49 protein-coding genes (2 of these 49 only partly in view) are annotated in these 57,671 nt (G+C 38.7%); 28 read left to right on the top strand and 21 right to left on the bottom strand.

What is annotated here, in order from left to right; translation table 11 throughout:
* The 3 genes in view from pbpC to E4T88_RS11265 are tightly spaced (each overlapping or abutting the next) and all read right to left on the bottom strand, a layout consistent with a single transcriptional unit that may run on beyond the window.
* Positions 1-691, bottom strand: the 5' end (the start) of a protein-coding gene (gene pbpC / locus E4T88_RS11255) for a penicillin-binding protein 1C (RefSeq protein WP_135105524.1). The gene continues 1,703 nt to the left of window position 1, outside the view; only the first 691 of its 2,394 coding nucleotides appear in the window; its start codon is at positions 689-691; its stop codon lies beyond the left edge, outside the window.
* Positions 684-1,202 carry a GNAT family N-acetyltransferase gene (locus E4T88_RS11260; RefSeq protein ID WP_135105525.1) on the bottom strand — a complete coding sequence of 173 codons (519 nt, stop codon included), beginning with the start codon at positions 1,200-1,202 and terminating at the stop codon, positions 684-686. The genes pbpC and E4T88_RS11260 overlap by 8 nt, the downstream gene beginning before the upstream one ends.
* Entirely contained in the window at positions 1,199-1,627 is a 429-nt protein-coding gene (locus tag E4T88_RS11265) for a C-GCAxxG-C-C family protein (protein ID WP_228093887.1), read from the bottom strand. The genes E4T88_RS11260 and E4T88_RS11265 overlap by 4 nt, the downstream gene beginning before the upstream one ends.
* A 99-nt stretch (positions 1,628-1,726) precedes the next feature.
* On the opposite strand from E4T88_RS11265, the gene E4T88_RS11270 reads away from it, so the two are divergent.
* From E4T88_RS11270 to E4T88_RS11295, 6 genes are all read left to right on the top strand, one after another.
* Positions 1,727-2,770, top strand: coding sequence for a lysylphosphatidylglycerol synthase transmembrane domain-containing protein (locus tag E4T88_RS11270; RefSeq protein WP_135105527.1), 1,044 nt, complete (start codon positions 1,727-1,729; stop codon positions 2,768-2,770).
* 112 nt (positions 2,771-2,882) lie between these two features.
* Positions 2,883-3,311 carry a DUF2147 domain-containing protein gene (locus tag E4T88_RS11275; protein ID WP_135105528.1) on the top strand — a complete coding sequence of 143 codons (429 nt, stop codon included), beginning with the start codon at positions 2,883-2,885 and terminating at the stop codon, positions 3,309-3,311.
* Between the two features lie 20 nt (positions 3,312-3,331).
* Complete coding sequence (locus E4T88_RS11280) at positions 3,332-4,468, top strand: glycerate kinase (protein ID WP_135105529.1); 1,137 nt, start codon at positions 3,332-3,334, stop codon at positions 4,466-4,468.
* 17 nt (positions 4,469-4,485) lie between these two features.
* Complete coding sequence (locus E4T88_RS11285; protein WP_135105530.1) at positions 4,486-5,304, top strand: alpha/beta hydrolase; 819 nt, start codon at positions 4,486-4,488, stop codon at positions 5,302-5,304.
* 33 nt (positions 5,305-5,337) lie between these two features.
* Positions 5,338-5,994, top strand: a complete 657-nt coding sequence (locus E4T88_RS11290) for a helix-turn-helix transcriptional regulator (protein ID WP_135105531.1) — start codon at positions 5,338-5,340, stop codon at positions 5,992-5,994.
* Positions 5,995-6,296: 302 nt separating this feature from the next.
* The gene (locus tag E4T88_RS11295; RefSeq protein WP_135105532.1) at positions 6,297-6,794 is read left to right on the top strand and encodes a low molecular weight protein-tyrosine-phosphatase; all 498 of its coding nucleotides are present in this window, start codon (positions 6,297-6,299) and stop codon (positions 6,792-6,794) included.
* Here E4T88_RS11295 and E4T88_RS11300 read toward each other — a convergent pair whose 3' ends face one another.
* From E4T88_RS11300 to tatA, 4 genes are all read right to left on the bottom strand, one after another.
* Positions 6,795-7,745 (bottom strand): NAD(P)-dependent oxidoreductase, encoded by a 951-nt coding sequence (locus E4T88_RS11300; RefSeq protein ID WP_135105533.1) that lies wholly within the window; start codon positions 7,743-7,745, stop codon positions 6,795-6,797.
* 10 nt (positions 7,746-7,755) lie between these two features.
* Positions 7,756-9,045, bottom strand: coding sequence for a hypothetical protein (locus E4T88_RS11305; protein ID WP_135105534.1), 1,290 nt, complete (start codon positions 9,043-9,045; stop codon positions 7,756-7,758).
* A gap of 140 nt (positions 9,046-9,185) precedes the next feature.
* On the bottom strand, positions 9,186-9,608 hold the full coding sequence (locus E4T88_RS11310) for a hypothetical protein (protein WP_135105535.1): 423 nt from the start codon (positions 9,606-9,608) through the stop codon (positions 9,186-9,188).
* Between the two features lie 101 nt (positions 9,609-9,709).
* The gene (gene tatA, locus E4T88_RS11315; RefSeq protein ID WP_006841825.1) at positions 9,710-9,901 is read right to left on the bottom strand and encodes a twin-arginine translocase TatA/TatE family subunit; all 192 of its coding nucleotides are present in this window, start codon (positions 9,899-9,901) and stop codon (positions 9,710-9,712) included.
* A gap of 252 nt (positions 9,902-10,153) precedes the next feature.
* On the opposite strand from tatA, the gene E4T88_RS11320 reads away from it, so the two are divergent.
* Positions 10,154-10,762, top strand: coding sequence for a porin family protein (locus E4T88_RS11320; protein ID WP_135105536.1), 609 nt, complete (start codon positions 10,154-10,156; stop codon positions 10,760-10,762).
* A gap of 234 nt (positions 10,763-10,996) precedes the next feature.
* Here the strand turns inward: E4T88_RS11320 and E4T88_RS11325 are convergent, their stop codons facing one another.
* A complete protein-coding gene (locus tag E4T88_RS11325) occupies positions 10,997-11,716 on the bottom strand; it encodes a DUF5131 family protein (protein WP_135105537.1) in 720 nt (239 codons plus the stop codon).
* 115 nt (positions 11,717-11,831) lie between these two features.
* On the opposite strand from E4T88_RS11325, the gene ffh reads away from it, so the two are divergent.
* A complete protein-coding gene (gene ffh, locus E4T88_RS11330) occupies positions 11,832-13,151 on the top strand; it encodes a signal recognition particle protein (protein WP_135105538.1) in 1,320 nt (439 codons plus the stop codon).
* A gap of 75 nt (positions 13,152-13,226) precedes the next feature.
* Here ffh and trxB read toward each other — a convergent pair whose 3' ends face one another.
* The 3 genes from trxB to E4T88_RS11345 form a co-directional block, all read right to left on the bottom strand.
* Positions 13,227-14,168: a thioredoxin-disulfide reductase gene (trxB, locus tag E4T88_RS11335; protein WP_135105539.1), complete on the bottom strand. Its 942-nt coding sequence runs from the start codon at positions 14,166-14,168 to the stop codon at positions 13,227-13,229.
* 113 nt (positions 14,169-14,281) lie between these two features.
* Positions 14,282-14,920 carry an outer membrane lipoprotein periplasmic chaperone LolA1 gene (gene lolA1 / locus E4T88_RS11340; protein WP_135105540.1) on the bottom strand — a complete coding sequence of 213 codons (639 nt, stop codon included), beginning with the start codon at positions 14,918-14,920 and terminating at the stop codon, positions 14,282-14,284.
* Positions 14,921-15,029: 109 nt separating this feature from the next.
* Entirely contained in the window at positions 15,030-17,522 is a 2,493-nt protein-coding gene (locus tag E4T88_RS11345; RefSeq protein ID WP_135105541.1) for an FtsK/SpoIIIE family DNA translocase, read from the bottom strand.
* 214 nt (positions 17,523-17,736) lie between these two features.
* Here E4T88_RS11345 and E4T88_RS11350 point away from each other — a divergent pair, with 214 nt between their 5' ends.
* The 9 genes from E4T88_RS11350 to E4T88_RS11390 all read left to right on the top strand — a co-directional run bounded on the left by E4T88_RS11350 (position 17,737) and on the right by E4T88_RS11390 (position 30,619).
* Positions 17,737-20,583: a TonB-dependent receptor gene (locus E4T88_RS11350; RefSeq protein WP_135105542.1), complete on the top strand. Its 2,847-nt coding sequence runs from the start codon at positions 17,737-17,739 to the stop codon at positions 20,581-20,583.
* Between the two features lie 205 nt (positions 20,584-20,788).
* The gene (locus tag E4T88_RS11355; RefSeq protein WP_135105543.1) at positions 20,789-23,185 is read left to right on the top strand and encodes a TonB-dependent receptor; all 2,397 of its coding nucleotides are present in this window, start codon (positions 20,789-20,791) and stop codon (positions 23,183-23,185) included.
* A gap of 244 nt (positions 23,186-23,429) precedes the next feature.
* The gene (locus tag E4T88_RS11360) at positions 23,430-24,842 is read left to right on the top strand and encodes a S8 family peptidase (protein WP_135105544.1); all 1,413 of its coding nucleotides are present in this window, start codon (positions 23,430-23,432) and stop codon (positions 24,840-24,842) included.
* Positions 24,839-26,206, top strand: coding sequence for an exodeoxyribonuclease VII large subunit (xseA, locus tag E4T88_RS11365; protein ID WP_135105545.1), 1,368 nt, complete (start codon positions 24,839-24,841; stop codon positions 26,204-26,206). The genes E4T88_RS11360 and xseA overlap by 4 nt, the downstream gene beginning before the upstream one ends.
* A 22-nt stretch (positions 26,207-26,228) precedes the next feature.
* Complete coding sequence (locus tag E4T88_RS11370; RefSeq protein ID WP_135105546.1) at positions 26,229-27,353, top strand: TlpA disulfide reductase family protein; 1,125 nt, start codon at positions 26,229-26,231, stop codon at positions 27,351-27,353.
* Between the two features lie 35 nt (positions 27,354-27,388).
* Positions 27,389-28,444, top strand: a complete 1,056-nt coding sequence (locus tag E4T88_RS11375; protein ID WP_135105547.1) for a WG repeat-containing protein — start codon at positions 27,389-27,391, stop codon at positions 28,442-28,444.
* An 89-nt stretch (positions 28,445-28,533) separates the two neighbouring features.
* Positions 28,534-28,731: an exodeoxyribonuclease VII small subunit gene (gene xseB / locus E4T88_RS11380; protein WP_135105548.1), complete on the top strand. Its 198-nt coding sequence runs from the start codon at positions 28,534-28,536 to the stop codon at positions 28,729-28,731.
* Entirely contained in the window at positions 28,728-29,399 is a 672-nt protein-coding gene (locus E4T88_RS11385; RefSeq protein ID WP_135105549.1) for a 2-C-methyl-D-erythritol 4-phosphate cytidylyltransferase, read from the top strand. Before xseB ends, E4T88_RS11385 begins: the two co-directional genes overlap by 4 nt.
* Before the next feature lie 152 nt (positions 29,400-29,551).
* Positions 29,552-30,619: a M20 family metallo-hydrolase gene (locus tag E4T88_RS11390; protein WP_135105550.1), complete on the top strand. Its 1,068-nt coding sequence runs from the start codon at positions 29,552-29,554 to the stop codon at positions 30,617-30,619.
* Here the strand turns inward: E4T88_RS11390 and E4T88_RS11395 are convergent, their stop codons facing one another.
* The 3 genes from E4T88_RS11395 to E4T88_RS11405 all read right to left on the bottom strand — a co-directional run bounded on the left by E4T88_RS11395 (position 30,620) and on the right by E4T88_RS11405 (position 36,212).
* Entirely contained in the window at positions 30,620-32,587 is a 1,968-nt protein-coding gene (locus tag E4T88_RS11395) for a KUP/HAK/KT family potassium transporter (protein WP_135105551.1), read from the bottom strand.
* 123 nt (positions 32,588-32,710) lie between these two features.
* A complete protein-coding gene (locus tag E4T88_RS11400; RefSeq protein WP_135105552.1) occupies positions 32,711-34,483 on the bottom strand; it encodes an ABC transporter ATP-binding protein in 1,773 nt (590 codons plus the stop codon).
* Between the two features lie 4 nt (positions 34,484-34,487).
* Positions 34,488-36,212 (bottom strand): ABC transporter ATP-binding protein, encoded by a 1,725-nt coding sequence (locus E4T88_RS11405; protein WP_135105553.1) that lies wholly within the window; start codon positions 36,210-36,212, stop codon positions 34,488-34,490.
* Between the two features lie 329 nt (positions 36,213-36,541).
* Between E4T88_RS11405 and E4T88_RS11410 the strand changes: the two genes are divergently transcribed.
* Positions 36,542-37,120, top strand: coding sequence for a helix-turn-helix domain-containing protein (locus E4T88_RS11410; protein ID WP_135105554.1), 579 nt, complete (start codon positions 36,542-36,544; stop codon positions 37,118-37,120).
* 22 nt (positions 37,121-37,142) lie between these two features.
* Positions 37,143-38,795 (top strand): AMP-binding protein, encoded by a 1,653-nt coding sequence (locus E4T88_RS11415; RefSeq protein ID WP_135105555.1) that lies wholly within the window; start codon positions 37,143-37,145, stop codon positions 38,793-38,795.
* Between the two features lie 49 nt (positions 38,796-38,844).
* Here E4T88_RS11415 and E4T88_RS11420 read toward each other — a convergent pair whose 3' ends face one another.
* Together E4T88_RS11420 and prfB are read right to left on the bottom strand one after the other, a co-directional pair.
* Positions 38,845-41,613 carry an alpha/beta hydrolase family protein gene (locus tag E4T88_RS11420; RefSeq protein WP_135105556.1) on the bottom strand — a complete coding sequence of 923 codons (2,769 nt, stop codon included), beginning with the start codon at positions 41,611-41,613 and terminating at the stop codon, positions 38,845-38,847.
* A gap of 26 nt (positions 41,614-41,639) precedes the next feature.
* Positions 41,640-42,753 (bottom strand): peptide chain release factor 2 gene (prfB, locus tag E4T88_RS11425; RefSeq protein ID WP_135105557.1). Its coding sequence is split into 2 segments (ribosomal slippage): positions 41,640-42,689 and positions 42,691-42,753, totalling 1,113 coding nucleotides; the frame shifts between segments, so codons are not numbered across the junction.
* Positions 42,754-43,039: 286 nt separating this feature from the next.
* Between prfB and coaA the strand changes: the two genes are divergently transcribed.
* A complete protein-coding gene (gene coaA, locus E4T88_RS11430; protein ID WP_135105559.1) occupies positions 43,040-43,981 on the top strand; it encodes a type I pantothenate kinase in 942 nt (313 codons plus the stop codon).
* A gap of 9 nt (positions 43,982-43,990) precedes the next feature.
* On the opposite strand, the gene E4T88_RS11435 is transcribed toward coaA, so the two are convergent.
* Together E4T88_RS11435 and E4T88_RS11440 are read right to left on the bottom strand one after the other, a co-directional pair.
* Positions 43,991-44,377, bottom strand: coding sequence for a VOC family protein (locus E4T88_RS11435; RefSeq protein WP_135105560.1), 387 nt, complete (start codon positions 44,375-44,377; stop codon positions 43,991-43,993).
* A gap of 133 nt (positions 44,378-44,510) precedes the next feature.
* Positions 44,511-45,587 carry an aldose epimerase family protein gene (locus E4T88_RS11440; protein WP_135105561.1) on the bottom strand — a complete coding sequence of 359 codons (1,077 nt, stop codon included), beginning with the start codon at positions 45,585-45,587 and terminating at the stop codon, positions 44,511-44,513.
* 427 nt (positions 45,588-46,014) lie between these two features.
* Here E4T88_RS11440 and E4T88_RS11445 point away from each other — a divergent pair, with 427 nt between their 5' ends.
* The 6 genes from E4T88_RS11445 to folK are packed head-to-tail and all read left to right on the top strand — an operon-like array spanning position 46,015 to position 50,333.
* The gene (locus E4T88_RS11445; protein ID WP_135105563.1) at positions 46,015-46,908 is read left to right on the top strand and encodes a cell division protein FtsX; all 894 of its coding nucleotides are present in this window, start codon (positions 46,015-46,017) and stop codon (positions 46,906-46,908) included.
* Between the two features lie 5 nt (positions 46,909-46,913).
* Positions 46,914-47,171, top strand: coding sequence for a DUF3098 domain-containing protein (locus tag E4T88_RS11450; protein ID WP_135105564.1), 258 nt, complete (start codon positions 46,914-46,916; stop codon positions 47,169-47,171).
* A 25-nt stretch (positions 47,172-47,196) separates the two neighbouring features.
* Positions 47,197-48,066 carry an undecaprenyl-diphosphate phosphatase gene (locus E4T88_RS11455; protein ID WP_135105566.1) on the top strand — a complete coding sequence of 290 codons (870 nt, stop codon included), beginning with the start codon at positions 47,197-47,199 and terminating at the stop codon, positions 48,064-48,066.
* Positions 48,066-48,761 (top strand): tRNA pseudouridine(55) synthase TruB, encoded by a 696-nt coding sequence (gene truB / locus E4T88_RS11460; protein WP_135105567.1) that lies wholly within the window; start codon positions 48,066-48,068, stop codon positions 48,759-48,761. The genes E4T88_RS11455 and truB overlap by 1 nt, the downstream gene beginning before the upstream one ends.
* 19 nt (positions 48,762-48,780) lie before the next feature.
* A complete protein-coding gene (gene queA / locus E4T88_RS11465; protein WP_135105569.1) occupies positions 48,781-49,830 on the top strand; it encodes a tRNA preQ1(34) S-adenosylmethionine ribosyltransferase-isomerase QueA in 1,050 nt (349 codons plus the stop codon).
* Positions 49,830-50,333, top strand: a complete 504-nt coding sequence (gene folK / locus E4T88_RS11470; protein ID WP_135105570.1) for a 2-amino-4-hydroxy-6-hydroxymethyldihydropteridine diphosphokinase — start codon at positions 49,830-49,832, stop codon at positions 50,331-50,333. The genes queA and folK overlap by 1 nt, the downstream gene beginning before the upstream one ends.
* A 123-nt stretch (positions 50,334-50,456) precedes the next feature.
* On the opposite strand, the gene E4T88_RS11475 is transcribed toward folK, so the two are convergent.
* The 3 genes from E4T88_RS11475 to E4T88_RS11485 all read right to left on the bottom strand — a co-directional run bounded on the left by E4T88_RS11475 (position 50,457) and on the right by E4T88_RS11485 (position 54,571).
* The gene (locus E4T88_RS11475) at positions 50,457-51,911 is read right to left on the bottom strand and encodes a glycoside hydrolase family 10-like protein (protein WP_135105572.1); all 1,455 of its coding nucleotides are present in this window, start codon (positions 51,909-51,911) and stop codon (positions 50,457-50,459) included.
* A 2-nt stretch (positions 51,912-51,913) separates the two neighbouring features.
* Positions 51,914-53,233, bottom strand: a complete 1,320-nt coding sequence (locus E4T88_RS11480; RefSeq protein WP_135105573.1) for a TldD/PmbA family protein — start codon at positions 53,231-53,233, stop codon at positions 51,914-51,916.
* A gap of 801 nt (positions 53,234-54,034) precedes the next feature.
* Entirely contained in the window at positions 54,035-54,571 is a 537-nt protein-coding gene (locus E4T88_RS11485) for an RNA polymerase sigma-70 factor (protein ID WP_135105575.1), read from the bottom strand.
* Positions 54,572-54,740: 169 nt separating this feature from the next.
* Here E4T88_RS11485 and E4T88_RS11490 point away from each other — a divergent pair, with 169 nt between their 5' ends.
* Both E4T88_RS11490 and E4T88_RS11495 read left to right on the top strand, forming a co-directional pair.
* Positions 54,741-55,772 carry a FecR family protein gene (locus E4T88_RS11490; protein ID WP_135105576.1) on the top strand — a complete coding sequence of 344 codons (1,032 nt, stop codon included), beginning with the start codon at positions 54,741-54,743 and terminating at the stop codon, positions 55,770-55,772.
* A gap of 258 nt (positions 55,773-56,030) precedes the next feature.
* On the top strand, positions 56,031-57,671 hold the start of the coding sequence (locus tag E4T88_RS11495) for a SusC/RagA family TonB-linked outer membrane protein (RefSeq protein ID WP_135105790.1). Its footprint extends 1,734 nt past the window's final position; 1,641 of the gene's 3,375 nt are visible here — the first part of the coding sequence; its start codon is at positions 56,031-56,033; its stop codon lies beyond the right edge, outside the window.

Raw genomic sequence — 57,671 nt, forward strand, 5'->3', positions numbered from 1 at the left:
TTTTGTTCAGAAGCTTATCTCTGTTTTTACCGAAGTGCATCAGGCTCGGAGAATTGGGGAGCACGGCGAGGGTTGCTGCTTCTGCCCATGATAGTGTTGCCGCCTGATGTCCGAAGTATCGCCACGATGCAGCGTCAATTCCTACCACATTTCCTCCCATCGGAGCATGAGATGCATACAGATTGAGTATCTCGTCTTTGGAGTATGAAAATTCGAGGCGTGTAGCCAATATCATCTCTATAAACTTCTCTCCGAATGTACGATTCTCTTTCCGAGACAGACGGATGGTTTGCATGGTGATGGTACTTGCTCCGCTCCTGATTTTTCCGCTGCTGATATTCTGTTTTATAGCACGTGCTATTGCTAAAGGGTTTACTCCCCAATGTGCAAGAAAGTGTTGATCTTCGAACTCTATCAAACAGATCTTATATTTTTCAGGGATAGAATCGCTTGTGGGAAAACGCCATTGTTGATCGTCTGCAATACGTGCTCCAAGTAGTTCTTCGTGCCTGTCGGATACAACTGTACTATATGGTACATGGAATAGCGGAGAAGGCAAACAAAATATATACCACACTAGAAGAATGAGACAAATGGGAATCCCTATTTGGTATTTCTTTTTTGCTCCTTTATACTTCTCCCATAAGCGGAAAATAAAAGCTTTGCTCTTTTGTATATATTGTTCAATCATGTATTCTTATAGCATATTTGTGTTCGATGCAATTTTCGCCTTTGCAAACTAACCGGGTTTCGAAGTCCGGAACTTTAACCATGCCCAACGATTGCATCAACCTGACAGAAGCGATATTTCTTGAATCAGTGATCCCTATTATTTCTTTTACATCTTTATTTTTAAGGAAATAACGAATAAGAATGCTCAATGATTCTCTTGCGAGCCCCATACCCTGATACTCGGGCGAAATATTGCAACCGACTTCTGCTATATTTTCGCTAATCTTGAAAGCGCAATCACCTATCACTTTTCCCTGATACACGATAGCCAAGCCTATCCATTGATCTTCTTCGTCCAAATCAGGATTACAGCATCGGCTGACAAAATCGTGTGCTTGTTCCATGGTAAAAGGTTCCCAATATTGATATTTGGCAACTTCGGGTAACGAGCGATAATTGTATATGGCCTCAGTATCGGTTTTTAAGATTGCTCTTAGTTTTATCCTTTCCGAGTGTAGAGCAAAATTCATTTCTTTCTGATTAAATGTTCTTCGATAAGTTCGGCGGATAACTTAATGAATTTAGAACATCGTTTTTTACCATCGGCAGGTTCGGGTTCTTTCTCCAATTCGAGTAAGAGATTCTGACAGATGACTGATTTGTTTTCTTTCTTAAATTCATTCATTAGGTATTGTGCCTTATCAAATGAATATTGTTTCCCTTCCTGATCGTTGGCTTTTGCCGTTCCTGTCTCCAGCCCGGCTATCATTGTCATGGCGGATACAGCTCCGCACATTTCGCGAGTACCGGCCATTCCGCCTCCGAATGTACAGGATAGTTTCAGAGCTGTTTCAGGATCGATACCATATATATCCGCATAAGCTGTAAAAACAGCTTGAGCGCAATTATAACCGCTGTTGAATAAAGCGATTGCTTTTTCTACTCTGTTTTGCATATCGTTCATTTGTTATTAAGAGTTCGGCTATGTAAATGTACGAAAGAAAAGAAAAAGACGAAATGTTTTCTTATTTTTGTACGTTTTCAGATTTTAAATATGGAAAAAGAATCTCAAGGATTTAGTATATGGAAGATATTGCTCCCTACCTTCATCGGTATAGGAGTTATCATATACATGCTTAGCCGCGAGTTTGATATGTCTGATCTCAAACAGATATCCATTACAGAACATACTGTATTCTGGATATGTATTGCCTTTTGTTTTATGTTGGGGCGTGATATCGGCTTTACAATCCGTTATCGCTATCTTACCGAAAAACAATTGTCGTGGATGCAATGTATCAAAGTCACTCTATTGGCTGAATTCGGTTCGGCAATAACACCTTCGGTAGTAGGAGGTTCTACAATGGCTGTTGTTTTCTTGACAAAAGAGAAAATTCCTGTCGGGCGAAGTACGGCAATGGTTTTTGTTACGTTGTTGCTCGACGAAATGTACTTTGTTGTTACATTTCCTATTCTACTTCTTTTTATCCCTTTCGATACTTTATTTTCCGATCATTCGGCCCTTGGTAACGGCGTATTGGTCTTGTTTGCAGTAGCCTATATCATAAAAATGGTTCTGTGTACACTGCTGATAATTGGGCTGTTTTTTAGACCTCAGGCAATACGTTGGCTTATTATTAAGTTCTTTCGATTGCCTTTTTTGAGGCGATGGCACAAAAGTGCAGTGAAGGCGGGCGATGATCTCGTTATTAGTTCCAGAGAAATACGAGGAAAAGGCATCTCTTTTTGGTGGCCTCTGATACTCGCTACCATCTTGTCTTGGGGTTCACGATACCTGGTAGTCAATGCTATCTTTATGGCATTCTTTACTGTGCATGACAACCTGCTTATCTTTGCCCGCCAGTTTGTGATGTGGATTATGATGGTAGTAAGTCCGACACCCGGAGGAAGCGGTTTCAGTGAGTTTATCTTTAAAGAATACCTGAGCGAATTTATACCATTAGTAGGGGTTGTGCCGTTGATGATCCTCTTGTGGCGATTGCTTACCTATTATAATTACCTGTTGGTGGGGGCATTGATTGTTCCTCGGTGGGTGAAGAAATCTTTTGGAAAACAACAAGAAAAGGAGGAGAACTAAATCTCTTTACAATATTTATTATTTCAGACTTCACTTTTAGAAAGTTTCAAAATAAACTATTCTTTATTTTTGACTATTTTCGCAAACGAATAACCAATTAAAAAATTATTGTATGAAATTAAAACTAATATTGCTGTCGGCGTTCTTTATTTCTATACTTACTGCAAATGCACAATCTGTGGTTGGTAAATGGAAAACATTTGATGATGAAACCAAAGAAGCTAAATCGATTGTAGAAATTACCGAACGTGGTGGTAAAATCTATGGAAAAGTGATCGAGATACTCAATCCTGCCAAGAAAGATATAAAATGTAAAGACTGTTCGGGGGCTGATAAAGACAAGCCGGTTCTTGGTCTTGAGATTCTAAAAGGCTTATCTAAAGATGGTAAAGAATATAATGACGGAAAGATACTAGACCCTTCGAATGGCAAACTGTACAAATGTACCGTATCGCTTGACGGAAACGATAAACTGAAAGTAAGAGGCTATGTAGGCATTTCAGCTTTTGGAAGAACACAGGTCTGGACAAGAGTGAAGTAAATCTACGAAGTTGCTAATCTGTGAAAAACCCAATTTTTGTATTAGCTCCCGATTCGTTTAAAGGTTCCATGACAGCCAAGCAAGTGTGTGATGCGATGGAAAGAGGTATAAAAAGAATCTACCCTGAAGCAATATGCATCAAAATACCAATGGCAGATGGAGGAGAGGGAACTGTGCAATCTTTGGTAGATGCTACCGACGGTAAGATATATGAAGAGCCTGTAACGGGTCCGTTGGGATCGGCAGTCTCTGCTAAATATGGAATTCTGGGTGATGGATCTACTGCCGTTATTGAGATGGCTTCGGCAAGTGGGCTTTACTTGATAGATAACGGTAGCCGCAATCCACTTGTGACCACTACATACGGTACAGGTGAGTTGGTTAAGGCTTGTCTCAACAGAGGTGTAACAAAAATAATATTGGGAATAGGAGGTAGCGCTACCAATGATGGTGGCGCAGGCTTCGCCCAAGCGTTAGGGGTCAGATTTCTTGATAAGGAAAATAAAGATCTGCCGTTTGGCGGATTAGCTCTCCGAGAATTGGCGAAGATAGACGTCTCATCTATAGATAAGCGATTGCAAGATATAGATATTGAGGTAGCCTGTGATGTATCCAATCCTTTGTGTGGAGAAAACGGAGCCTCTTTTGTTTTCGCACCGCAGAAAGGAGCTACTGCGGAAATGGTAAGTGCGCTGGACGATGCCTTGCTACACTATGCAGAAGTGATTAAAAATCAACTGGGCAGAGAAGTGAAAGATGTACCGGGAGCCGGTGCTGCCGGAGGTCTCGGAGCCGGATTGCTAACGTTTACAAATGCACGTTTGCAGAAAGGCATCGATATTGTAATAGACTATACTAATCTTAAAGCTGCAATAAAAAAGGCTGATGTGGTATTTACCGGTGAAGGTAAAATAGATTCTCAAACCCAATATGGGAAAACACCTTATGGTGTCGCTCAACTAACACGAGCGGAAGGGAAAAAAGTAATAGCTATTGCAGGAGATCTGGAAAAAGGAGCGCAGGAGTTGTATGCTTCTGTCTTTGATTTTATAATTCCGATTAAACCTGAAAGTGTTTCCCTGGAGGAATCGATGAAAAGAGGAGAGGAGTATGTAGAGCAGGCTATTGCAAACCTCTTGACGAAGCATGAACTATAATTATTGACTAAAATATTATGAAAAAACAAGCTGTTTTATTTTTACTTGCAATCTTTGCTTTGTGTTCTGTACAGGCTCAGACTGTGGATACAATTGAGGTATTCAGTCCTAAAATGAACCGAAGTATAAAAAATGTAATAATTCTTCCTGATGGATATAAGAAGGATGGTACGGTTAAATATCCTGTGCTGTATCTTCTGCATGGCTACTCGGGACGTTATGATTCGTGGGTGTCGCTCAAACCAACACTACCACAAGATGCTACCCGATTGGGGATGATCGTTGTTTGCCCCGATGGACAGAATAGTTGGTATTGGGATAGCCCTATCGATCCTAAATTTCAGTTTGAGACCTATGTGAGCAAAGAATTGGTGCAGTATATCGACCAAAATTATAAAACAATTACCTCACCCAAAGGTCGTGCGATAACAGGGCTTAGTATGGGTGGTCATGGAGGTTTGTGGCTAGGTATAAACCATCCCGATGTTTTTGGTGCATGCGGGTCGATGAGCGGAGGTGTAGATATACGTCCTTTTCCAAACAACTGGGATATGAAATTACGTATAGGTTCGTATAAAGAGAACTCCGAGTTGTGGAATAGCCATACGGTAATCAATCAACTGGATAAGATAGAACCGGGTTCGTTATCTATTATTTTCGATTGCGGAACAGACGACTTCTTCTATCAGGTAAACGAGCAATTGCATAAAGAAATGGTATATCGAAATATTAATCATGATTATATCGTTCGTCCGGGAGGACATACCGGCGAATACTGGAATAACGCGATTGATTATCAAATGCTATTTTTTTATAAGTTTTTTAAGCAGAAATAACTAACTTTACTGTTCTTTGCATCAAATGAATAAATGGAACAGAAAGATGTTATAATCGTAGACCGGCAAGGTATAACCCGTATCGGGATGGAGACGCTGGTAGGTGAGACAAAAAAAGCCTCTTCGGTACTTTTCACGGAAAGCAAATCCGAATTGGTAAGATTGTTGAGCTCTCACCCCGAAGCCGTTGTGATACTGGATTATACCCTGTCTGATTTTATAAGCGTAGATGATTTGCTGAATGTAGGTTATCGTTTTTCGCATGTAAATTGGTTGTTATTCTCCGAAGAACTGAGCTATGAGTTTCTGCGCAGATTGACATCTACAAGTGAAGCCTACAGTATTGTGCTCAAGTCGTCGGGGCTCGACGAGATAAATATTGCACTGGCTCATGTATTAAGGGGCGAACGTTTTATTTGTGCAAGGGTTGCCAACCAATTACTGCAAGCACAGAAAGCTCCTACCGATACTGTGGATCATATATTGACCTCTACAGAAAAAGAAATACTGAAAGAAATAGCCATAGGGCGTACCACAAAAGAAATTGCGGCGAATCGCAATCTTAGCTTTCATACTATCATTACCCACCGTAAGAATATCTTCCGCAAGCTGGAAGTAAACAATGTGCACGAAGCAACGAAATATGCGATGCGTGCAGGACTGATTGATATGGCAGAGTATTATATCTGATTCTCAGATAATATTTATTCATACACTCCTTTTGTTTAGTTACTCTTTTGTCATCCCGACGGAGGAAGGATCTTTGTCGCTAAATATAGATACTTCTTTACCTCAGCATGACAAAAAGAATGTGCAGATACTAACCTTTTTTCTGATTACTTAATATTAATAGAGTCTACACTTCCATTCCCAAACGAAATTTATTTGTCATATGTTCTAAAAAAGTGCTTTAATTAGCGTACTAAGCAAATAATTATATCTTTGTATAAATCGTTATTAATCGATTAATATAAACCAAAACGAAAGAATAGATGCAAAATATTGACAATCAAAAGGAATATAAAGTACTCTTCGTCTGTTTGGGAAATATCTGCCGTTCTCCTGCTGCGGAAGGAATTTTCAAGACGATGGTAAAAGAGCAGGGGTTAAGTGATAAAATTACAGCTGATTCGGCGGGAACGTCAGGATATCATATCGATGAATTGCCCGACTTGCGAATGAGAAAGCATGCAACAAGGAGAGGGTATACGCTGGATTCTTTGTCTCGTAAGTTTACGGTGAACGACTTCGATAATTTTGATCTTATTTTGGTGATGGACGACAACAATCATCGTGATGTAATGCGACTGGCACCCGACTTGGAATCGGAAAAGAAAGTATACCGTATGATGGATTTTTCGCAAGACTTTGTACACGATCACGTACCCGACCCTTACTACTCTGGCGCTGACGGCTTCGAGCTGGTTCTCGATCTGCTGGAAGACTCTTGCGATGGGTTGTTGAATAAAATAAAGAAAGGTGAATTGTAACTAATTCACCTTATCTATTTGCCCTCCTTCAAAGAAGTTGATTATATTTTTTACCACTTCGTGAGCCATATCCCGCCGTGCGCTATAAGTGCCTGTCCCGGCATGAGGGGACAGAATGGCATTATCCAATTCCAATAGTTCCGGGAAAATCTTAGGCTCTTTTTCGAACACATCAAGGCCAGCCGCATATATTTTTCCTGTTTTCAAGGCTGTAGCAAGGGCTTTCTCGTCTACCAGTTGCCCACGGGCAGTATTGATAAGTATAGCACTGTTTTTCATTTTCTTGAATTCGGCTTCTCCCATCAGGTGATAAGTCTCGGGTGTAGCAGGTGCATTAAGCGATACCACGTCCGACTCTTTGAGGAGTGTGTCGAAATCTACATAGGTGGCGTTATACTTCTCTTCAATGTCTTTTGGCAGCCTGTTCCTATTATGATAAATGATGTTCATGCCCGATGCTAAGGCTCTGCGTGCAACCGCCTGCCCGATACGCCCCATGCCATATATACCAAGCGTTTGCCCATAAAGCGAAACACCCAAATCTCCATATATACTCCAATCGAGCCTGACGCCTGAGTGCAGCTTGTGATTGTAATAAGCTACTTTACGAGCTGTTGCCATCATCAGGGCAAAGCACAACTCGGCTGTGGGCTCTAGTACCGATTGGGGAGTATTGGTTACGGCAATGCCTTTCGAGGCTGCGTATTCCACATCTATATTGTTATACCCTACACCATAGTTGGCTATCAGTTTTAGGTTTTTTGCCTTATCTATAATCTCTGCATCTGTCTGAAACGAAAAATTAGGGACGAATACGTCTATGTCGGATATCCGTTCCAAAATTTCATCTTTTGTGAACAGCTTGTTTTCGGGGTATATAATGATAAACTTTCCTTCAAGTCCGGCAAAATCTTCCCGTTTGAAATTATGCCCCATCAATATCTTTTTCATCTTAATGTTTTTAATCTTTTTTCAAACCAAAGTTTCCGTTTGTGATAACTACTGAGTACCCTTTGTTTAACTCTAACGTCCAACCATTCCCCGATAATTTATATCCATCCATATTGGTCGGGTTTGTTATTGTGATTGTTTTCCAATCCGAACTTACTAATGCTCCATCGGTAACTGTTAATGTGCCCCATTCATCTATAACTCTAACGTTAGGGTATACAGTCCCTTTATTTTCAAGAGGCATAATGTTACGTGGGTCAAAGTTTATCCTCATCTTTTTCAATCTTATTTCGAAATGAGGCTGTTCGATAAATTTGGATTTGTATTCTACTATAAGTTTCTGGTTTTTTTCTTCGCGGATTATCTCTTCATTTGTTATCTCCGTGCCATTATATGAGTCCGCAATTTGATTCACGACATCCTTCAAATTTGAAGGAATTTTCACTTGAAAAGCATCAATAAGAAAATTACTGAGATTGGTATTATCATTTATACTTCTGTTCCACCCTTGCTTCCTCTTATCCAATAAATAACCATAGGCAGGGATCGTCTGATAGGCGAAAGAGCGTACAAAAGTGGGATTTTTCATAGATCTATCAATGTTCTTCACAAAGTGTTCTCCCTTTTGTTTTTCGGGTCTTCCACAACTTGCTTCGCCTGTATATTCGGCAAGACCTTCATTGATCTCTAATTTATTTTCCTCAATATCCGCCCCGGGGAAAAGAGATTGCCTGTATTTTCTGAATATAAATACATTCGTCATATGCTCATTAATCTGGGATGTTGTCGATGCCGAAACTGCTTTTTTAAGAGCCTCTAATTCTAATCGTAAGTATATACGGCCATCTTTACTGTCAAGATGAGCACAGTTACCATTACTTTGGCTAAACCCCAGTTTCGGTTGCACAACATGGAACCGTTCATGAAGCAATAAACTTATTCGATCATATTTATTTTCGGGCAAAGGCAGCATCACTGTAGCCCAATCTGTTCCGTTCCATCGGATAGAAGTATTAGCGATATTTTCCTTTTTGGAGAAAATTCCGGTATAGATATGATTGTCTTGTTTTAGTTCGCCTAACGAGTCTTGTACATTCGCATAGATTTCTTTCGTTGCCGGATTAATCAACATGATAGGACCAAAGATATTTTTACCCCAAAGGTTCTTACTTTTCTTTGCCGCAACTTCTGCTTCCTTAAAGTATACATTCGCCTCATCAGTGCGTAAAGCCATTTTCTCTTGACCGAAAGAGCCTAGAGAAACAAACATTAAGATGGTAAATAATATTCTTCTGCCCATTTTATACAGGAATTAAGTAGTTGGTAAAAAATAATGACGTATTTCTTGTATTGAAAGATCTCTGTGTGACACTTTTTACTCTGTAGTGAAAAAAAGAAAATGAGAATGCGAGAGCAATTCTTTTTTATAACTTGCTTTATTTATAAAACACCCGAATCCACCAGTATTTCCCTTATTCGAACCCAATCTATATAGGGTCTATCAGATGTGGGATCATCTAAAACAAGTGGGCAACCCAGAGCCGCATCATCTATGTAAAGATGTCCATAGGCCTTGGGCGATGATGTCCAAAACCGCTGGGTCGGATTTTTCTGGATGCCATACAAAGGTATGCCATTATCTTCAAACCATTTTACGGCTTCTGTCAGTACGTTTTCTTCAACGATGACCTCCTCGCCATTTATTTTTTTCTTCTTTTTGCGGTCGCTGCGCATCGTAAAGAGTATCAGCCGATGCCCCTTATCCGTTAGTTCTTTCAAAACAGGGATTGCGCCAATATCTTTTCCTATATTCGGGAACTCATGTGTTACACATGTCCCGTCAAAATCTATACATATATCCATATTACTTAAAACAGAAATAAAACGCTTTTGTTTACAAATCGAAAAACCCGGATTATAACTAATCCGGGCCTATATCAAAAGAATAATTTTCTGAGAAATTATTACTTGTTTTCAGAAGTTCCGTTTATATCGTCTTCAAGGCCATTTACACCATCTTTGAAGCTTTTTACTCCTTTACCCAATCCTTTCATGAGTTCAGGAATTTTCTTTCCTCCAAACAATAGTAAAACAACAATGGCAATGATGATGATTTCTCCGGTTCCTAAGTTTCCTAAAAATAAAAGAGTGTTCATCTGGCTATTAATTTATATCGTTATACATTTAGATTGCTAAAGTAGTCAGAATAAAATTATTCTTGATAACTTTTTACATCTTTTAAATAAAGGTTTTATTATACTGGGGTGACGAAGTCCGTCGGCTTTTTTACGGTATATACTATAAAAAACATGGTGCTGATGAAGCTTTCTTTATATCCGATTTTTTGTCAAATAGAATTATTTGTCTAATTTAGGGTGCTTAAGAACCAGAACTAATTTATTAATATTATGAGAATTATTAAAATTTCTTTTGCTTTGCTCGTTGCTTTGGTAACAAGCGTTAGTATGTTTGCACAATTGCCTGTATCTCTAGGAGTAAAGGCCGGAATGAATTTGTCCGAGTTGCAAAATGTAGATGATGATAATAAGGTTGGTTTCAATATTGGGCTAACTGCCGAGCTTGCATTACCAAGTAGTTTTTATTTGATGTCGGGACTTGAGTTTACGACGAAAGGAACCAAGGGTAAAAATGTACCAGTTAATGTTTCCGGCACGAAGGATAAAGTTACCTATAATTCGATGTATATTCAATTGCCTATACATGCCGGATATAAACTGGATTTAACACCCGGGACTAAACTCGTATTCCGTGCAGGGCCGTATTTGGCTTATGGAGTAGGGGGAAAAATAAAATCAGATGCAAAACTATTTGAAGATCAGGATTTCTTTGGGGATGATACCAATCGTTTCGATTTTGGAATTGGCGGAGCTGTAGGTGTTGAATTTTTAAATAAAATAAATGTTAGCCTTGGTGCCGATCATGGATTAACTAAAGTGTTTAAAGATACTAAAATCAAAAATCGGGCTGCATATATCAGTGTAGGATATAAATTCTGATCCGTTCTATTGTAAGCTTATTAAGAACTATCTGTCTTGATTTACTTTTTGCATTTTCAGCTATAAAGTTTATCTAATAAGAGAGAGTTCTTTGATATAACAGGGTGACAAAAGGTGGCACTTTAAAACATGCTTAAAAGTGTCACTTTTGTCACTTTTTGATTGTAAGTAGCTGATATTTAGTGAATATGTCTTTGGCTGAATTGTCACTTTTTAGACTTTTATCGACACTTTTTATGGTTTATAGTTGATTCCGGCTTTGCGTGCCTGAGCATGTTGCAGTCTTCTGGGAACATTATAGAGCCTGCCATCTTTTATCAGTCGCGAACCGGTTTGCTTAAACCAGAATGATATGTTATTCGCTATACATAGCTTGTGCAGTTCCATAATCCAGTCGAAATTGCAAGGGCGTGCATCTTGACCCGATTCGCCTCCGGCTGTAATATGCTCTACCCATGACCCGATGTAAGGGTTCAGGTCTATCCTTTCCAAGAGAGGTTCGCATATAATCATTTTGTGTTTGATGGGAGCAGCTTTGTAAATAGGTAGCCTGTAATCGGCTCTGTCTTGATTTTCTACGGTGCAGCAAATGGTGACATTGTCGTAGCCATCGCCCCAATCGTCGGGAAGCCCTACTGTCAGCCGATCGATGCGTTTGGTTATCATCAGAAAGGTTAGGTCGCTTCGTTCCCGTATCATTCGCCAAGCTTCGGGACGCCATTGATCTGCGTCTTTGTTGAAGAAGTCGGATGTGAAACAGGTATATACTTCTGTGCCGGATGGTATTTTGTATTCTCCGTTTCTCTTTTTCCGGATGGGTACATCGAAGCTTTTTGTTTGGGTTACAATCGTGCTGTCTATGCCTCGTCTTGCATCACCACGATACACATAGCAGTGTTTGCAACCTTCGCTTATCTTGTGACAGCCGTGCCACGGATTCCATAGTGCTGACATAATCATTCTTTGTGACTTCAAATATAAGAAAAGCATAGTGAGTTTTTCACTTTATACCAAAAGTTTATATCTTTGTGCACCCATGTAAATTGATTATAAATAACAACCATATAATATGTTCGAAAGTTTAAGTAATAGATTAGAGCGCTCGTTTAAGATACTGAAGGGTGAAGGTAAAATCACCGAAATAAATGTTGCGGAAACCCTAAAGGATGTTCGCCGTGCTTTATTAGATGCCGACGTAAACTATAAGACAGCAAAACAGTTTACCGAGACTGTGAAGGAAAAGGCAATGGGGCAGAATGTGCTTACTGCCGTTAAGCCTGAGCAATTGATGGTGAAGATAGTTCATGACGAACTTGCTTCCTTGATGGGTGGAACCGCTACAGATGTTCATCTGAAAGGCAATCCGGCTGTAATCCTTATGTCGGGTCTTCAGGGTTCGGGTAAGACTACTTTCTCAGGTAAGCTTGCCAAGATGCTGAAGTCTAAGAAAGGTAAGAATCCGTTACTTGTAGCCGGAGACGTTTACCGTCCTGCTGCGATCGAACAGTTGAAGATATTAGGAGAGCAAATCGAAGTTCCTGTATATTGGGAAGAGGGAAGCAAGAACCCGGTACAGATCGCTCAAAATGCAATTAAGCATGCAAAGCAAAATGGGCATGACCTTGTCATCGTCGATACCGCCGGACGTTTGGCTATTGATGAGGAGATGATGAAAGAGATCACAGCGATTAAAGATGCTGTGAAACCTGATGAGATTCTCTTTGTAGTAGACTCCATGACGGGACAGGATGCGGTGAATACTGCGAAGGAATTTAATGACAGGCTCAACTTCGACGGGGTAGTACTTACCAAGCTCGATGGTGATACGCGTGGTGGTGCTGCGCTTTCTATCCGCTCGGTTGTAGACAAGCCAATCAAGTTTGTGGGTACAGGCGAAAAGATGGACGCATTGGATGTATTCCACCCTGAGCGTATGGCAGACCGTATCTTGGGTATGGGTGACATCGTTTCACTCGTAGAAAGAGCACAGGAGCAATACGATGAAGAAGAAGCTCGTCGCCTGCAAAAGAAAATAGCAAAGAATCAGTTTGACTTCAACGACTTTATCGGACAAATACAGCAAATCAAAAAGATGGGTAACCTGAAGGATTTGGCGTCTATGATTCCGGGAGTTGGTAAGGCTATTAAAGATATGGATATTGACGATGATGCTTTCAAGAGTATCGAAGCTATTATTTATTCGATGACACCCAAAGAGCGTTCAACTCCTGAGATCTTGAACGGAAGCCGCCGTGAGCGTATCGCTAAAGGTAGCGGAACATCTATCCAAGAGGTGAATAAGCTTATCAAGCAGTTTGACCAGACTCGTAAGATGATGAAGATGATGACTCAGATGAAGGGTGGCAAAATGCCGAATATGAGAAGGTAATTCTTTATAGAATGATATATAAAAAGAAAATCCGGATCATACGATCCGGATTTTCTTTTTTAGTATATAGATGCCTTACAGGCCTTTTTCGCTTAAGTATCTTTCTGCTTCTATCGCAGCTTGACAACCACTTCCGGCAGCTGTAATAGCTTGACGATATATGGGGTCGGCTACGTCTCCTGCGGCAAAAACGCCTTCTACTCCTGTTTTCGGAGTACCTGGTGTTGTAATGATATATCCTACAGGGTCGAGGTTAAGCTGCGCCTTGAATATGTCAGTATTTGGCTTGTGTCCTATAGCAAGGAAGAATCCGTCGATTTTGATATCGAACTTTTCTTCGTTTGGTTCTCCTAGGTGTCTTACTACATGTACACCTTCTACGCCATTTTCGCCAAATAGTCCTGTAGCGTTACATTCGAATAAGATCTCTATTTTAGGATTTTGCATAGCTCTGTCTTGCATTACCTTCGATGCACGCAGATGTGCTTTACGTACAATAAGATACACTTTCTCGGCTAGTCCAGCCAGATAGATAGCTTCTTCACAAGCAGTGTCTCCACCACCAACAACGGCTACAACCTTCTTGCGATAGAAGAATCCGTCGCATGTAGCACAAGCAGAAACGCCCATGCCAGCATATTTAGTTTCGTCTGATAGACCTAAGTATTTGGCACTCGCACCTGTTGCTATAATAACAGTATCTGCTTCAATCACCTTTTCGCCGTCGATAGTTACTTTGTGTGGATGAGAAGAGAAGTCTGCCGCTGTAGCTATGCCAAAGCGTATATCAGCGCCAAAGCGTGTAGCCTGTTTTTTTAGGTCTTCCATCAGTTCGGGGCCGGTAATACCTTCAGGATATCCCGGGAAGTTTTCAACCTCGGTAGTTGTTGTTAATTGTCCTCCGGGTTGTATTCCTTCATATAGTACCGGAGAAAGATTTGCTCTCGACGCATAAATAGCTGCAGTGTATCCCGCAGGTCCTGAGCCAATAATGAGGCAACGTACTTTTTCGTTCATGTTTTATATTTTTATATGTTTTGTTTATATTTTATACAAAGATATAGAATTTGCTTATATCCTCAAAGGTTATTCGGTTCGTATTTTCTATGTAACGATAAACACAATCTATGTTATCTAAGGTCTACTATTTCTGCACTAGGATAATCTTTCTTATTGAAAGAAAAAGTAGCATCGGAAATATTAGTTCCTGTTTGATAGCTTTTTATAGATAAGATATTTTGTATGCCGGCTTTATCTGTCAGTGTGATCTTTGAGAATACATTGCTGGCTTTATCTATTTGTACCAATATTTTGGTGATGTCTGCATTCTTCTTTTGGGGAATCAGTTCTATTTCCAAAACGGTTTTTCCTCCTGTTCTTTTTTCTCCTTTGTAGGATAGATTATAGCCTTTCTTATAAATACTGAAAAGCATAGAAGGGCTTATTCCTTGTAGCTCTGCACCTGTAGGATTGCTGATGTTTACCTCTTCAGTATCTTTTACATACACCCATTGTGTTTTACCGTCGAACCAAGTAATAGCATCGGGTATTTCTATCTTGAATTTGTCTCCCTTCATATAAGCCTTACCATCGTAGCTATATACCAATTTAGCCTTTGTGTCTTTAGAGTCTAAAGTAAAGCTTGCTACAACCCCTCCGGCTTTGTTGTATGTTTCGGCAGCTTTGTCTAAGATCGATCGTGCATCTTGTGCAGAAATACTCAATGTGAATGCTAACAGTGATATAAGAGAAAGTAACTTTGTTTTCATCTTTTGTTATATTGTTTAGCCTTTTTGACTTTGTTATTCATTAAAGGTTTAAATATTAAACTAGCCTATTCTTTTTTTTCGGCAGAATGATATTGACCATTAAGGAGGCTTAGCCAAATGAATTTAACTTCTGTTCTAAACTGTATTCGTCAGCAATAAGAACATCACGAGCTTTGCTTCCTTGCGTTGGTCCTACTATCCCTGCTGCTTCCAGTTGATCCATCAGGCGACCTGCACGGTTGTATCCGATAGAGAATTTACGCTGTATTAGCGATGTAGATCCTTGCTGGTGAACTACGAGAAGACGTGCAGCTTCTTCAAATAATGGGTCTCGATCGTTGAGGTCGATATTTCCAACTTTGTCTTCACCCATTTCTCCTATATATTCGGGTAGTTCGAATGCGCTCGAATAACCCTGTTGGTTTCCTATATATTGAGCTATGCCCTCTACTTCAGGAGTGTCGACGAAGGCGCACTGGATACGTACAAGGTCACTGCCCTGTGAGAAGAGCATATCTCCACGTCCGATCAATTGATTGGCACCCGACATGTCAAGTATCGTGCGGGAGTCGATCTGTGAAGTGACACGGAAAGCCATACGGGCAGGGAAGTTCGCTTTTATAGTTCCTGTAATGATATTTGTTGTCGGACGTTGTGTTGCTATCACCATGTGCATACCCACAGCACGAGCCTTTTGGGCAATACGGGCGATAGGCATTTCTATCTCTTTTCCGGCAGTCATTATCAGGTCTCCAAACTCGTCGATGATAATAACCAGATAGGGGAGAAAGCGGTGTCCTTTCAATGGGTTTAGTCGGCGTTTGCGGAACTTCTCATTGTATTCTTTTATATTACGCACTCCGGCATTCATAAGCAGCTCATAACGATCATCCATCTCTTTAGTCAGAGAGTTTAGCGTCTGAGTTACTTTGGTAACATCGGTGATAATTGCTTTTTCTGCGTCAGGGAGTTTTGCCAGATAGTGTTTCTCTATTCTTGAATAAATATTGAACTCCACCATCTTTGGGTCAACTAACACCATCTTCATTTCGGCCGGATGCTTTTTGTATAGTAACGAAGTTATTATGGCATTCAAACCTACCGATTTTCCTTGTCCTGTTGCCCCTGCTACCAGTAAGTGAGGCATCTTGCATAGGTCGAACATGAAAATCTCATTCGTGATTGTCTTCCCTAAAGCAACGGGGAGATCGAAAGCACATTCCTGAAATTTGCGAGAGGCAATTACAGATTGCATGGATACTATTTGAGGATCTTTGTTCGGGACCTCAATTCCTATCGTTCCTTTACCCGGCATAGGGGCAATAATACGTATACCCAGAGCCGAGAGGCTAAGAGCTATGTCATCTTCAAGGTTGCGGATCTTTGAGATACGTACACCTGCTTTTGGTACTATTTCGTATAGGGTGATTGTAGGTCCTACAGTTGCTTTGATGGATGTGATCTCGATGCCATAATTTTGTAAGGTCGTGATGATCTTACTCTTGTTGGCATTCTGTTCCTCCATATCCACTCCTTTGCCTGTCATGTCATATATTTTCAGCAATTCTGTAGATGGAAAATGGAAGTTGGATAGATCTTTGGTCGGATCGTATTCTTCCATCTCTTCGCCTTCGGGCAAGAAATCCGGAACATTTTCCGTATTTGTAAGCGGCTGAGGATTTACCGGAGGAGTAAATGTGTTTTGTGTAGGAGTAAATTCTTCATCCTCAGGGATAACAATCTCGAAGTCGTTGTCTATCTTCATCGAGGTTGCCGGCTTGTCCTTTGTTTTCTTATCCTTTGTTGTAGTTGTAGGCAATATGAAGTCCTCCCCGAAGTCCTCCGTTTCGGGCGATTGATCATCCTCTTTTTTCTTTCTCCTTAGAAAGCTAAACCAGCTTTTCTTTTCTTCAGCCGGAAGCTCTTCTTCATATACCTCTTCTTCCTCTTCAATTATATTTTCTTCCTCCTGATTAGAGTTTTTTAGTGGGTTCTTAAATAGACCACGGAAGAATTCCATAGAAGCTTTCTTTGTAATGATAAGGAATATAATGAGTAGAAGAATGATAATCATAATAACGCCTGGTATACCCAATGCGGCTTCCAGTATTCTTTCTACCCACATTCCGTGACGACCACCCCAAAGGATGTTGCTTCCGTCGTTTATCAGTCTGGAAATAAAAGCACATGTAATAGAACCCCACACAAGGGCATAAGCCATAAGCAGGAATGAACGGATAGCTGAAATGTTGACGACACGCATCAGTTTCAAGCCCATCAGGATGAGATATACAGGTATAAGCAAAGAGAATACTCCAAACCAATTGTTTATAAGCTTTTCTGCTACGAATGCACCTACAACGCCTGTCCAGTTGCTTATTTCCTGTTTGTGAGAAATAAGATCAAGAAAGAATTTATTTGTTACCTTGCTTTGGTCGGCAGCACCTGTAAAGAAAAATGATATTTCTCCCAGTAGTATGTATGCCCCAAAAAATGAGAGACAGACTCCCAATAAGAATTTTGTACGCTCTTTTTTTATGAATTCGATGAAAGAGGTTCTTTTATCTTGAGTTTTCTTTTTCCTGACTGTTTTTTTTGCCATATAGTGAAGCGGTAAAGCTTTTTATTTTTCTTTTAAGTAGGTTATCTTCGATACAAAGATAACTCTTTTTCAGAAAGATTATCCTTGCTGTTTCTTCTTTTATAAAGATATAAAAAGATAGTAAAATAAAAAGATTTATAAAAAATAGAAATATAATTAAACCTTTTAATGTTTTGCCAGTCACAGAAATCAGTCAAAAATAATTAAAAGGAAAATGAAAAGGAATATCCCCATACTTTTATTTCTATGTGCATTTTTAGGATTGAGTGCACAATCGCAGACCACAGCGATAACAGGAACAGTATTCGACAATGAAATGAAAGAGCCGATAGAGATGGCCAGTATAAGAATCCTAAATGCTAGAGATAGTGCGTATGTAACTGGTACAGTGACGGACGAGAATGGAAAATTCAGCGTAGGAGTCAGACAAGGACGCTATATTGCTCAAATATCATTTATCGGATATACTGATCAGTACTTCAAAGCAAATGCCCAAAAGTCTGTGTCCCTAGGAGATATATACATGAAGGAAGATGCTATTATGCTTGGGGAGGCTGTAGTGGAAGCTAAGGCTATAGAGGTACAAGTGAAAGGCGATACCATAGAATACAATGCCGACTCGTATAAAGCCCAGCAAAGCGATGTGGTAGAAGATATGATAAAACGAATGCCCGGAGCTGAAATAGATGAGAATGGAAAAATAACGATCAACGGAAGGGAAGTAAAGAAATTCCTTGTAGACGGAAAAGAATTTTTCAGCGATGATCCCAAAGTTGCATCTAAAAGTTTGCCCGCTAATATTATAGATAAGCTTCAGGTGCTTGATCGTAAATCTGACATGTCTCAGATGACCGGCTTTGATGATGGTGATGACGAAACCGTGATCAATCTAACGATAAAGAAAGGTATGAAGCAGGGTTTTATGGGCGATACTTATGTCGGCTATGGAAGTAAAAAGCGTTATGAGGCAAATGGGGTATTTAATTACATGCGCGATAATACTCAGTTTACACTGTTAGGAGGATTAAATAATACAAATAATGCCAGTTTCTCAGATTTTGCCTCGAGTGCATTTAGTGGACGAGGCGGAGGACGACTGAGATTCGGAGCGAACAATGGAGTTGCAAAAACACTGAATGGAGGGTTTAACTTTGCTACTGAGTATTCGGACAAGCTAAAATATGGAGGAAATGTTCGGTATGGCTCTGTTGATAATGATGTGTCTAGTATTACAAGCAGAAGATTTACAGGAACGAGCCAAACACAAAACGGAAATTCTCTTGGGAATAATAAAAGTGATAATTTCGGTGCAAATTTTCGCTTCGAATGGACTCCCGATTCATTGACAAAGATCGTTTTCAGACCCAATATTCAATACAATAAGAACATAAATGATCAGACAGCAGAGAGTGAAACTTCATTTGCCGATAATCCTGAGAGAGACTACAAGGAATCGTCTTGGAATACGGTTGATGGGAAAGGTCTTTCCTTAAGTGGTAACCTTGATGTCAGTCGTAAGTTGAATAGTCGGGGACGAGTATTGAGTTTCAGTTTTTCGGGAGGTCTGAATAATTCGGATAGCGAAGGCTATGATTACTCTCATTCTATCTATGCAGACCCTCTTAAGAATGATTCGATCAGGGATCAAAAGTCATTGCAAGATGACAAAGGTTATAACTGGCGTGCATTTGTTTCGTATGTAGAGCCTTTGGGTAGAAACAATTTTTTGCAATTAACTTATAATGTACGTAACAATCATTCTGAAACTGACCGCAAGGCATACAATAAAGATGCTGAAGGAAATTATAATGTGATAGCGGAAGAATATACACGCAATGTGAAGAATGATTTCCTTAATCAAAATGTCTCTCTGAATTTTAAATCGATTAGAGAGAAATTTGACTATACATTGGGCGTTGGATTAGAACCATCTAGATCTAAGACTAGTATTTTTCAGCCCGGGCAACCGGAAAAAGATATAAAGCCACGTAATTCGCTAAGTTTTGCTCCTAATGCTCAGTTTAATTATAAATGGGATAGAAGAAACACACTTCGAGTAGATTATAGCGGAAGAACATCGCAGCCTACCACAACCCAGCTATATGATGGTATTATCTCTCAAAGCGGATTTGATGTTACTTATGGTAATCCCGATTTGAAACCAAGTTTTCAACATAGTTTGAGAGGACGATATCAGAATTTCAACACAAACAGAAACTCTAACTTATCAGTCTTTACAAATTTCAATTATACGATGGATGCTATCGTAAACGTTTCTACATACAAGGATCAGGGACGTGAAATGACTTATAAGAATGTGGATGGTAATATGGATGGATTTATGGGAGTGACATATAATACTCCTCTGCGAAATAAGAAGTTTTCGATTAATACATTCACAATGGGTAGATATGCTCGCAGCACTACATTTATAAATGCAAAAGAAAATAAGGCGGATACATATAACTTTAGAGAAAATATGACATTGCAGTTTCGCACCGGCTCTCTTGATGATCAGATAAGAACGTTGAGTGATGCTCGCTTTTTGTTGAATATCGGCGGTAACTTCGGATATAACAATATAAAAAATACCATTTCAACCGATCAGGACAGAGAGACATTTAATTATGGAGCGAAGGGTGACTTCACCACTTATTTACCTTTGGGGCTCACTTTGCAATCCGATATTCAATATTCGACTAACTCGGGTTATACTAGCGGATATAAGTTGAACGAGTGGTTGTGGAATGCTTCGTTAACTTATAATATGGATTCGATGCTAAAAGGTATATTTAAAAATAAGTATACAGGAAATGCTCTGTTGCGCTTTAAAATATATGACATCTTACAGCAGAGGAGTAATATAAATATCGATCAAAATGCATTATATATACAGGAGTCCATATCTAATACGATCAACAGCTACTTCATGGTCAATTTTGTGTATAAGTTCCAGATCTTTGGAAAAGGTACAAAAAGAGAAGATATGGATGGAGGAGATAGAGGCTGGGGAGGTAGAGGCCCCGGAGGTCATCCGGGAGGAGGCCCTATAGTGTTTTAAATACACAAAAAAGAAAATCCGTAATTTAATTATTGCGGATTTTTTGCTTTTATAAATATGGAGTTGTAATCAGTAAAAAATATTGTAATGTGGATTTAGAATAGTTAAAATACCTAGAAATGGTGATTGTAGGATTTTCTTGATTTTTATACCTTCGCGTCGCATCCAGAAACAACAATTTATCTATTCTTATTTTAAACACACTATGAATTTTCTAAAACGTCTTTCTAAACACTTTCTATTGTTTATTCTTCTTCTATTTTTCTCTTCGTTTATACATGCTAACCTGATCAGAACAGATGCCAATATATTTGGCCATGTAGTGAATGCAAAAACAGGTGAGCATATCCCATTTATAAATGTTGTACTCAAAAATACAACAATAGGTGTATCTACCGATGCTACCGGACATTATGCATTAACGAACTTGCCCGAAGGAAAGTTTATAGTTGTAACACACGGAATCGGCTACAAACCGCAGGAAAAAGAAGTTGAACTCAGAAGAGGCAAGTCTATAGAAATTAACTTTGAGGTAGAAGAAGATGCTCTTAATCTTAATGAAGTGGTGATAACCGCAGGACGTACATCGCAGAAACGTACCGAAGCACCTGTAATTGTGAACACGATAAGTACAAAAATGCTTGAGACCACGCAATCGGTTGTATTAGGTGAAGGACTTAACTTTTGTACAGGTCTTCGTTATGAAAATGATTGTCAGAACTGTGGCTTTTCGCAGGTGAGAATGAATGGAATGGAAGGGCCTTATTCGCAGATATTGATAAACAGCCGCCCTATATTTAGTGGTTTAGCGGGAGTATATGGGCTTGAACTTATTCCGTCTAATATGCTTGAACGTATCGAGGTAGTAAGAGGTGGCGGATCTGTTTTGTATGGCTCGAATGCAATTGCAGGAACAATAAATCTTATACTTAAAGACCCGAAAACAAATAGCTTCGAAGCGGGGTTAAATACATCTCTAATAGGAATGGGGGTAAGCGGGTCGAATGGTTCTGTAGCAGATTATAACGCTACCTTCAATGCTACATTGGTAACGGAAGATCATAAAACCGGCATATCTGTTTTCGGAAATATGCGAGATCGTAATATGTTTGATGCAAATGGCGATAGCTTTTCTGAAATAGCACCGATGAAGAATACGGTTATAGGAACTCGTATTTTTTATCGTCCTGCATACAGAAGTAAATTGAGCCTCGACTTTTTTAATATCCGAGAAGAGCGCAAAGGAGGGAATAAACAAGACTATCCCGACCACGAAAGAGATATCTCTGAGTCGGTAAAGCATGATATGATAACCGGAGCATTGACATACGAACAATATTTCAGAGAGAGTGATTTGCTTACAGTGTTTGGTTCGGGGCAATATCTTGATCGCGATTCTTACTATGGAGCCAAACAGTCGTTGAGCGATTATGGAAATACAAAGGATAAAACCTATAATATGGGTGCTCAATATAAGCTGTCAGTCAACGATATCTCTACATTAATAGGTGGAGTGGAGCATACCGGCTCGCACCTTACCGACATGAAACTGGGATACCCCGAATATAAACTGAATGACGCAGGTACAGATATCATTGTTACTCATGTTCCGAATCGCATAGTGTCTGATCAAGCTTTGAATATTACAGGAGTTTTTGCACAATATGAGATAAAAGTAGGAAAAGCAAAATTCCTGGCCGGAGCACGTGTAGAGCATTATTCTATCGATGATAAGCAGGCCGATAGTGATAAATCAGGAACGGTAGTTGTGCCCCGGGCAAGTATAATGTATGATATTTCATCATATTTACAAACCCGTATTGGTTTCTCAAGGGGGTATCGTGCTCCGCAAATTTTTGATGAGGATCTTCATATAGAAACATCCGGTTCTCGTCAGGTGATCAACAAAAACGACCCTCATTTAAAACAAGAAAATAGCTCTAGCTTTACATTGTCGTTCGATTTTAATAAAAAAATAGGAGGAATCAATACAAATATTCTGGTAGAAGGGTTTTATAATAAACTGCATAATCCATTCAGAAACGAAATTGGTGAGCCTGATGAAAATGGAACAGTGATTTATACTCGTATCAATTCTAAAGATGGAGCTGCTGTTCAGGGTGTAAACCTAGAGGTGAAGCTTATGCCGTCAGATAAATTAAGTCTCAATGCGGGATTTACTGTTCAGTCGAGCCGATACAAAGTGAGTGATGAAACTTTCGGTGAAAAGAAGTTTTTCCGAACACCTGACGCTTATGGATTTTTAGCGTTGGATTGGGAGTTTGCTCGTAATTTCGGAGTATCTGCAACGGGTAATTATACAGGCAAAATGTTAGTTCCGTATTTTGGCCCTGAAATCGCTAACCCCGAAGCCGGAGAATTGCGCAAGTCAAAAACCTTTTTTGATACAGGAGTTAAATTTCATTATGATATGAGGCTTGCGGGTAATATTACTATAGAGTGGTTTGCAGGAGTGAAAAATATTTTCAATTCATATCAGAATGACTTTGACAAAGGCATCGATCGTGACCCTTCATACATTTATGGGCCTAGCTTGCCACGAACAGCTTTCTTAGGTTTCAAGATAGGGAATTTGCTGTAACGAAATTCCTTCTCTTTATTCTATATAATTAGAGGTAATTAATTATTCTTTTCGAATAAGATATTACCTCTTTTTCAATTTTATAACTTAGGGTGTTTAAGCTTTTTAAATTTTTCATAACATAAGCTTTCTTCAAATCATTAATATAATTTGTTTTACCTTCTATATTTTACAAATAACGATACATCTTATACCAACTAAAAGCTATTATCCTTATTTTTGTATAAAACATACGAATAAAGATATGAAAAGAACTACATTTTTTGTTTGCTTCTTGCTAGCAGCTTCACTTTCTGTATTCTCTCAGGAATATAACTATAAATTCCGCCTTACACTCAAGGATAAAAAAAGCGATTATTCTATTGATAAGCCGGAAGATTTTCTGTCCGCTAAGTCGCTTGAAAGAAGGCAGAAATATAATATAAAGATCGATGAAACCGATCTTCCGATATCTCAAGAGTATATAAAAGCGATTGAAAGTATTGGAGGAAAAGTTGTAGCACAGAGCAAGTGGCAGCGAACTGTTGCTGTTCATTGTTCGGATAGTACAATGGTTGATAAGTATAAGGCGTTGCCTTTTGTCTCCGATGCATTGTTTGTATGGAGAGGTAAGCCGGTAGAGGAAACAAAGAAGGATAGCATAATCGCCTATCCGGCTGTGGAAACTGTTGTGTTTGGCGATTATTACGCAAGAGGAAAAAACAATATCAAAATTAATAATGGGCAATACCTTCATGATGCGGGGTATAAAGGTAAAGGGATGACAATTGCTGTAATCGATGCCGGCTTTAATCATTTACCTCAAATCGCAATGTTAGACAATTTGGATATCAAAGGATACAAAGGCTTTGTTTACCAAAATGAAGATATGTTTAATAAAGCCAACCAGCATGGATTAAATGTATTGTCTTGTATTGGGACGAATAAGCCTATGCAATTTGTAGGAACAGCTCCTGAAGCTAGTTTTTGGTTGTTGGGTTCTGAAGATGCTCGCAGTGAGTATCCTATAGAAGAGGATTACTGGGCTGCGGCTATCGAGTTTGCCGATAGTGTTGGCGTTAATGTAGTGAATACATCTCTCGGTTATAATAGTTTCGACTATCCGGCGAAAAGCTATACACATGAAGACCTCACAGGAAGAACGGCTCTTATATCCCGTGCGGCTGATGCTGCAGCAAAGAAAGGAATATTGGTCGTTATCAGTGCGGGTAATTCTGGAGATTCGGAATGGGAGAAAATAACTCCACCTTCTGATGCCTTCAATATATTGACGGTAGGTGCTGTTCAGAAAGATTCTGTTATAGCTCCGTTTAGCTCAAGAGGCTTGACCGAAGATCTTAGGATAAAACCCGATGTAATGGCTCTTGGGCAAGGAGCAACAGTAGTGGGAGATAATGGGTTGGTTACATATAAAAGTGGAACTTCTTTCTCTTCACCTATCATGTGCGGTATGGTCGCTTGCTTGTGGCAGGCTTTTCCTGCATTGACCAACAAGGAGATAATAGAAGTCGTAAGGCAATCTTCTGATATTTATGATCATCCGAACAAGGACTATGGTTATGGTATTCCCGATATGAAAAAGGCGATGGAAATAGCACAACAGTTGGTTGATAAAAAAACAGCAGTGCAACAGCCAATAAAGAAAGGAAAAAAATGAACCGTCCGGCAATCTCTCTTTATGAATTGAATAATCTCATCAAGGGTGTCTTAAAAGATACACTTCCCGAAGTCTTTTGGATTCGGGCTGAGACAAGTGATGTCCGTGTTAATCAGAATGGACATTGCTACCTCGAGTTCATAGAGAAGGATATAAACGGGCGAGCCCTGATCGCTAAAGCCCGAGGAATGATATGGGCAAATACATTTTATATACTCAAGGCGTATTTCGAGAACACGACAAAACAGACCTTTTCATCGGGACTGAAAGTTCTGGTTCAGGTAAGTGTTGAGTTTCATGAATTATACGGATTCACGCTCACGGTTCACGATATAGATCCCACTTATACATTGGGAGATCAGGCACTCAATAGAGCCGCAATAATAAAACAATTGGAAGAAGACGGAGTTCTTTCCTTAAATAAAGAACTTGAGTTACCTATTCCCACAAATAAGATTGCAATTATATCTTCTCCCACAGCAGCAGGATATGAAGATTTTCTCGATCAATTGGCAAATAATCCTTATGGGTTTGTTTTTTATACCAAGTTATTTCCGGCTCTTATGCAAGGTGAGCGTACCGAAAGCTCTATAATCTCAGCATTGGAGCGTATTTATGAATATCAGGACTGTTTCGATGCCGTGGTTATTATTCGGGGAGGAGGAGCTACTTCGGATTTGAGCAGCTTCGATTCTTACCTTTTGGCGGCAAGCTGTGCACAGTTCCCTTTGCCTGTAATAACAGGAATAGGACATGAACGAGACGATACGGTTCTTGATATTGTAGCCCATACACGTATGAAAACCCCGACTGCTGTTGCAGAATTTTTGATTTCGAATATTGCGGAAACAGCGATGGAATTGGACGAAATGGATCATGATATTGTTTCTGTTGTTACGCAAAGACTACAGGATGAAGCTGTACGTTTAAGTGTTTTTGAAACAAAGAATACATTCTTACTTAAAGCATGGCTCAAAGAGCAGGATGCAATCTTAGCTTCTGCAAAGAATGTTTTGGTAAGAGGTTTGCAAAGTTCACATAAAGAAAATCAGAATAAGTTGTCTTCATTTCAGGATGTCCTTGTCAGGGAATCGCAGCAATTAAATAAAGAGAGTATAAACAATCTTACAGTGTTAGAGAATATTTTAAAACGAGTTGCTTTGCAAAAATTTAAGGATGAAAATACGCAATTGGAAATGTTTGAGAAACATCTTCTTCTTGCCTCTCCCGAAAATATTCTGAAAAAAGGATATACTTTGACTATGAAAGATGGGAAAGTGATAAAACAAAGCACCGTAGTGAAAAAAGGAGATAAACTGACTACTGTATTTGCTGATGGAAAGCTTGATTCTATAGTGAACTAAATTTTAGAAATATCATATAGATATGAAAAAAAGTATTTTGTTAACCTGTATTATTTTTTTTCTTATTAGTTGCAAAAATAACAGTCCGGATAGTTTTGTGCTAAAAGGGTCGATTGAAGGGGTTGATTATGGATTGGCCTATTTGAAGTATACGATCGAAGGAGAAAATCAATGGGTCGAAATTAAAGATTCTGCAAAAATAGAATCCGGAAAATTTACCTTCGAAGGAAAAACGAAGACACCTTCGTTTGCTACTTTAGTAGTGAATGATTTGACTTTTCGTTTCTTTGTTGAACCAGCAAAAATTCAAATCAAGATTTTGAATGATAGCTTAAATAGCTTTGATGTAGAAGGGTCGAAGACTCAAAAAGAATATGAACTTTTATTTAATGAAGATCTTAAAGCGTTGTCTAAAGAATTCATACATGTTCAGATAAAACCTGATACCTCTGTAGAAAAGAAAAGGGTTGTTGATGCCATAGTAAAGTCTCAAAAAGAATTTATTATGAAATATACTGATTCATATATAGCTCCACAACTTATACGAGATTTGCTATTTTCTAAAATGATAAATGTTAAGGACGCTAGACATTTATATATATACTTAGGCGATAACTTAAAAAACACTTTACGAGGAAAGGAAGTTGATTATTACATACAAGGTAAAGAAAATACACAAATAGGAAGTGTTGCACCTGATTTTAGCGCTCCTGATATGATGAATGGTGAAATAGTAAAATTATCTGATTATAGAGGGAAATATGTACTACTTGATTTTTGGGCTAGTTGGTGTACATACTGTATTGAAGGAATGACTCATCTGAAGAAAATACAAGAGAAATATAAGGATAGAAATTTTGCAATAATTGGAATCTCAAAAGATGATAATAAAACAGATTGGATTAATTCAATAGAAAAATATGAATTGAATCGTTGGCCTCAGGTCTCTTATGTTCAAAGTTTTGAAGCCCATTCTCTCGGAATGATAAATAGAGATGATATAAATCAAAAATATCAGGTCAATGGAATTCCACAATATTATCTTCTTGATGAAAACGGCAAAATCATAGGGTCTTGGTTTGGATACAGTGAAAACAACAAGCAAAATATGGATAAAATGCTTGATGATGTTTTTATAAACAAATAAGATTTATTTATAAAACGATTATTAATTTTAAAGATTTGAAAAATATCAATAATAGTATAATACCTTTCTCCTACGCATTCAGTTTTCAAGAGGGGATGGCGCACATTATACGAAAATCGGGTACAGGGTTTATTAATAAGTACGGAGAATTGGTTGTTCCTTGTATATATGAAATGGCTTTCAGTTATTCCGAAGGCTTGGTAATGGTGCAAAAGAACGGAAAATGCGGATATCTTGATAAAACCGGTAACGAAGTTATTCCTATCGAGTATGAAGATGCCGATGTGTTTTCGAATGGATTAGCCGGGGTATGCAAGGATTGTAAGTGGGGATTTATCGATAAAAAGGGGATATTGGTGATTCCTTGTCTTTACGATCGGATAAACTGCTTTTCGGAAGATCTCTGTGGTGTTTTTAAGGATGGTAAAGCCGGCATAATTGACAAGCAGGGTAACGAAGCCGTTCCATTTGTTTATGATGATATATTCGAGTTTAGCGAAGGACTTATTTGTGTTTGCAAAGATGAAAAATGTGGATTCATCGATGCTTTGGGCAATGAAGTTATTCCCTTTATATATGATCGCTCGGAAGGTGTAAAATGTAAAGGTAGTCTGATTTGTATCGCTAAAGATAAGAAGTGGGGAGTGATCGACAAGGTTGGTAATGAAATAGTCTCTTTTATATATGACGATATTGCACCCGAATATTCGGAGGGATTAGCTTATGCCAATTTAAACGGTAAATACGGTTTTATTGATGAAAGAGGAGAGGAAATCATTCCTTTTATATATGAAGATTTATCTACTTTTTCAGAGGGCTTGGCTGCTGCAAAGATGGGTGGTAAATGGGGATTTATAGACAAGGAAAATAAAGTAGTTGTGTCCCTTATTTATGAGAGAGTATATTCTTTTTCCGATGGATTAGCGCTAATTATGGAGAAGGGGCGAAATGCCTATTTTATAGATAAGTTTGGAGAGGTAAATATTGCACTCAAGAGAAGTTATACATTTCTTGAGAAACTAAAGTTTGCAATACTTACTTTGGCTGTTGCTACGGTTATATATATGCTGATTAAAGCAATCGCCAATTAATAGAATTGGAATAAAAAAGAAGAATTGAGTTCGGTTGGTAATAAATGATAGAAATAATTATAATTTGTTCTTGTAACTAATAATGAATTATGGCAAAGAAAGAGCAAACATACGGAGAAGCAATGCAGGAGTTGCAGGACATGATGGGCAGTATCGAAAATGACGATTTGGATGTAGATATCCTTCTCGAAAAAGTAAAAAAAGCGGCAACCCTTATTAAGTTTTGCAAAGATAAACTGCAAAAGACGAACGTAGAAATACAAAAGATTCTGGACGAAATAGAATGAAAAAAAATGTCATTATAGTAGCCGGAGGAAAAGGGCTGCGCATGGGTAATGATTTGCCGAAACAGTTTATTCCTATCGGCGGTAAACCTGTACTTATGCGTACAATAGAGGCTTTTTATAGGTTTAATCAGGATATAAATATTATTTTGGTGTTGCCTGTCTCTCATCAGGACTATTGGAAAAGCTTGTGTGAAGAATATAACTTTTCGATAGAACATACAATTGCCAATGGAGGAGAAACTCGTTTCCATTCAGTGAAAAACGGGTTGGCTCTTGTGGCTGACGGGTTGGTTGGCGTGCAAGACGGGGTTCGCCCTTTTGGCTCGGTGGAAATGATAAAGCGGTGTTTTGATGTTGCGAGAGAATACCCTGCCGTTATACCTGTTATAGACTCTACAGATAGTCTCAGGGAAGTTGTTGATGAGGATAAAAGCCGCATTGTTGATCGGTCTAAAATACGGTTGGTACAAACGCCTCAGGTCTTCGATGTGAATGTTCTCAAAAAAGCGTATCAGACGGATTTCAAAGAAACATTTACCGATGATGCTTCGGTTGTAGAAGCGATGGGCGTAAATGTGCATCTTGTAAAAGGAGAAGTAACCAATATAAAGATCACTACGCCGTTGGATTTAAAGATCGGCGAGCTAATTATACGTGATAAAGAATAAAGTGTGTATACTTTGTTGCAATAGCTATAATAAATACTTAAAATAATTATCTAATATAAGTGCTTGATGCGCTTCAATAATAGAAAAAGTAACAACTCAAAACAGTAGGAAAAGTGTCACTTTTGTCACCTTTTCACTAAAAAATAAAATCTATGGAACAGGATATTGATGCTTTATACTACAATGCAGTCGACCTATTGAAGGAAATGATAAGTATTCCGTCTTTCAGTAGAGAGGAGCATAATGTAGCAGAAGTAATAATTTCGTGCATGCGTAAGATGGGATTTTCTCCCGATAGAAAGGGAAATAATCTTTGGATTCGGAGCAAGGATTTTGACCTTTCAAAACCTACTATTCTGCTCAATTCGCACATGGATACCGTTCGTCCTGTATCCGGCTGGACAAAAGATCCTTTCTTTCCCGAAGAAGATGGTGACACACTCTATGGATTGGGAAGTAATGATGCGGGAGCCAGCTTGGTGTGCTTGTTGCATGCTTTCTTTATGTTGACTCAAAAGAAACAAGATTATAACCTGATTTTCTTAGCGTCGTGCGAGGAAGAAGTTTCCGGCAATGGCGGAGCGGAGGCTGTTGTTCCCGAACTTCCGCAGATTGCGTTTGGTATTGTGGGTGAACCTACCCAGATGAATCCTGCTATTGCAGAGAAAGGTCTCTTAGTCCTTGATTGTACATCATACGGAAAAGCGGGACATGCTGCCCGTAACGAAGGAGAAAATGCCATTTATAAGGCAATTAAAGATATCGAATGGTTTCGGACGTACGAGTTTCCGCAAACGAGCGATTTGCTTGGGCCTGTAAAAATGACTGTAAGTATGGTGAGTGCAGGAACACAACATAATGTAGTACCCGATAAGTGTGACTTTGTTGTAGATGTAAGAAGCAACGAATTGTATAGTAACGAAGAGCTTTATCATATTATAGATAAGCATACAGACTGTGAGGTAAAACCCCGGTCTTTTCGCCTGAATTCATCGAGGATTTGTCTCGAAAATCCATTTGTTCAACGTGCTATTATCATTGGAAAAACTCCTTATGGATCGCCTACGTTGTCTGATCAGACATTTATGCCTTTCCCTACTTTGAAGATGGGACCCGGAGACTCAGCCCGTTCGCATACAGCAAACGAGTATATCCATTTGACTGAAATAAGGGAAGCTATAGAGCTTTATGTGAAACTGCTGGATGGACTTCGAATTTAACTATTCCGCTTCATTTGCTTGGTTCAGCAGGTCTTTCAGTTGCTCCTCGGTATGGTCTACTTGCCTTAAAGGTACTGTCTCAACAACAGCAAGAGATGGATCTATATCATACATCTGTGTGTCTGAAGTTGTTAATCTCTTTACAAGGTTGTAGCATCCTAAGATAATCTGTCTTGAAGGGTTCATGTGTACATTGCGGAATATACGGTCTACGATCATAAACTTAAAGTCTCCTCGTTTCTCTTTAGCATCTTGCATAGATGGGTATCGAGACGTTAAATCTACAAGTCCTAATCGTTCCAACTCATTGGTTATTAGGTTTACATATTTGTCGGTGTGTATTCCTAGTTTAAACCCTGCACGGATATTCACACGGAAAATTTTCTTAGGGGCATATATAGTTGTTTCGTAACTGAATTCATAAGGCTCATCGGTTCTTTTTATTCTTACAAACCAGTATGTATCAGCTCGTTTAGGTGTTCGTTTAAATAGGGAGTAGGCAATCTTGCTCTCCAAAAAGTTCTTATTATTGGCCTTCACTATATACACCAGATGGGTAGCTGCTTTAGGTATGGTTGTGTCATCACTTATCTTTAATAACTGGCTGACGTAATGCTCATCTACCTGATCATAAACAGTATAGTGACGTTTAATACGGCGCCCGTTATACCATGAATACATCAGAAGCAGTAGTACTCCTGCGATAATGATAGGGATAAATCCTCCGTGTGCAAACTTTTGCATATTTGCGAAGAAGAAGCTGAGTTCTATGATAACGAAGAATAGAGTGAGTGGGATAGTAAACCACAATGGTCTCTTCTTTTTCATAAAATAAAGAAATAGCAAGGCGCTTGTCATCAGCATGCTGAGGGTGATAGCAAGACCATAGGCCGCTTCCAGCTTCATCGAAGATTGCATTGTGAGTATGATGATAAGACAAAGTACCATCATCATATAGTTGATGGATGGGATGTATAATTGTCCTTTGATGTTAGTAGGGTATTGTATCTTTACATTCGGCCAGATATTCAGTGATATAGCTTCGCTGATGACGGTGAAAGATCCACTTATCAAGGCCTGGCTGGCAATAATTGCCGCTACGGTAGCCATTATTACGCCTGTGAGTCTGAACCACTCGGGCATCATAGAGAAGAAAGGATTTACATCAGGGGTTACATGTCCGCTGTTGATAATCCATGCTGCCTGTCCTAAATAGTTGAGTATAAGAGCTGCTTTGACATAGATCCACGAAATGCGTATATTTTTCAATCCACAATGCCCTAAGTCTGAATACAAGGCTTCTGCCCCTGTTGTACATAGAAAGATAGCACCCAGTATAATCATAGCCTGTGGTACTTCTATCAGAAAATGAATGGCATACATGGGATTAAAAGCTCTGAATACAGTTAGGTCGTGCACGACCTGACTTAAACCCATTACAGCCATCATAGTGAACCAGATGATCATCAGTGGCCCGAAGTATCTTCCCAAAGAGCCTGTGCCGAAGGGTTGTACCAGAAACAAGATGAGTACTATAGCTACTGTAATAGGTATAACCGGTATGTGCGGAGCTATCGGTTGAAGACCTTCTACGGCAGACATAACGGTCATGGCAGGAGTTATAATACCATCGGCAAGCAATGTCGCTGCACCTATACCTGCAAGGATATAAGCCCAGCGGTATTTTTGGCGGATAAGGGCATATAAAGAAAGGATACCACCTTCACCTTTATTATCGGCACGAAGGGTGATGATGACATATTTCAGAGTGGTTTGAATTGTCAAAGTCCATATCACACAAGATATCGCACCGAGAATATATTCCGCATGGCTGTGTTGCCCGGCAGGTAGGGTGTTCAAGATGGCTCTCATCACATATAAAGGCGATGTACCAATATCTCCAAATACGATACCTATTGCTAAAACGACACCTAATGCGCTAAACGGAACTTTGTGATTCTCTTTCATTATTCTAATTCGAAAATTGGGCTAAAAGTACAAGATTATTTAAATATGAGGATAAGATATATTGTTAATTTTACTCCTTTAGGTTTCTATCTGATTATTATATGCCTTTTTAGCACAACTCGACTAAAATTCCTCAAACTGTTCCTGATACAGACTGTAATACTTCCCTTTGAGATTAAGGAGCTCTGTATGTGTCCCCTGTTCTATTATCTGACCATCATCGAGCACGAGTATTCTGTCTGCATTACGCACTGTAGAAAGTCTGTGTGCTATGATAATGCTCGTACGGTCTTCCATTAGTTTGTCAAGTCCTTTTTGTATAAGGAGTTCGCTTCGGGTATCTATGTTGCTGGTAGCCTCGTCGAGTAAAAGGATAGGAGGATCAGCAATAGCTGCTCGTGCTATATTCAACAGTTGTCGCTGCCCCTGACTGAGATTTGCGCCATCATTCTCCAGCATAGTGTGATATCCTTTTGGTAGCCGCTTGATGAACGAATGAGCCGCTGTTAGTTTTGCCGCTTGTATTACTTCTTCATCTGTCGCTTCCGGTCGTCCAAAGCGGATGTTTTCACATACTGTTCCTGTAAATAAATGGGTATCCTGTAGTACGATAGCCATCGACTGTCTAAGGCTTTCTCTTTTTATATTATGTATTGATATTCCATCTATTGTTATTTCTCCCGATTTAATGTCGAAGAAGCGGGGAAGCATATTTAATATAGTTGTCTTTCCTGCGCCTGTTTCTCCCACTAACGCTATTTTCGTTCCGGGTGTTGCATGCAGTGATACCCCTTTCAGGATTAGCTTGTCTTGTTTGTATCCGAAATAGACATCTTTCATTTTCAGATCACCTTTCACATTATTGAGGGTTATCGCATCCGGAGCGTCTTTTTGTTCGGGAGCCTCATCTATTACCTGAAAGATACGTTCTGCTCCTGCCATTGCCGCTTGTATGCTATTATAAAGGCCGGCAAGCTCATTTATAGGACGACCAAACTGACGGGAATATTGAAGAAATGCAGCCAATCCACCGACATCGAAGCCTCTGAATATAGCAAGTAGCCCGCCCACTATAGTAACAACTACAAAGTTTAAAGTATTAAGGTTCTGCATCACAGGCATCATCATCCCCGAGTAAAATTGTGCTTTTTTTGATTTCTCATTTAGCTTTTGATTCAGTTGTTCGAAGTCTTGTTCTACCTTTTTCTCATAACCGAATACTTTTATAACTTTTTGCCCGCTAATCATTTCTTCTATATACCCGTTTGTGTCTCCCAGTGTATCTTGTTGTGCTTTGAAGTATTTCTTACTTCGAGTTACGATCGTTTTGGCACTAAGGAACATAAGAGGGATAGTAATCAGGGTAGCTAAAGTTAGTATAGGGCTTATATAAATCATAAGTGTGAATATCCCTATCAGCATCAGTGAGCTGGTCAGCATATCCGATAAGCCATCTGTAAGAGCATTGCTCACCTGATCTATGTCATTTGTATATCGGCTCATGATGTCGCCATGCTGATGCGTGTCGAAATACTTGATAGGCAACTTTTCCATCTTCTTGAATAGATCTGTACGCATACGGGTAACTGCACGTTGACCTATTCTATTTAACAGCCTGTATTGTATATATACAGCAGCTACACCTATCAGATATATAACCCCCAGAATAATGAGTATATGCAGTAGTCCTTCATAGTTGCCCGGAATGATATAATTGTTGATGATAGGACGTATCATATATGAACCAACAAGGTTGCTCCCAATGCTGATAATGATAAGAGAACCGATAACGATCAAGAGTTTTTTATCCTTAGCAAGATATGTCATTATCCTGAAGAAGGTTTTTTTAGCTTCTATCGGCTTGCCGCTCTGTTTATAGTGATCTCCGTGTGCCATATATTCAGTAGACTATTTGTTGAGAGTTGTATATCTCCTGATACAACTTCGACTTTTCTATTAGTTCATCAGGTTTACCAATAACGTCTATTTCTCCATCCTCCAGTACTATCACTCTATCGGCTGATTGCATTGTATTGATACGTTGTGTTATAATAAAGACAGTTGTATCTTTTAAGAGATTGTTAAGGTTATATCTGATTTTCTGTTCGGTCTCCGTGTCCACAGCACTTGTACTATCATCCAGTATAAGGATTTTGGGCTTACGTAATAATGCCCGTGCAATACAAATTCGTTGCTTCTGTCCTCCTGATACATTAATACCTCCTCGTCCGAGAAGAGTTTTATACCCATCTGTAAAAGATACGATGAAATCGTGTGCTTGAGCTGCTTTTGCCGCTTCTTCTATTTCCTCTATTGTTGCATCGGGTCGTCCCCAACGCAGATTATCTATAATTGTTCCGGTAAAGAGTTCATTTTTTTGCAGTACCATTCCTATTTCGGCATGCAATTCTTCCAGATTATAATCCTTTACATTAACTCCATCTATGAGAATCTCTCCTGCCGTGACATTGTATAATCGAGGGATGAGCTGAAGCATAGAACTCTTAGCTGAGCCTGTTGCTCCTACTACAGCGATTGTTTCACCTTGTTTTATTTGGAAATTAATATCTTTCAATACATCGTTTTCACCGCCATTATATCGGAAAAAGACATTCCTGAAAATAACTTCTCCTTTTGTTATTTTATGCTTGTTTGATAAACCTTCTTCTGTATTCGTAAGTGATGGTTCTGTTTTTACAACTTCGAGTATACGTTCTGATGAGGCCGAAGCTCTCGCGATATTTACAATCACCATCGAGAGGAACATCAAAGCCATAAGTATTTGCGTCATGTAATTGACAAAAGAAATAAGCTCTCCCACTTTAAGATTGCCCTCTATCGCTTTTGCTCCACCTACCCAAAGAACTACGATAACAGATACATTCATTATAAGTTGCATGACAGGAAATATTGCTATAATAACATTGGACGCATTCACTACCATGTTTTGCAGATCTTCACTTCTTTTCTCAAATTTCTTAGTTTCAAAATCTTCTCTTACAAATGATTTAACGACACGGATGTTGATCAGGTTCTCTCTTACCATCGCATTGAGTTGGTCAATCTTTTGTTGTACTTTCATAAAGAGTGGAAGCCCTTTATATATGATAAGGAAAATACTAATACTAAGTATCGGTACAACTCCTAACATAATAAAAGCAAGATCGGTATTTATTTTTATAACAAAGAAAAAAGACATAACTAGCATTAATGGTGAGCGTAATAGTAAGCGCATACTCATTAATACAACTTGCTGTATATGACTGATGTCGTTTGTTAGGCGTGTGATTAATGAAGCGGAATTAAATCTGTCGATTTCGGTAAAAGAAAGCTGCTGTATTTTCGAAAATAATTTGCTTCTAAGGTCAGTCCCAAATCCGATGGATGCTTGTGAAGATACATATACATTAATGATGCTTACAATAAGCCCCAGGATAGATATTCCCACCATGTATGCTCCAGTCTCTGTGATAACGGATAGGTTACGGTGCACAACCCCATCATCTACAATCTTAGCCATAAACCAAGGCTGTATTGTTTCACACAATACGGTGATCAATACAAGAACCGGGCTTATAATCAGGCTTGTTTTGTATTTTTTAAGTATCTGCCAATATATTTTCATATATGTATAATCTGTTAAGGACAGATATTGTTCAATAATTACAATTATTTATTCGCATGGCAAAAATAGGAATAACTTCTTAAACTTATTTAGATTCGAAGAATCTCTTATATGTTATATTGAATAAAATTTATGCCATTTGTTATATGTCTGAAATATAGGTGCTTATATTCTTGTTTGGATTCCTTGTTTGAGAAACAGTTGTGTTAAAGAAATATATTTATGATAGGGTTTTTTAATATCCTCTTGACTATTAGTCATACTAATTAAAGAAATATCATATTTTTGTATATCACACTAAAAATAAATAATAAACATACTATCTATTCATGAAAACGAATAAACGCATCGGGGAGAGGATTCGTGAAATCCGCGAATCGAAATCAATATCTCTTGCTGATATGATAGAGCGTTCAGGCTTAGACGAGAAGCAAGTTGTTACAATAGAAGAGACAGGAGGTATTCCTTCTTTGGCTCCGCTGATAAAGATAGCCCGTGTATTAGGTGTAAGGCTGGGTACTTTCCTTGATGACGTGGATGAGTCGGGTCCTGTAATATCTCGCAAAGAACAATACAACAAGAGTATAAGCTTTTCTACAAAAGATACTTCCTCTGTTAAACACATGGATTACTACTCTCTGTCTTCTACAAAATCGGGGAGACACATGGAGCCATTTGTTATACAGATTGAGCCAATAAAAAAGGGTGTTGATTTTATTCTCTCCACGCATGAAGGTGAAGAATTTATTTATTGTCTCGAAGGTGTTGTTGAGATAAACTATGGCACTGATGTATATTGGCTTGAAGAAGGGGATAGCATTTATTATGATTCTATCGTATCCCACCATGTACATGCCGGAGGTGAAAGTGGAGCTAAGATTTTAGCGGTGATTTATACTCCTTTATGATAATACCTTCAAAAATCATGAAATGCAACTATCGGAAAGAACAATAGGAGAATGGCTTGAATATTGGGCAGAAAAAACTCCCGAAAAAGAATATATAGTATATTCAGATAGAGATCTTCGCTTCACATGGAAAGACTTTGATGAGCGGGTAAATAATATGGCTAAAGGACTTTTGGCTATAGGCGTTAAGCCCGGTTCTCATGTCGGTATATGGGCTACAAACGTTCCCGACTGGTTGACTTTTTTGTATGCAGGAGCCAAGATTGGAGCGGTTTTGGTGACGATCAATACCAATTATAAGCAGCACGAATTAGAATATATTGTCGATAATGCAGATATAGATACTCTTTGCATTACCGAAGGTGTTTTCGATGGGAACTACATTGATATGGTTTATGAAATGGCACCCGAGTTAAAAACAACTCAGCGAGGCTACCTCAATGTAGAGCGTTTCCCTAAATTGAAGAATATCGTTTTTATCGGGCAGGAGAAATACAGAGGAATGTATAATACTGCTGAGATATTATTGTTAGGTAAAAACGTATCGTGTGATATTTTAAATAAAACGAAGCGTACCGTAAATTGTCACGATGTAGTGAATATGCAATATACATCAGGTACTACCGGATTCCCTAAGGGAGTAATGCTCACTCACTATAACATTGTAAATAATGGCTTCTTTACAGGCGAGGCTATGCAATTTACAGCAGATGATAAATTATGTGTATGCGTGCCTCTGTTCCATTGTTTTGGTATTGTTTTGGCAACGATGAACTGTCTAACCCATGGTTCTACTCAGGTTATGGTTGAACGTTTCGATCCGTTAGTGGTGTTGGCATCTATACATAAAGAACGATGTACGGCTTTGTACGGTGTGCCGACAATGTTTATTGCAGAGCTGAATCATCCGATGTTCAATTTGTTTGATGTCAGTTCTCTGCGAACAGGTATTATGGCAGGCGCTCTCTGTCCTATAGAGCTAATGCGCCAAGTAACAGAAAGGCTTCATGTAACACATATTACAAGTGTCTACGGGTTGACTGAATCTTCTCCCGGAATGACGCACTCTACCACTGAAGACCCATTTGAAATACGATGTACGACTGTTGGTAGGGAGTACCCATATACAGAAGTGAAGATTGTAAATCCTGATACAGGTGAAGAGTGTGCTATAGAAGAGCAGGGCGAGGTTTGCTGTCGAGGCTATCTTGTGATGAAAGGTTATTATAAGAATGCTGATGCAACAAACGAAGTAATAGACAAAGATGGTTGGTTGCATTCGGGCGATTTGGGTGTAAAAGATAAAAATGGATATTATCGCATTACGGGACGTATTAAAGATATGATAATACGGGGCGGCGAGAATATTTATCCCCGTGAAATAGAAGAATATCTTTATCACATGCAAGGCATAAAGGATATTCAAGTAGCCGGAATACCTTCCGAGAAATATGGAGAAGAAGTAGGCGCTTTCATTATATTGCAAGAGGGGGCAGATCTCCTGCCTGAAGATGTAAAAGCCTTTTGTAGAGGAAAAATAGCTCGCCACAAAATTCCGAAATATATCTTTTTTGTAAACTCATTTCCTCTAACAGGGAGTGGAAAAATACAGAAATTTAAACTTAAAGATATTGGCCTCAACTTACTGAAAGAGCAAGGAGTAGATGTGATATAAAAAATAGGCTGGATAATTTCCAGCCTATTTTTCTCTCTATTAGTATCTCTTATTCTAAATCAAATCCATACGTCCTTCCTTTCTCTGTAGCCGGAACACCCGTTTTCATCCATACAGGCATTGGGTCTCCTTTGAGATAATGATCAAAGAACTGTTGTAGGCGTATACTTAAATCCTTCGAATTTTTGCGTTCTTTCAAATTGTGGGCTTCGTTGTTGTACTGTAGCATCCATACAGGTTTCCCCAAACGGCGTAAAGCCATAAAATACTCTATTCCCTGATACCAAGGCACAGCATCATCATTATCGTTGTGCATAATCAGGAGTGGTGTCTGAACCTTATCCGCAAAGAATATCGGCGAGTTTTCTTTATAAAGTTCGGGAGCTTCCCACATCGTAGCACCTATTCGAGACTGTGTTTGTTCATACTGAAACTGTCTGCTCATTCCACTGCCCCAGCGTATCCCTCCGTATGCACTAAACATATTGGATACGGGAGCCCCTGCACCCGCAGCTTTAAACATATTTGTGCGTGTGATAAGATAAGCTGTTTGATATCCTCCCCAACTTTGCCCTTGTATAGCCATATTGGCTTTGTCTACCCATGTGTTTTTTGTTAACTCCTCAGCTCCTGATACAATCGAATTGTAAGCACTTTCACCGGGGTGTCCTGTAGTGTATTGTATGTCCGGCGTGAAAACAATATAACCTCTGCTACAGTAAAACGGTATATTGATAATAGAGCGACTTGGAGCAGGAGGGAAGTACTGATACAGTTCGTCCGAATGCTTTTCGTAGAAGTAAATCATCACCGGATATTTCTTGTTCGGGTCGAAATCCTCAGGCTTGTATACTATTCCCTGTGTTGGTTTCCCATCAAATGTAGTCCATGATATCAATTCGGCAGTTCCCCAGTTGTATTCTCTCATTTGCGGATTTATATCGGAAAGCTTACTTTCAGTTTTCCATAAATTGCTTGTAAAATATAAATCGGGTGAGGTGTTAAAGTTACTTTTCGTATAAGCAAATACTTCTTTATCTTTTGCCTTTACAGGTGTGCTATAAGAGTATTTTGCAATAGTTAGAGGCTTAATATTGTTTTTAGCCAATTCATAAAAGCCATTTTCTTTTGTTGTATTATCAAATGCCGAGAGAAGTAGTTTTTCGTTTGGTTTTATAAACCTGCTTTCGGGATCGGTTTTGATATATCGCAATGTAACTTTTCTTTCTCTGCCTAAACCTTTCGTAATATTCTCAGGAGTTTTTATTCCTGTCGGGTCTAATTTCCAGATATCATACATGTCGTAAACAAGTAAAGCGGCGTCATTCTCCATCCATGCTGCATATCCGTATGGAGAAGGAGCTGTAGGGATGTCGTTTTTCTCATCCCAGAAATTCACATTCAATTGATTTGTCAAACAGACTTCCTTCCCATCTCTTATCGAATAGGCATAGTACTGAAGGGTATTTATATCATACCAAGCCAGAAAATTGCCTAGAGGTGAAAGCATAAGCCTGGCTTGTAATCCTGTCTTGATCTGCTTTTTTGTATGATTGTTTAAGTCGAAAAGCCAGATGTCATTCTCCTGATTTGCTCGATAGTCCCATTGAGTCTTTAGTTGATATTTCAGGTCTGAAGTTCCGATAGCATATTGCCCGTTATTTTCGTCAGAAATACTAACATCGGGTATCTCCTCTGTTGCTAATTGATAGAATGTGTTTGATTCCAAATCAATGTAAGACAGGAATGTTTGCTTCTGTTTCTTTTCCAACTGTACAAGCTGCTGAGGTTGGATAAGCGGTTCTTGCCAGTGCCAGATGTCAAGTTTTGCTTTTTCGAAATCGGGAATAGTCGTGTCTTTTGGTAAGACGATAGGAGCTATTCCTAACAACAATCTTTTTTCATTCTTACTGAACAGTGGAGTATAATTATCACTTACAGTCCATTTTTCAGGGACTCCTGCGGTGTTCTTATCTGCAACTATTTTTGCAGAGTCTAAAGTCGGATCAAAGTAGAAAAGTCTATAATCTTTAATTTCCTTTTTCAGGCTATCTGATGTTGCTAAATAAGCAAGCTTGTTTCCCGATTCGGATAAGGTAAGATTCTTATAGATTATTTTATTTATAGAAACCGTATCCTTGCGTAGATTATTCAGGTCGACAAAAAGGACACCCGGTTTATTAACCGTATCTTTTGCTGAAGGCTTCAATATTGTCGCAAAGCTTTTACCATTGCGGCTAAAAATATATTCTGTCGTATTTTTTATGGTATCTTCTTTCGATGTATAAAGATTGCGGAGTACAAGCGAGAGAGCTTTAGGCTCTTTTTTATCTTTAGATTTTAATGTGTCGTCTATTGTATAAGCAATGTAATCAGAAAAATCTTTTCCTATTTTGAAGCTCTTTACATTCGGAATTTTAGAAACTATAAGTTTGTCCAGCGAAATTAGGGCTAAAGAGTCTTTTGGCATCTTTTCATCGGCCGTTTTCTTTATTTTGGCTTGGCGTGTTACTGCATAAGGAGCTTTGATCTGCGCTATTATGTGTTTCTGATCCGGCGATATTGAGTAGGTATATGCACGTGGAATTTTCAATTCCTGCTTTGTCTTGAGATTACTAATCAGAAGATAATCATCTCCTTCTTGTTCTTTGACTACGGTCGCCGTATAAATACCGTCATTTGTAATACTAATATTCGATATACTTTTCCACGAATCGTAGACCGTATGATCTAATACTTTCTTTTGTGCATTTCCCTGCAATGCTGATAGTACAGCAATACAGAGAAAGACACATGTTAAATATGTCTTTCTTGTCATAACTATAAGATTTATAATGAACAGAATCAGGCTTCTTCGCCGAATTCCATTAAATATTCTTTGATAAAATCATCCAGATCCCCATCCATCACGGCATTTACATTTGATGTCTGGTAATTTGTCCGGTGATCTTTTACTCGGCGGTCATCAAAAACATAGCTTCGTATTTGAGAACCCCATTCTATTTTTTTCTTTCCGGCCTCTACTTTCGACTGTTCGCGGCTACGTCTTTCCAATTCTAATTCATACAATTGAGATTTCAGTAAGCGTATCGCATTGTCTTTATTTCCAAACTGAGAGCGGCTTTCTGTGTTTTCGATGACGATTTCTTTTTCTTCGCCGGTTTCAGGATCTTTGTATTTATAGTGTAGACGCACACCTGTCTCCACTTTATTTACGTTCTGTCCTCCTGCTCCACTCGAACGGAATGTGTCCCATGTAATGTCAGACAGATTGATGTCAATATCTATAGTATCATCGACCAAAGGAACCACAAAGACAGATGCGAACGAAGTCATGCGTTTTCCTTGTGCATTGAATGGCGATACTCGTACCAAACGGTGAACTCCATTTTCGGACTTGAGGTATCCGTATGCATATTCGCCTTCTACCTGCAAGGTTGCTGTTTTTATACCGGCCTCATCGCCGTCTTGCCAGTTGGTTATAGTCGTTTTATACTTCTTGTCTTCGCACCAACGTTGATACATGCGGAATAGCATCGAAGCCCAATCTTGTCCTTCGGTACCTCCTGCACCACTGTTTATTTTTAATACAGCTCCTAGTTTGTCTTCCTCACGGCGGAGCATGTTTTTCAATTCGAGATTCTCTATAAGGCTTAGGGCATTTTTATATGCTTCGTCCACCTCTTCTTCGGTAGTAATACCTTCTTTCTGAAAATCGAATGCAAGCTGTAGCTCATCTGTTGAGGCCTTTACTTCATTATAGCCTTCTATCCAGCCTTTCAGCCCACGTATAATTTTCATCTGAGCTTCTGCTGTTTTTGCATTATCCCAGAATCCCGGAGCTTGAGTTCTTAGTTCTTCTTCTTCTAGTTGTATTTTTTTCGCATCGACGTCAAAGATACCTCCTCAGCGCGTCCTCGCGCTCCAACACTTCTTTGAGTTGGTCTGCAGTAATCATAAGATTAATATTTAGTTGTTTCTATGTTTTTAGAGGTGCAAATGTATTAAAAAAACGTGTAAGTGACAATTTGATAAATAAATAATTAGAAAACAAACTCTATGCTACCACGTGAGCGGGATGTTTTTTATATTCGACACATATTCTTCAATTTTCTGCTAAAGCATGATGTAATGCTCATGTATCACACTATTCTGCTTATAAGAGAAAAACTTAAAATGTACGACATATAACATTCGGCTTACAACTTTTGCATACCTTTGTATCAGTTATCAAAAGTAAACAAATGGCAACTCTTCCTATTAGCCCTTATATGATTTTCACTCGCGAACAGTGGGCTGCGTTACGCGACTCCGAACCGATGACTCTCACCTATGAGGAATTGCTAACTCTACAAGGAATTGACTACGAATTGTCGATAGATGAGGTGGAAGATATTTATCTGCCTCTATCGCGTCTGTTAAGCTATTATGTACATGCACGTGTGAGCCGTCAGTCTGTATTGATGCGATTTCTCAATCAAGGAGTACAGAAGATTCCTTTTATAATAGGTATTGCAGGTAGTGTGTCGGTAGGGAAAAGTACTACTGCTCGTGTTTTGCAAGCATTGCTTAGCCGATGGAAAGAAAACACAAGAGTGTCTTTGGTAACTACAGACGGATTCCTTTATCCGAATGCTACTCTCGAAGAAAAAGGAATAATGCTGAAAAAAGGATTTCCCCAATCATACGATATAAAGCGTCTTCTTCAATTTGTGACAGATATAAAATCAGGAAAAGATCGGGTAGAAGTGCCCAGATATTCTCACTTGGTATACGATATTATCCCTAACGAATATGATATCGTTGAGCAGCCCGACATCTTGATTCTGGAGGGTCTTAATGTATTGCAAAGCGGAATGGATTACCCCAGCGAAAAGCCAAGGATATTTGTATCCGACTTTGTCGACTTCTCTATTTATGTAGATGCCGAAGAGCAGTTGCTCGAAGATTGGTATATTTCTCGTTTTATGAAATTCAGACAGGGTGCGTTTACCAACCCCCGGTCTTATTTCAAGAGCTTTTCGGAGCTATCTGAGAAAGAGGCGATGAAAACGGCGAAAACGATTTGGCGAGAGATTAACCGCAAAAATTTGAGGAAAAACATTTTGCCGACAAAGGAAAGAGCCAACCTGATACTTCACAAGGGAGAAGGTCATTCTGTTGACTTTGTACGGTTAAGAAAATAAATAGTAGATTTATTCGGGTTCATCAGTGTCGAGACAAAAGGGATGCCCTGCCGGGTCGATCATTGTTCTTGAAGTTTTGTAGTATTGTTCGCTTGCAAGTTTTGCTCCAGATTCTATCGCAAATTGTACAGCTTCTTCCAGATTATCCACATAAAAGTCCAAATGTAGCATTTGCCCTTGTTTTCCTTCTTGCCAAGGCCAGACAGGAGTAGTATAGTTTTCTACTTCCTGAAAAGCTATCACCATACCGGAGGGAGATGTTATAGCTGCCCAACCATTTGCATGAGGATGCGTGCACTCCCAGTTTAAGATTTTGCTATAAAACTTGGACATAACTCCAGCATCGGCACAATCGATAACAATGTTTACTTTTTTGATTGGGGCTTTGGTTTTCATGTTGCAGAATTAATGAATTATATGTTTGTGTTCCACCAAATAATATCTTATTTAATTTCTGAATAAGAATGGAGCGAAAAGGCTATCTTTTATTGATGTATTCTTCGCTCCATCTTGAATGACAAAGGTTATCTTATTTCTTTATTGTAAATCGATGTACAGTTTTGCTCTTGAACGTTTCTCCGGGTCTGAGTATTACACTCGGATACTCCGGTTTGTTGATACTATCCGGAAAATGTTGAGTTTCGAAGCATACCGCTGCACGCATCGGATAGCGGTGTCCGTGTTTTCCTTCAAAATTTCCTGTCATCCAGTTACCTGTATATATCTGAACACCCGGTTCGGTAGTCGAAATATTCATTTGAATTCCTGATTTCGGAGAAAAACATTCTACTGCTAAGGCCAATTCACCCTCTTTTTTATCTAATACCATTGTATGGTCGTAGCCTTTCCCGAAATGTAACTGTTCGAAGTCGTCCTCAATTCGTTCTCCGATAGTATGAGGAGTAGTGAAGTCGAACGGAGTTCCTTTTACAGGTTCAGCTTTTCCGTAAGGGATAGCAGTATCGTCCGTTGGGAGATAGCTAGAGGCATGCATGACCAGAATGTGATCGTTTATAGTAGGGTCTCCTTCGCCCGAAAGATTGAAATATGAATGATTTGTAAGATTCAAAATTGTTGCCTTGTCTGTTGTGGCCTCGTAGTCTATATCAAACGAATTGTCATCTGTCAATTTATAGATCATTTTCACATTCAGATTACCAGGAAAACCCTCTTCTCCGTCTTTGGATAGATATGTCAGCTCCAGAGTTTGATGATCCATTTGTTTTGCATCCCATACCACAGCATTAAAACCTTTAAGCCCACCATGTAGGTTATTCGGCCCATTGTTTATTGCCAATTCGTATGTAATGCCATCGAGCGTAAATTTTCCTTTGGCAATGCGGTTTCCTGTTCGTCCGCATACAGCCCCAAAATATGGCTCTTCAGAATTGAGATATTCGTTTAGATTATTATGTCCGAGAACGACATCGATGAGTTGTCCGTTTTTATCAGGTACGGATAAGGAAACTATTTTTGCTCCGTAATTAATGACGGTTGCTTCCAATCCATTCTTGTTGGATAATACGTACATTTCTACATCTTTACCATCTACTTTCCCGGCGAAGTTTGTTGGACTTAATTTTGATTTGGTTAATTCTGTTTGCATGATATTTTTTTAAGTTATACGAGCTTTTTTATAAATGATAAACACAAATATAAGGCTATTTTTAACAAAAAATATTTTTCTTCCCCTGAATGTGAATCTAACCATATCTAAAAAATAAAATTGCTATACCTACATGTCGAACCTGTATAGTCATTGGCAGGGCGAATCTTGTGATTTTATTATGTTATAGATAACGACTATGAGAGTTGAGAATAGTCTTAGTCTGATGGAAGTGTTTCAAAGTCTTAAATTAAGCAATAAACCAAAACAAATGGAGTTTTAATAGTGTTTATTCTTTAATTGCAAAGAAGTATTTATTAAAAAAGATAAAAATACTACTATAAGATGTATTTATTTTGTTTCTTTGCAGCGAATTTGGGTGTTTTGTACTCATTCACTAAATACTACTTATTTGTCTTTGTACAATATGTCTGATAAGCATCAGTATAAAACGATATCACTATTTACTACAGGGGTCATTACTACGATTAGTATAACTCTTGTTCTTTTTCTTTTGGGTTTGACCTTTTTGGTAGGATTTACCGCTAAAGGCATAGGTTCGTATCTGAAAGAGAATATGGGCATCTCGATAGAGCTTGCCGGAAATGTAGATGATGCTTCTGTCGCGAAGATACAGAAAAACTTGAATGCAAATCCGTATGTTAAGTCTGTCGTGTATATCAGCAAAGATGAGGCGAAAAAACAACTGGTAGAAGATCTTGGTCGTGATCCGGAAGAGGTGTTAGGATATAATCCTGCTCATGCCTATTTCGATGTGTTTATCAAGTCTGACTATGTAAATCCAGACAGTATAAAAAAAGTAGAAGCAAGTCTTAAGGTTCAAAATCTGAAAGGAGCTCAGATAGTAAATAATATCGTTTATAATGAAAGCGATATTATAAATGCAAACTCTAAACTCTCTTTAATTGGAACTATATTGGCTATACTGGCTGTGATACTTGTGCTCATATCCTTTACACTGATACGAAGTATTATTCAGCTGAATATATATTCAAAGAGATTTTTGATAAATACAATGCGATTGGTGGGTGCAACAAACTCTTTTATCAGATGGCCTTTTATGTGGCGTATGGTAATTAGTGGTGTTGTTGCTGCTATCTTGGCGAATTTAGCTATTACGGGAGTAATATATTATATTACAAGCATAATTCCTGATATGCTGTCTATTGTGAAAATGTACGAATTGTTGATTGTATATGGGCTTGTCCTTATCTTTGGCATACTTATAGCGGCTTTTGCCACAGCATTTTCGGTGAATAGGTATTTAAGAATGACTACAAATAAACTTTATCACGTTTAAAACATATGGATAAGAAAGATTTTGCTTTTGGCAAGCTAAATTACATCATTTGTGCTGTGTCGGTTGTAATTATTATAGTTGGGTTTATCCTGATGACAGGGCCATCTTCCAGCATCGAAGGCGGATTTGAACCGGACATCTTTAGTGCCAAGAGAATCGTTGTGGCTCCAATGGTGTGTCTTGCAGGCTTCTTGCTGATGATTGTCGGAATACTGTATCCTCGTCGTAAGAGTTTAACTGAAGAGAACAATGAGCACAACTGATTAATTACAAAACTTATAAATAACGATGAGTATTTTTGAGGCAATTATAATTGCTATTGTAGAAGGGCTTACCGAGTTTCTTCCAGTATCGTCAACCGGGCATATGATTATTGCTCAAAGTCTTTTAGGAATCGAAAGTAGCGAATTTGTAAAGGCTTTCACTGTTATTATACAATTTGGTGCGATTTTGTCTGTGATTGTTTTATACTGGAACCGCTTTTTTCGCTTTAGAAATGATAAACTAAGAGCGGATTTTAAAAATATATTCAGCTATTTGTTTTATAAATTAGAGTTCTATTGGAAGTTGCTGATCGGTTTTGTTCCGGCTGCTTTTTTAGGATTGATCTTTAGTGATAAAATAGATGAATTGCTCGAAAGTGTAACAGTTGTAGCTATCATGTTGGTGCTTGGCGGTATTCTGATGCTGTTTGTAGATAAATGGTTTAATAAGCCGAAAGAAGACTCTCAAGAAATAACATATAAGAATGCGTTTATAATTGGTTTTTTTCAGTGTATAGCTATGATTCCCGGAGTGTCTCGTTCTATGGCTACCATCGTAGGGGGGATGAGCCAGGGTTTGAGTAGAAAAAATGCAGCAGAATTTTCCTTCTTCCTTGCAGTGCCTACAATGGCTGCTGCTACCGGATGGAAAGTGTATAAGCTGATAAAAGCACCGAATGGAGGAGCATTTGATTTTGATTTCAGCATATTACTAGATAATATGACTGTGCTTATAATAGGAAATGTAGTAGCGTTTATCGTAGCGCTGTTGGCTATTAAATTCTTTATAGGATTTGTAACCAAGTATGGATTTAAACTTTTTGGCTGGTATAGAATTGTAGTTGGAGGAATTATTCTTATCCTTATGCTGGCAGGACACGAATTAACAGTATAATGGATTTTATATCAGGAGAAGTCTTATATATAAATAAGCCACTAAATTGGACATCATTCACCCTTGTGCGCAAATTGAGAAACAAATTATGCCGCAAGCTGGGTATTAAGAAATTAAAAGTCGGTCATGCCGGCACTCTAGACCCATTGGCTACGGGTGTTATGATTGTTTGTACAGGGAAAAAGACAAAGTTGATAGAATCGTTTCAATATCAGACTAAAGAATATATTGCAACGGTAAAGATTGGAGAAACAACTCCTTCATTTGATTTGGAAACAGCAGTAGATGGAGTCTTCCCCGTAGAACATATAACGCAGGAGCTGGTAGAGGTTAAACTTAAAGATTTTATTGGAGAAATAGAGCAAGTGCCGCCAACATATTCTGCCTGTAAGGTGGATGGAAAAAGGGCATACGAGTTTGCGAGAGAAGGACAGGACGTAGAGTTGAAACCAAAGTTGTTGGTTATAGACGAAATCGAGCTTCTCGACTATTCCTTTCCCGAAATAAGAGTTAGAGTGGTATGTAGTAAGGGTACATACATCAGAGCTTTGGCTCGAGATATTGGAGTTGCGTTAGGCTCAGGTGCACATCTTACCGCACTGGAGCGAACACGAATAGGAGAGGTTACTCTTGATCAGTGTATTGAGGGAAGCCAGATAGAAGAATTTGTGGACGCACTAATTATTGATAAATAATAAATTTAGATAAAGAAACATGAAACTTTCTCAATTCAGATTTGATCTTCCAGAGGAATTGATCGCCACTCATCCGTCAAAGAACAGGGATGAGTCACGCTTGTTGGTTGTCAACCGTAAAACCGGGGGTATTGAACACAAAAGTTTTAAGGATATTATTGACTATTTCGACGATAAAGATGTTTTTGTTTTCAACGATACGAAAGTCTTTCCTGCGCGTTTATATGGAAATAAGGAAAAGACCGGAGCTACAATAGAGGTATTCTTGCTGCGTGAGTTAAACGAGGAATTCCATTTGTGGGATGTACTTGTTGATCCTGCTCGTAAAATACGTATAGGAAATAAATTGTATTTTGGTGACGATGATTCAATGGTTGCCGAAGTTATAGATAATACAACTTCGCGTGGACGTACGCTTCGTTTTTTGTATGATGGTCCATCCGAAGAGTTCAGAAAAGCACTTTATGCTCTTGGTGAAACTCCAATCCCTAAATACCTGAACAGAGGTGAAGAACCCGAAGATAAGGATCGCTATCAGACTATATTCGCTAAAAACGAAGGTGCTGTCGTAGCTCCTGCTGCCGGACTTCACTTTAGCCGTGAGTTAATGAAACGCTTAGAAATTAAAGGTGTTCATTTTGCATATATAACTTTGCACTCGGGCTTGGGTAATTATAGAGATATTGACGTAGAAGATCTTACAAAGCATAAAATGGACTCGGAGCAATTGCTTATTACTCAGGAAGCGACAGATATCGTCAACAAAGCAAAAGATGAAGGTCGTAGAGTATGTGCCGTTGGGACTTCGGTGATGAGAGCTGTAGAAACAATAGTGAGTACAGATGGTTACCTGAAAACAAATGAAGGGTGGACAAATAAGTTTATTTTTCCTCCGTATGATTTTGGTATAGCCGACTCTATGGTTACTAATTTTCATTTGCCTCAGTCTACATTATTGATGATGACTGCTGCATTTGGCGGGTATGACCGTATAATGGATATATATGAAATCGCTGTAAAGGAGAAATATAAATTCGGAACTTACGGAGACGCAATGCTTATCATTTGATGATACTCGAAAAAGAAAAAAAGCATAATGTTTATCTCGGACTTGGCTCCAACTTGGGAGACCGAGGAGAAAACCTGGATAATGCAATAGATTATATAGAAGAGCGGATTGGCGATGTGATCGCCACTTCCGCTTTTTATATTACCGAGCCTGTCGGCTTTGAGTCTGCTAATCAGTTCTTGAATGCTGCATGTAGAGTGGAGACTAAACTTACTCCTATTGAAGTATTGCAGGCTACTCAATGGATCGAAAAAGAGATGGGGAGGGATGTTAAGTCTCAGGGTGAAAGATACACCGATCGGATTATAGATATTGATGTCTTGTTATACGAAGATGTAATTCTGGATTCTGCAGATTTGAAATTACCGCACCCTCATATTCACGAAAGGTCTTTTGTTTTATTTCCTTTAGCTGAGATTGCAGGAGAATACATGCATCCGATTCTTCATAAGACAATCAATCAATTAAAGGATGCCATAGTGCCACCGATTTCCATAGCGTAATAAGGGATAGTATTATTGTATTGAAAATATATAAATCAGCAGTTTACGATAAAACTGCTGATTTTCTTTTTTTATGATTTTCTTATAAATTATGACTGAAATCAAAACTCACCTGATGTCTGCCTATTGCTCATTTGCTGAATGAGAGAAAAATGCAGGAAAGGTAACCGTACTCTCATTATGGTATCTGTCTGAAGCTGTTACGGTATAATAATACCCAAAATCGCCCTCTTTGATTGTAAAAGCATAGCTATTTGTTCGTAGACCTGTTGATAATATATTGCCTGCATTGTTGGTGTCTACGGGTTCTTTATCTGATACATACACGGTATATGTGTAATCTCCATCTGCTGTTGGCGGATTCCATTTAATGTTTAGCTTGTTGTCTTTGTCTTTAAAGACTTGCAAATCAGTTGGGGAATTCGGCGCAATATTGTTTAGCCATGTCAATGGCGGTAGCTTCGCCGGAGTAGGGTAGTAGGTGTGTATAGAGTCTAAAACCCCTTTCAGATTGCTGAGAACATTCGCTGTTCTGAAATATGCTGCTCCCGGAATCTTTTTATCCCGAATGTATTGCATCTGGTTCGTAATATCTTGTAGCGGCCACTTTAATTCATCCATCTGATAAACACCCAATCCCGGAGCAATAAGCCTTCCGTTACTATTTGCAATCCAGTCGTTAAGGAACGGATAGAAATAATGATCACGGTAATACATCATTGGGAAAAGTAGGTCGTGTTTTCCATTTTTCAGCCAATGTCCTGCATCCTGAAATACTGTTTCATAAGCTGTCCAGCCATCATTGGGTGAAACCTCCGGTAGAACTTTGTATCTTCCTAAAGGAGAGCTACTCACTTGTACCCATTTTTTTAGAGCCTTTACCGTATCGTATGCTTCACTGATCAGCTTGTTGATATTTTCCCTACGCCAATCGTATAGATTCATCCCGTTTCCATATTTTCGGTAGGTATCGTCATCGGGAAATTTGCGGGAGTTGCTTGGATAGCGTATATAATCGAAATGAATACCATCTACATCATAATTCTGAACGATTTCCTTCACTATAGACACTATCAAGTTGCGTGTTTCGGGCATTCCGGGGTCGAGATACCATCTTTCTCCTATAGCCTTGTAATATGCAGGTTTGTTTTGTACTACTGTGGCTTTTCTTCGCCTGCCTTTGCCTGTATATCGCACTGTGGCTTTATCCATAGGATAGGCTATAACCCATGCATGACATTCCATCCCTCTTTTGTGGCATTCTTCTACAGCGAAGGCCAACGGGTCGAAATTGTCTTCATGATTGAAATATGAGCTGAGAGGTTCTATCTTGGAGCGATAAAAAACATATCCTTGTGCCCTTGCCTGAAAGAGGACTGTGTTGAAATTTGCTTCCTGTAATTTATCCAGAATCTTTTTTAATTGGTCTTTCTGAGCCTTGACGCTGGTATGCTGGGCAGGCCAGTCGAGACCCCAGTTTGTTGTTAGCCAAACGGCACGTATTTCGGTAGCAGGAGCTTGAGAAAATATATATATAGGAAGTAATAATAATAGAACTAGGATATGGAACGGTTTCATATTTATAATCCGCTAAAGTTTACATTGTTGAATAAAAGCGATGGAATGCGCCAAGAGGAAGTCTCACGGGGATCGTTTCCTGCTTCTGTAAGACTATCCCAAAGAGACAGCATATTTCCGGTTATGTTCATTTCTCCCAATGGAGTTGAAGTTTTTCCGTTTTCGATCAAGAAGCCCTCTATGCCAAACGAAAAATCTCCGGTAGTAGGATTGCTGTTACCGCCGTTGAAGTTGGTGACCCATATCCCTTTCTGTACAGATGCTAAAATGGCATCAAAGTTTCTTTCTCCCAAAGACATTTGAAGAATAGAAGGGGAAGATATGGTAGGGACTACTCCCATTTTCAGAGAATTGTATGTGTCTATGAAATAATTTTGCAGAATACCTTTCTCTATAATCGTTCTATCCTTTGTCTCTACGCCTTCGCCATCAAACCATCGCGCTCCAAAGGAACGTTTTAGATGTGGTGTATCGTAAAGGGTAAAGATGCCAGCCGTTATCTTTTCTCCCATTTGGTTTAATAGGAAAGAATTTTTCTGTTGAAGTGCTGTTCCGTACATTGCACTGATAAGCGGAGATAATATGCGCGACGAAGTGGTATTGTCTAACAGCATGTCATACTTGCCCGATTTTATCTTCTGTTGTCCGATCTTGCGTAATGCTCTGTTGAATGCAATTTTTGCTATCCCACTTTTTTTCAGATCTTCCCAATATACAGCACTGTCGTACCAGAAGGATTCGGCACGAGCGTCACCATCCGTTTTCAGTGATACTTCTACCATCAGGTTAAACGCAGAGTCTAGACATTCGGCTTCAAATCCATTGCTGGCAATCATATATTCTGCTCCTACGCCATCATCGTATGCCGAGGTGACAGAGATTATACGGCTGTCGCTGCCATGTATTTCGTCTACAGACTGCTTTATAAGATTTAACTTCTCATTTGTTGGAATGGATTCAAAACTTTCGTCACAGAGGTCTAACTCGGTTTCGTCTCCTCTGAAATATCTTTGCGTGTCAGGCAGTTGGCGAAAAGGATCTTCCGATAAATATTTAGTAGACGTGATACCTTCTTTTATAAAAGACTCTAATCCTGCTTTTTCTATTCGATTGGTGGAAAATGAGCCGTATCTGCCATCTATAAATAATTCTATATAGAGTTTGTTTTCACTGCTTTGGTGAAGTTTATCTAATTGAGTGTTTCTGTATTCGAAAGAGTTGTTGTTTGCCGTGATTACTGAAACCCGAGTTCCTTGGCATCCATTAGCCAGAGCCAGTTCCATAGACCATTGGGCAATATCTTTGTGTTGCTTACTTATCATATCTTTGTTGTTGTGGATGCAAAAATACACAGATTTAGTGTAAAAAAGAGAAAAAGTTAGAATAGAAACTTTCTAGCTGTACGAATTAACGTTCTCTAACTAAGCTGTTGTGATTCAAAGTCTGGACAATGTTTCTGGGGAAAAGATTCTGATTTAATTTCTTAAAGCTTAGTCAAGTTGCTGAGGAGTGTTATAGTATGTCCTTATAAATGGAGATTGAGGGGTATTTATTATAGCATATCAAACGCACAACAATCGATTTTTCATATATAATAGAAAAAGCGACACCGAAGTGCCGCTCTTGATGTTTTCACAACGGAATAATCCTTATTGTGATTTGAAAGCAAATCACAACTGTTATGCAGAAGCTAAAACTAAGTTGATGATGTATTTCAATGAACTAAGATACAATTTTGAAAGCAAATCACAACATCCTTGAACACCTTCTACTAAAATAGTCTGATGTATTTCAATGAACTAAGATACAATTTTGAAAGCAAATCATAACATAATCTCCATGCATTTGATACCCTATCTTGATGTATTTCAATGAACTAAAGTGCAATTTTGAATGCAATTTGCAATTGATGGCTCAAGATATATTAAGCAGATAGTCTTGTCGCTAACTTAATAGTACATTGTTAGTCTGCGAGTGCTCTATTGGAAGATGTATCTATTCCCAAGCGCGTATTGGCGATGATTTGTAATGTTCTCATTGTCCGTAAATAGCAAACGCTATAGTATTAGTTCTTTATATATACCTATCTCGACTTCTATAGCACATACATATAGCTGATAGGTTTACAGAACCATATAATCCTTCAGTTTAATGCGAAGTGTTTTTAAAGATTTTGTTATGCGATATTCCACCGTTTTTATAGATATTCCGAGGTTTATAGCGATCTCTGCATTCGTATTTTCTCCAAACCTGCTCATTTCAAAAACCTCTTTGTATTTTTCAGGCAATTCTTTAATAGCGGACTGTATTCTGATTGCCAGTTCTTCTACCATGTAATAATCGGGGTCTTCGAATTGCTCTTTTAATTTTTCATATAATATTGCATGTACTCTTTTTCTATATTGCTCATTCCTGATTGCATTAAAAGTGCGATTTTTGGCAGCAACGAACAGATACGATTTCAGGGACGTTTCGACAGCCAGATATTTCCTTTTCTCCCATATATGCAACATGAGATCTTGAACTAATTCTTCAGCCTCAACGTCAGAAATAAATTGTGAAACATATTCACAAAGAGGTGAATAGAACTTAATAAACATTTCTTTATAAGCCCTAGTATCCCCTTCTAAAATTCCGTTTAGAAGCAATTGTTCATCCATAATATTTAAGGTGCGGGCAAAGGTAATTTTTTCATCAATAATAAGTATATAAAACTTTCAAGAAAAGTAGGGCCATTAAAATTAATAAAAAAATTGATTTTTAGTTTAGGGTGGTGCACAATATATGTGTCGTATATATAGAAACATGTAGTGAATAGGCTTATAAAAAATGGAATTAAACGAAAAATCATATATTGAGATACCAGATGAGTCATTGCTCCTTAGATATATTACCGGAGAAGTAACGCAAGAGGAGAGTTTATTGGTCAAAGAATGGAGTGAGAAAGACACTGCAAATGAAGAGCTCCTTATTCAGCTGGCACGTATGTATTATGCTCAAAGAACACAACAGCGGATTAAGAATCGTGATACTGAAGCCGCATTTCGAATCGTAAATAATAAAATCAAGAAAAAAGGAAGGCGTTTATTCCTCCAGCAGGTTGGCGTAGCAGCATCTTTGATTATAGGTATTCTAGGTATAGGTTCTTTCTTCTTTCAATATCTAGACTTGCGCGAGAGCTTCCTTCCATCTATGATTACAGTAGAATCGAATGATAACTCCCGTACTCGTCTGGTGTTACCCGATGGAACCGAAGTTTGTCTTAATTCTGGAAGCAGCATCACATATCCGTCCCATTATACCGACGGTGAACGAAATGTTACTCTCTCAGGTGAAGCATATTTCAAAGTGACTCATAATAAAGAGAAACCTTTTGTTGTGAGTGCTCTGGATAAGAAGTATAAAGTTAAGGTACTCGGAACAGAGTTCAATATGCAGGCGTATAGAGATGACAATGTTATTCAAACAACACTTATATCCGGAAGTGTTCAGGTCGATATTCAGGGGAGGAACACGAAGACGGTTTTGTTGCCTTCGCAAAAAGCAACCTACTCCCTACAGAATAACGAATTGGAGGTAGTAAGTGCTAATACGGATAGAGAGACAGACTGGATGTATAGCCGTTTGGTATTCAAGAAAACACCTATGCCGGAGGTATTGGCGCGATTGTCCCGTTTCTATAAAGTGGAGTTCGATGTGAGAAATAAAATCATAGATACTTATACATTTACCGGAACCTTCGAAGACAGACCTTTGTATCAGGTGTTGGATTATATGAAGATATCATCACAAATAGATTATAATATAACTTATCAGAAAGATGAAAAAGGTACTAAATCTGTCGTGGTATTGAGACGATAGAACGAAAAGAAAATAACTCGGATATCTTTCAAAATCAACTAACCTTAAAATTTAATAGCCTATGAAAAAATAACCAGAAGAAATCTAATAAAAAACACGGAAACATGTTACCAGCATATTTCCGTGCTAAAAAACAAATCTGAAAAACAATTTATTTTTTACTTAAAGCATAACAAAAATATGAGAAAAATCCATCATCTCCAACAACCTTGGAGATATTGTAACCGTTTCCTCGAGTTACACAAAATTCCTCTTACTATGAAATTATCGTTGACATTACTTATTCTGTCAATTAATGTCTCTTTTGCAGCCCATTCGTATGCTCAACAAGTAACATTATCCCTTGACATCCAAAACAAGAAAGTCGTTGATGTTTTGGACGAAATCGAAAAACAATCGGAATTTCGATTTTACTACAATAATAAACTGGTCGATGTAGATCGTACGGTATCTGTAAAAGTGAAGAAGAAAGCCGTGTTTTCTATTCTGGACGAATTGTTTTCAAATTACAATGTAGAGTACAAAGTAATTGATAAAGATATCATCCTTACTGAAAAAAACAAGGGTGAAAATAAGACCCGCGAAGCACATCAGCAGCAAATAGATATAACGGGTATAGTTACAGATGCAAACGGAGAAGTATTACCCGGGGTAAGTGTTGTCGTGAAAAATACTACATTCGGTACAATCACCGACGTAGATGGCAAGTATACCATAAATGTTCCCGACAGAAATGCTGTTCTGATCTATTCGATGATCGGTTTTCTGAAATATGAAGAGCCTGTGGGCAATAGACGGTCTATAAATATATCACTGAAAGAAGAAATCCGTGAAATGGATGAGGTTGTTGTGATAGGTTACGGTACTGTAAAAAGAGCCAATCTGGGAGGGGCTGTCGCTACAGCCGATTCGAAAGTATTCCAGTCCCGTCCTATCCAAAATGCCGCCTCAGCACTCCAAGGCGAGGTTCCGGGTCTTACTGTGATACGTACAAGCGGGGCCCCCGGAAGTAGTCCGGTTTTGCGTGTACGTGATATCTCGTCTGTCAATGGAGGAGCTCCGTTGGTGTTGATTGATGGCGCAGAAGGAGATTTGGGTACAATAAACCCTGCCGATATCGAGAATATATCTGTTCTCAAAGACGGGACAGCAGCTATCTACGGGGCGCGTGCTGCTGACGGGGTTGTACTGATCACAACAAAAAATGCGAACAAGAACCAAAAATTAAAGGTAACCCTCGATGCATATTACTCGATAAAGAAACCGGCACTGTTGAAAAAACCGGCCAATCTTTATCAGCATGCTGCTATGGCTCTTGAAATAACAGACGGCAGTTTTCCTATAGAATATACCCAAGATGAATTACAACTCATTCTTGAGGGTAGCGATAAAGTTATTCCAGCCGGAACAACTTGGGGACGCTGGGGCAATGCATATCCAAAATTCTACAAAGACCAAAATTGGAATGAACATATTATAGGAAATGGCAATATTCAGAATTATAATGTCAGCTTTTCCGGAGGGGGAGATAAATATACATATCTCATTTCTTTGGGTTACCAGAAAGAAGAGGGACTACCTAAATTCGGAATAGATTCGGACAAGCGTTATTTTGTGCGTGCAAAATCTAATATAGAAATAGTAAAAAACCTCAACTATGACCTTAATATATCCTACGAGGCTAGTGATAGGGATTACTCTTCCAGTATTAGTCAGGGACAGAATATATGGGAGTTGATATACAAAACTCGCAGTTGGGCACCTGTATACAATCCGGAAGGAAATTTCTATACTTTCGAAGGTTTTGACAATCCGGCACAAGTATTGCAAGATGGGGGCGAGTCTCGTCGAACAGCCGGAAACTTTACCTTCAACAATCAATTGCGTTGGCAGGTTATA

Origin of the sequence: Dysgonomonas mossii (assembly GCF_004569505.1) — a bacterium.
GTDB lineage: Bacteria > Bacteroidota > Bacteroidia > Bacteroidales > Dysgonomonadaceae > Dysgonomonas.

Coding starts and splice junctions, on each gene's coding strand:
- E4T88_RS11260 (WP_135105525.1), bottom strand. CDS start 1,202: ATGAATTTTGCTCTACACTCGGAAAGGATAAAACTAAGAGCAATCTTA.
- E4T88_RS11265 (WP_228093887.1), bottom strand. CDS start 1,627: ATGCAAAACAGAGTAGAAAAAGCAATCGCTTTATTCAACAGCGGTTAT.
- E4T88_RS11270 (WP_135105527.1), top strand. CDS start 1,727: ATGGAAAAAGAATCTCAAGGATTTAGTATATGGAAGATATTGCTCCCT.
- E4T88_RS11275 (WP_135105528.1), top strand. CDS start 2,883: ATGAAATTAAAACTAATATTGCTGTCGGCGTTCTTTATTTCTATACTT.
- E4T88_RS11285 (WP_135105530.1), top strand. CDS start 4,486: ATGAAAAAACAAGCTGTTTTATTTTTACTTGCAATCTTTGCTTTGTGT.
- E4T88_RS11290 (WP_135105531.1), top strand. CDS start 5,338: ATGGAACAGAAAGATGTTATAATCGTAGACCGGCAAGGTATAACCCGT.
- E4T88_RS11295 (WP_135105532.1), top strand. CDS start 6,297: ATGCAAAATATTGACAATCAAAAGGAATATAAAGTACTCTTCGTCTGT.
- E4T88_RS11300 (WP_135105533.1), bottom strand. CDS start 7,745: ATGAAAAAGATATTGATGGGGCATAATTTCAAACGGGAAGATTTTGCC.
- E4T88_RS11305 (WP_135105534.1), bottom strand. CDS start 9,045: ATGGGCAGAAGAATATTATTTACCATCTTAATGTTTGTTTCTCTAGGC.
- E4T88_RS11310 (WP_135105535.1), bottom strand. CDS start 9,608: ATGGATATATGTATAGATTTTGACGGGACATGTGTAACACATGAGTTC.
- tatA (WP_006841825.1), bottom strand. CDS start 9,901: ATGAACACTCTTTTATTTTTAGGAAACTTAGGAACCGGAGAAATCATC.
- E4T88_RS11320 (WP_135105536.1), top strand. CDS start 10,154: ATGAGAATTATTAAAATTTCTTTTGCTTTGCTCGTTGCTTTGGTAACA.
- E4T88_RS11325 (WP_135105537.1), bottom strand. CDS start 11,716: ATGTCAGCACTATGGAATCCGTGGCACGGCTGTCACAAGATAAGCGAA.
- ffh (WP_135105538.1), top strand. CDS start 11,832: ATGTTCGAAAGTTTAAGTAATAGATTAGAGCGCTCGTTTAAGATACTG.
- trxB (WP_135105539.1), bottom strand. CDS start 14,168: ATGAACGAAAAAGTACGTTGCCTCATTATTGGCTCAGGACCTGCGGGA.
- lolA1 (WP_135105540.1), bottom strand. CDS start 14,920: ATGAAAACAAAGTTACTTTCTCTTATATCACTGTTAGCATTCACATTG.
- E4T88_RS11345 (WP_135105541.1), bottom strand. CDS start 17,522: ATGGCAAAAAAAACAGTCAGGAAAAAGAAAACTCAAGATAAAAGAACC.
- E4T88_RS11350 (WP_135105542.1), top strand. CDS start 17,737: ATGAAAAGGAATATCCCCATACTTTTATTTCTATGTGCATTTTTAGGA.
- E4T88_RS11355 (WP_135105543.1), top strand. CDS start 20,789: ATGAATTTTCTAAAACGTCTTTCTAAACACTTTCTATTGTTTATTCTT.
- E4T88_RS11360 (WP_135105544.1), top strand. CDS start 23,430: ATGAAAAGAACTACATTTTTTGTTTGCTTCTTGCTAGCAGCTTCACTT.
- xseA (WP_135105545.1), top strand. CDS start 24,839: ATGAACCGTCCGGCAATCTCTCTTTATGAATTGAATAATCTCATCAAG.
- E4T88_RS11370 (WP_135105546.1), top strand. CDS start 26,229: ATGAAAAAAAGTATTTTGTTAACCTGTATTATTTTTTTTCTTATTAGT.
- xseB (WP_135105548.1), top strand. CDS start 28,534: ATGGCAAAGAAAGAGCAAACATACGGAGAAGCAATGCAGGAGTTGCAG.
- E4T88_RS11385 (WP_135105549.1), top strand. CDS start 28,728: ATGAAAAAAAATGTCATTATAGTAGCCGGAGGAAAAGGGCTGCGCATG.
- E4T88_RS11390 (WP_135105550.1), top strand. CDS start 29,552: ATGGAACAGGATATTGATGCTTTATACTACAATGCAGTCGACCTATTG.
- E4T88_RS11395 (WP_135105551.1), bottom strand. CDS start 32,587: ATGAAAGAGAATCACAAAGTTCCGTTTAGCGCATTAGGTGTCGTTTTA.
- E4T88_RS11400 (WP_135105552.1), bottom strand. CDS start 34,483: ATGGCACACGGAGATCACTATAAACAGAGCGGCAAGCCGATAGAAGCT.
- E4T88_RS11405 (WP_135105553.1), bottom strand. CDS start 36,212: ATGAAAATATATTGGCAGATACTTAAAAAATACAAAACAAGCCTGATT.
- E4T88_RS11410 (WP_135105554.1), top strand. CDS start 36,542: ATGAAAACGAATAAACGCATCGGGGAGAGGATTCGTGAAATCCGCGAA.
- E4T88_RS11415 (WP_135105555.1), top strand. CDS start 37,143: ATGCAACTATCGGAAAGAACAATAGGAGAATGGCTTGAATATTGGGCA.
- E4T88_RS11420 (WP_135105556.1), bottom strand. CDS start 41,613: ATGACAAGAAAGACATATTTAACATGTGTCTTTCTCTGTATTGCTGTA.
- coaA (WP_135105559.1), top strand. CDS start 43,040: ATGGCAACTCTTCCTATTAGCCCTTATATGATTTTCACTCGCGAACAG.
- E4T88_RS11435 (WP_135105560.1), bottom strand. CDS start 44,377: ATGAAAACCAAAGCCCCAATCAAAAAAGTAAACATTGTTATCGATTGT.
- E4T88_RS11440 (WP_135105561.1), bottom strand. CDS start 45,587: ATGCAAACAGAATTAACCAAATCAAAATTAAGTCCAACAAACTTCGCC.
- E4T88_RS11445 (WP_135105563.1), top strand. CDS start 46,015: ATGTCTGATAAGCATCAGTATAAAACGATATCACTATTTACTACAGGG.
- E4T88_RS11450 (WP_135105564.1), top strand. CDS start 46,914: ATGGATAAGAAAGATTTTGCTTTTGGCAAGCTAAATTACATCATTTGT.
- E4T88_RS11455 (WP_135105566.1), top strand. CDS start 47,197: ATGAGTATTTTTGAGGCAATTATAATTGCTATTGTAGAAGGGCTTACC.
- truB (WP_135105567.1), top strand. CDS start 48,066: ATGGATTTTATATCAGGAGAAGTCTTATATATAAATAAGCCACTAAAT.
- queA (WP_135105569.1), top strand. CDS start 48,781: ATGAAACTTTCTCAATTCAGATTTGATCTTCCAGAGGAATTGATCGCC.
- folK (WP_135105570.1), top strand. CDS start 49,830: ATGATACTCGAAAAAGAAAAAAAGCATAATGTTTATCTCGGACTTGGC.
- E4T88_RS11475 (WP_135105572.1), bottom strand. CDS start 51,911: ATGAAACCGTTCCATATCCTAGTTCTATTATTATTACTTCCTATATAT.
- E4T88_RS11480 (WP_135105573.1), bottom strand. CDS start 53,233: ATGATAAGTAAGCAACACAAAGATATTGCCCAATGGTCTATGGAACTG.
- E4T88_RS11485 (WP_135105575.1), bottom strand. CDS start 54,571: ATGGATGAACAATTGCTTCTAAACGGAATTTTAGAAGGGGATACTAGG.
- E4T88_RS11490 (WP_135105576.1), top strand. CDS start 54,741: ATGGAATTAAACGAAAAATCATATATTGAGATACCAGATGAGTCATTG.